This is a genomic window from Rhodoferax sp., from assembly GCF_025354435.1.
In the GTDB taxonomy this organism is placed as follows: domain Bacteria; phylum Pseudomonadota; class Gammaproteobacteria; order Burkholderiales; family Burkholderiaceae_C; genus Rhodoferax_B.
Window position 1 is genome coordinate 1 of the sequence record NZ_JANXMU010000025.1, and the last position, 55996, is coordinate 55996.

The following is a 55996-nucleotide window of genomic DNA, read 5'->3' on the forward strand; positions in this document are numbered from 1 at the left end:
CCCCTGAACCTCTACGTCGTAGACGACGACGAAGCGGTGCGCCGCTCGCTGGGCCTGCTGCTGCTGTCGCGCGGCCATGCGGTGCAGGCTTTTGCCTCGGGTGAGGCTTTTCTGGCCGGGGCCGACGTGCAGCGCGCGGGCTGTGCCATCCTGGACCTGCGCCTGGGCGGCATGAGCGGGCTGCAGGTGTTTGAGGCGCTGCGGGCGCAGGGCAGCCCGCTGGTGGTGGTGTTTTTGTCCGGCCACGGCGACATTCCCATGGCGGTGGAGGCGGTGCAGCAGGGCGCGTTTGGTTGGCTGGAAAAGCCCTGCAACGACACGCGCCTGCTGGCCACCATTGCCCAGGCGCTGGACAAATCGGCTAGCGTCGCCACCCAGTTACACGCCCGGCAGGCCGCCCAGGCGCTGTGGGCCAAGCTGACCCCGCGCGAGATGCAGGTGGCCCGGCTGGTAGCCGAGGGCAAGCCCAACAAGCGCATCGCGCTGGACCTGGCCCCGCTGGAGCTGCGCACCGTGGAAACGCACCGCGCCCACGTCTTCGCCAAGCTGGACCTGTCGAACAGCCACGAGCTGGAGCGCTTCCTGCGGGAAAACGCGCTCTAGGTAGTTACCCCTGCGTAGAGCTACGCAGCAGGCCCCGCGGGTTGCTACGGACGACAGCTTTGCACGGTAGGTGCACACTTAGCCGTACAGGTTCAAACGGCCCTGTGCGGCGGGCCGTAGCCGGAGACAAGGACACTTTCCATGAGCGCCATCCCCATTCCTTCCGCCACGCCCTACACCTTCGAAGAAAAGCGCAAGCGCATCTTCGCCATCGTCGCCGCCTCGTCCGGCAACCTGGTGGAATGGTTTGACTTCTACATCTACGCGTTTTGCGCCATCTACTTTGCGCCGGCGTTCTTTCCCAAGTCCGACCCCACGGCCCAGTTGCTCAACACCGCCGGGGTGTTTGCCGCGGGTTTTTTGATGCGCCCCATCGGCGGCTGGTTGTTTGGCCGCCTGGCCGACCGCAAGGGCCGCAAGACCTCGATGGTGGTGTCGGTGATGATGATGTGCGCGGGCTCCCTGCTCATCGCCTGCCTGCCCACCTACGCCAGCATCGGGGCCATGGCACCGGTGCTGCTGCTGACGGCGCGGCTGCTGCAAGGTCTGTCGGTGGGCGGTGAATACGGCACCACCGCCACCTACATGAGCGAGGTGGCGATGCGCGGCCAGCGCGGGTTCTTTTCGTCCTTCCAGTACGTCACGCTGATCGGCGGGCAACTGCTGGCGGTGCTGGTGGTGGTGGTGTTGCAGCAGTTTCTGGACGAAGCCGAGCTGAAAAGCTGGGGCTGGCGCATCCCCTTCGTGCTGGGCGCTTGCACCGCGGTGGTGGCACTCATGCTGCGCCGCACCCTGCACGAAACCACCACGGCGCAAACCCGCAGCGCCAAGGGCGCAGGCAGCGTGGCCGAGCTGGTCAAGAACCACAAGCGTGCACTGCTGGTGGTGCTGGGCTACACCGCAGGCGGTTCGCTGATCTTCTACACCTTCACCACCTACATGCAAAAGTACCTGGTGAACTCGGCTGGCATGTCGATCAAGACCGCCAGCAATGTGATGACCGCCTGCCTGTTCCTCTACATGTGCATGCAGCCGGTGTTTGGTGCCCTGTCCGACCGCATCGGGCGGCGCAACAACATGCTGCTGTTCGGCGGCCTGGGCACGTTGATGGTGGTGCCGATCATGACGACGCTGCAAACCGTGACCAGCCCGCTGCTGGCGGGCGTGCTGATCACCATCGCCCTGGCGGTGGTGAGCTTCTACACCTCGGTGGGTGGCATCGTGAAGGCCGAGATGTTTCCGCCCGAAGTGCGTGCACTGGGCGTGGGCCTGTCGTACGCCGTGGGCAATGCCATCTTTGGCGGCAGCGCCGAGTACGTGGCCCTGGGCCTGAAGTCCATCGGCTACGAGTCGTCTTTTTACTGGTACGTCACCGGCATGATGGTGCTGGCCTTTGCGGTCAGCCTGTTACTGCCACGCCAAGCCACCTACTTACACGACGACCATTGAGCATGAAATAGGTCTCTAGCGTAGGTAGTACCTACGCTAGTAGCTATCAAATTAGGAATTTACGCCGTGGCGAGGCGCTGGAAGTTTCCGGCGAAGAAACTGCCCAGCATGTCCAGCGCATGCCGCACCTTGGCCGGTTGCTCGCCGCGGCGCTGGGTGATGGCGTAGACCGGCAGGTCGGCCATGTGCCAGTCGGGCAGCACGGGAACCAGGCGGCCATCGGCCAGGGCCTGGAAGTCCTCCGTCCGCACGGCCATGCAGATGCCCCAACCGGCCAGGCACAGCGCGTGCAGGGCCGACACCTGGGTGGCCTGCACCCGGCCTTCGAGCTGCACCGTCTGCTGCGCGCCGCCCGGCCCCATCAACTCCAGCGTGTCGAAGCTGGTGTGGACCGATCCGCTGCCCAGCCAGGCATGCTGCAGCAGGTCTTGCGGCTGCGCGGGCCAGCCGTGCTCGGCCAGGTAGCTGGGTGCGGCGCAGAGCTTGCGCTCCATGCTGCCCAGCTTGCGTGCCACCAGGCTGGAGTTGGCCAGGCTGCCCACGCGCAGCGCAATGTCCACCCGCGCCTCGATCAGGTCGATCACCGCGTCGTCCAGCAGCAGGCGCAGCGTCAGTTTGGGGTAGCTGCGCAGCGGCTGCAGGGCCACGGCCAGCAGGCTGGCAAAGCCGATGGGCGCGGCCAGCCGCAGCTCGCCCTCGGGCTCGTCGCGCAGCAGCGCCAGCGCCGACTCGGCTGCGCGTGCCGCTACCACCATGGCCGCGCAGCCCACGTGGTAACGGGCCCCGGCCTCGGTTAGCGTCAGCTTGCGGGTGGAGCGGTGCAGCAGCGCCAGGCCCAGGGATTTTTCGAGTTGGCGCAGATGCTGGCTTACCGCCGACGGGGTCATGCCCAGCCGCTGCGCCGCCGCAGTCAACGAGCCTGCTGCCACCACCTCGGCAAACACGGCCATGCGTTTGAGCTGGTCTGTGCTGTTATTCATTAGTTTTACTTCAGAGTATTGGCGGATTTAACCATCTAGTCAGGGCTTCGTGAAGCGCAGACACTAGCGTTCTTGTTCAACACACCAGGAATTCACCATGAAAATCGCACTCATCGGCGGCACCGGCTTCGTAGGCAGCGCCGTACTCACCGAACTGCTCAGCCGCGGCCACCAGGTCACCGCGCTGGCCCGCAACCCCGCCAAGTTCACCGCCCAGCCCGGCCTGACCGTGGTGGCGGCCGACGTGCTGGATGCCGCCCAAGTGGCCAAAGCCGTGGCCGGTACCGATGCCGTCATCAGCGCCTATAACCCCGGCTGGACCGAGCCGCAAATCCACGACCTTTTCCTGCAAGGCAGTCAGGCGATTCTGGACGGCATCAAGCAGGCAGGCGGCAAGCGCGTGCTGGTGGTGGGCGGTGCGGGCAGCCTGTTTGTGGCCCCCGGCGTGCAACTGGTGGACACCCCGCCGTTCCCCGCCGAATACAAGCAGGGCGCACTGGCCGCCCGCGAGTTGCTGAACCGTATGCAGAAAGAGACCACGCTGGACTGGACCTTCCTTTCGCCCCCCATCGCCCTGGCCCCGGGCGCACGCACCGGCCAGTACCGCGTGGGTGCCGACACCTTGCTACCCGGTGTAGGCGATGCCCCCGCAGGCATCAGCGTGGCCGACCTGGCCGTGGCCATGGTGGACGAGATCGAAACGCCCCAGCACGTGCAGAAGCGCTTTACGGTGGCGAACTAAAACGCTGCGGTGCCCGTCATGAAGGCGTAACACCGCCTTGCTCCAATCACCTTTTGCACTCCACAGGCGACCATGGGGCTTACCAAAACCGACAAAGCGCGTGCCGAACTGCAGCCTGGGCAGCGCAGCCTGGGCCAGCGCGAACGGGCCTTGCTGCTGCTGGCCGACGGGCGCAAGACGGCGCACGAGATGGGGGCCTACCTGGGGCACGAGGGCGAGCAGCTGGTGCTGCAGCTGCTGCGAGACGGCTACCTCACGCAGCCACGGGTGGCAGCCGTGCCGGTGGCTGCGGACCCGTTTGACGGCAAGCGCTCGATGGCCACGACCCGCATGTTTTTGTTTGATATCTGCGAGCGCATGTTCGCCCGGCGTGCACCCGCCCTGGCCGAAGCTTTGCGCGAAGCACTGCGCAACGCCCGCGACCGCAGTTCCATGCTGGATGTCAGCCACACGATACTGGCCGAGGTGGAAAGTGCGGCGGGGCTTGAGCGGGCCAACACTTTGCGTGAACGGATCGCTTTGCTGCTGCCCGAGGCCGTGGCGGCTTAAACCGTCCAACAGATTTCGGTAAACCCCAGGTGGTGCATAAATTCGCGCAGCACCAGCAAGGTGGCTGCGAAGGCCGGGGTATTCGGGATGCCTGCACTGGCCGCCGGACGGCCTTGCGACAGGGCGGCCAGCAGGTCAAACAGGCGCTCTACCGCTTCGATGGACAAGGCCGTGCCGGTGACCCCGGCGATCTGCGCCATTTCTTGCACCCAGGGGTCGGCGGTCCACAGCGCCGGGTACCCGGCCACCAGGCCGCGGGCCCGCGTTACCTCGTCTTCCACCCACTGGATGGCGTTCTCCAATTCGCCGGGCGTGGGCGGGTTGTGGTGGAACCAGTCCACCGCCGTCTTGTGTGTGCCGATAGCGAGTTCTAAAGCCGCATCGGCTTGCGGGCCGCTACCGACCGCAATCGCCGTGCGATCGGCACCGATGTGCAGCACGGCGATGGGCGTGCCTTTGGCCAAGCCGCAGCACCGTTGTTTTATGTCGATTTCCATGGGGTTATGTTTTTATTTGGTAAAGACTACTCTAAAAAGCTATCGCCAACGCTAACGTCAGCCTGCTACTGTATAAGCAGTGTTGAGCCGGAAAGTTACAAAAACAAACAGGAGCTTTTGCTGTGACTACTTTAAATCCACTGACTTTCAATGCGCCTGAGATGGCCGCCCGTTTGGCGGCGCTCAGCCCAGCGGAATTAGATGGACTCGATTTTGGGGTGATCGGTTTCGATGCCGAGACGATAGTGACCCAATACAACGTGTACGAGGCCGAGGCCGCCGGTTTGTCGCCCGAACGGGTGATGGGCCACCCCTTGTTTACCGTGGTGGCACCTTGCATGAACAACTTCCTGGTGGCACAGCGCTTTGAAGATGCCGAAGCCAACGCCGAGCCGCTGGATGCCACCATTGACTACGTGCTGACCCTGAGAATGCGGCCCATCAAAGTGGCATTGCGGCTGCTGGCCGAACCCGGCCACACTTTTCGCTACGTGCTGGTTTACCGACCTTCTTAGAGCGCTCTCAGCGCCCCCCTGCCAAGCCGCCCGCGGCGACCGTACCGCCACCTAGGACACCCATGCCAGCCCAAACCCCCACCGAAGCCTATGAGGCGCTGATCCAATTTCTCTACCAGGCACCCATCGGGCTGGCCCAAACCAGCCTGGACGGCAGCATCGAAATGGCCAACCCCATGTCGGCCCAGCTGCTGATGCCGGTGTCGCCCGACGGCAGTTTGGACAACCTGTTTGACGTACTGGCCGATGTCGCGCCGCATTTGCGTGGCATGGTGGAGGCCTTTGCACCGTCCAGCGGCGTGGTGTGCGAGTCGATGCGTATTCCGCTGCAACCCGATGGCCGTGGCCAGGCGGCTCCGCAGATGCTGTCGTTCAACCTGCTCAAAATGGGCCCCCACCGGCTGATGGCCGTGTTGAGCGACGTCACGCGGGAAGTGCAACGGGAGCAGCAAGGCCTGGCCCGCCGCCTGAGTGCCGCCGCCCGCATGGACAACCTGACTCGCATGCCCAAACGCGAGGTGGCGTTGGAGCGCTTGCAGCGGGCCATGGAACGTGAGCCCGGGGAACCCGGCTACGCGTTCGGCATATTGTTTTTGAACTGCGACCGTTTGACGCAGATCAACAACGCCCAGGGCCATGCGGCGGGGGACGAGGTGCTGTCCATGCTGGCCGACCGCTTGCGTGCCACTTTGCGCTCGCGCAGCCGCTTGGGCCAGCCCCATGGTGGCGAGCAAATGGCGGCACGCATCGGTGGGGACGAGTTTGTGGTGGTACTGGACGACCTGGACCACCCCGACGATATCCACGTGGTGGCGCAGCGCCTGCTGGACGCACTGGCCAAACCCTACGGTATTGGCTCCCAGCAACTGCATTGCAGCGTCAGCATCGGCATTGTGTTGCGCGCCCAAACCAGCGGCGATGCCAATGCGGTATTGCAAAGCGCCAGTATCGCCATGGTCGAGGCCAAGCGCGCCGGGGGCGGGCGCTACGTGGTGTTTGAGCCCGCCATGCATTCCCGCGCAGCGCAACGCTCTGGCATCGAAGCCGAACTGCGCGTGGCGCTGGTCGAAGGTCAGCTGTTTGTGGTGTACCAGCCGGTGGTAGGTCTGATGGGGCCGGATCGAACCGATGACTCGGTAGACCGCTCTGCGGGTGTCGAAGCCTTGGTGCGCTGGCAGCACCCCACGCGGGGCGTGGTGCCGCCGTTTGAATTCATTGGCGTGGCCGAAGAATGCGGCCTGATCTGTGCCCTGGGCGACTTTGTGCTGGCCACCGCCTGCCGCCAGTTTGTGCAGTGGCAGGCGCTGCTGGGGGCGCGCGCGCCGCGCCTGCTGGCCGTCAACCTGTCGCGGGCCCAACTGGCCCAGCCCGACTGGGTGGACTATGTGGCCGAGCTGCTGCACAGCATTGGCATGAACCCGGCGCAGCTGCAGCTGGAAGTGACCGAAAGCCTGGCCGCGCAAGACGAAACCGTGCAAACCTGCCTGCATGCGTTGAAGGCGCTGGGCTTGACGCTGGCGCTGGACGACTTCGGCACCGGCTATTCCTCGCTGGCCAGCCTGCACCAACTGCCGGTGGACATCGTCAAGATAGACCGGTCTTTTGTGTGCAAGGCCGACACCAGCCACCACCACCGCGTGCTGATCGAAGCCACGGTGCGGGTCGCCCACAGCCTGGGCATGGGCACGGTGGCCGAAGGCATCGAAACCGAAGCCCAGGCTGCCGTGGTGCGGGCCTTGCAGTGTGAAAAAGGCCAAGGCTATTTGTTCAGCCGACCCCTGGTGGCCGACGACCTGGTGCGTTGGATCAACGCCCCCCACTAAATTAAGTGCCAAATCGGGCTCTAGCGCATATGTTGCCTACACCTGTAGCTATCAAAACAGGAATTTCCTCATGGCGTGGGCAGCAGCGTTTGCAGCCAGGCTAAAAAGTCCGCCTGCATCGCCGCGCTGATGCCGTGGTCGATGGGGTAGCGGTGGCTCTGGTAGCCCACGCCCAGGGCGGTTAGCAGCAGGTCGGAGCGCTCGGCCCACAGCACCGGCAGCTTGCTGTCGAAATCGCCATGGCCCACGAAGGCCTGTACCTGGGTGAGTTGCGCGGCTGGGGCCAGGTGCGGCTCCAGCTCGGGCAGGATGCGGCCCGACAAAATCCCAAAGCCCGCCACGCTGGCCGGGGCCGTCAGCCCCGCGCTGGCGCTCATGATGCCGCCCTGGCTAAAGCCCGCCACCACGGTGCGCTGCGGCGCAATGCCGTGGGTCTGTTGCAGTTGCTCGATAAAGCCGATCAGCGCCAGGCGGCTGCTGTTGGCTTCGGCCGCGTCAATGCGCGGACCGTTGGGGCCAAACGCCACCCGGAACCAGGCAAATTGTCCCGGCCCCAGGGTCAGCGGGCCGCGCGGCAGCACCACCAGGGTGGCGGGTTGCTGTGCCGAAATGGCGGTGGCCATGTCCAGCAGATTGCTCTCCGACCCGCCTACGCCGTGCAGCAGCACGACCAGGGCCGTGGGATGGGCGGGTTGCGGCTGGAGCACGCGGAAGCTGAGGGCGAATTCGGGGCTGGTGTGCAGGGTGGTCATGGTGATTTCCTTGTTCAATGGCTGGTGGCGGGCAGACCCCAGGCATACGACTCCATCGAGAGTACGCCGTGGGTCATTCCGCCGTCGATCACGGTGGGGGCTTCCAGCGCGCTGCGTGCGCCCATGGCCACCAGCAGGGGCAGGTAGTGTTCTTCGCTGGGGTGGGCGCGCTCGGCGTGCGGGGCCAGGCGGCGGTAGTCCACCAGCTTGTCTACCGCGCTGCCGGTGACGGCCTGGCGGATCCAGTGGGTGAACTCCACGGCGTAGTCGGCGGCAGCGGTGTGGGCATGGCGGAACTCGTACAGGTTGTGCGTCATGCTGCCCGAGGCCAGTACCAGCACGCCTTGGGCCCGCAGCGGTGCCAGGGCCTGGCCCAGGCGCAGGGCTCCGGCGGTGTCCAGGTCGTGCGGCATCGACACTTGGAACACGGGGATGTTGGCCGCAGGCAGCAGATGGCGCAGGGGCACCCAGGCCCCGTGGTCCAGGCCGCGGCGTGCGTCCAGCGCCACCGGCCAGCCCGCGTCGGCCAGCACGCGCTGCACCTCGGCGGCGATGGCCGGGGCACCGGGCGCGGGGTAGCGCAGGCTGTACAGGGCCTGTGGAAAGCCGCCAAAGTCGTACACCGTCTCGGGCGCGGCGCTGGCCATCACCTGTACGCCACGGGTTTGCCAGTGCGGCGACACCACCAGCACGGCGGTGATGCCTTGCAGCGTCTGGCCCAGTGTGGCCAGCAAGGGGCCGAGTGTGCCGGGCTCAATGGCAAACGTGGGGGTACCGTGGGATACGAACAGGACCGGAGCGAGGGTGGGTGTGGATGTCATAGCCGCTACTGTATAAGCTGCATCCGCAGAGATAAACGGCATAAAATAAGATTCATTGTTTCACTGGCGAGCATAATGAACCGTTTTCTGGAAATGCAGACCTTCAGCGCCGTCGTGGACGCGGGCAGCTTCGTCAAGGCCGCCGAGGCGCTGGGCCTGTCCAAAGCTGCTGCGTCGCGCTACGTGGGCGAGCTGGAGGCGCGGCTGGGTGTGCGCCTGCTGCAGCGCACCACGCGCCGCCTGTCGCTCACCGAAGAGGGCCAGGTGTTCTACGCCCGCAGCAAAGAGCTGTTGGCCGGGGTGGACGAGGCCGAGATGGAAGTCACCTCGCGCAGCGCCGCCGCCAGCGGCCTGTTGCGCATCAACGCACCAGTGACCTTCGGCAACCTGCACCTGGCGCCGCTGTGGGGCGTGTTCCGCAGCCAGCAGCCGCAGGTGGCGCTGGACATCACCTTGTCTGACCGGGTGGTGGATTTGGTGGAGGAGGGCTATGACGTGGCCATCCGCATCGCCAGCCTGCCCAGCTCCACCCTGGTGAGCAAGCGCCTGGCCAGCACCCGCATCGTGCTGTGCGCATCGCCCGCCTACCTGGCCGCACACGGCACGCCCCGGCACCCGGCAGAGCTGGCCGACCACGCGGTCATCGCCTACAGCTACTGGTCCAGCAAGGACGAATGGCATTTCGACGGACCCGATGGACCGGTCAGCGCCAAGACCCGCCCCTGCATGCACACCAACAGCGGCGACACCTGCCGCGCCGCCGCGCTGGCGCACCAGGGCATCATCCTGCAGCCCACGTTTCTGGTCGGTGGCGATCTGGCCGCAGGCACGCTGGTCGAGCTGATGCCGCAGTACCGTTCGTTGACGATGGGCATCTACGCGCTGTACCCCACGCGCAAACACGTCTCGCCCAAGGTGCGGGCGCTGGTGGACTTCTTGGCGGACGCGCTGCAAGCGGTGCCGTGGTAAGTGCCAAATCGGCCTCTAGCGTAAGTTCTATCTATGCCTATTGCTATCAAAATAGTATTTTTGCTCCCCGCCTAAACTAGCGCCCATGTTTTCACTTTTCACCGGAGCCAAGAGCTTCAGGCGCGACCGCTGGGTGGGTCACGCCGGCTTGAACCGGCTGGGCCTGCATCTGGCGCGCAAAAAACTGGCTGCGGGGCTGACCACTTTGCGCCGGGGGCTGTTGGGCTGGGGGCTGCCCAGGGCGCAGCGCCAGTGGTTCGACCGCCAGGGTGTGCTGCTGCAAGAAGACTTTTTGCCAGCGCACGAGCTGGATGCCGTGCGCCGCGAGATCTGTGCCGCCGCCTGGCCGACGCTGGAAATGTCCCAGCCGCCCGCCCGTACCCTGCGCATCAATCTGGAAGCCCACAGCTGCCAGGCGCAGTTTCCGGCGCTGGGGCGGCTGATTGGCCACCGCGGGCTGTTGCGCTGGCTGCGCTATGCCGCGGGCTACCCGGGTACGCCCATCGTCGGCCTGCAAATCATCCGCAGCGACGGTGTGCAGGCCGGGCACGACCCGCAGACCGACTGGCACCGCGACACTTTTCACACCGCGGGTAAAGCCTGGTTCTTTTTGCATGCGGTGGCTCCTGACCAGGGGCCGTTTGCCTACATCGCGGGCTCGCACCGCCCCACCGCCGCCCACTGGGAGTGGGAATACCAGCAAAGCCTGCAGGCCCACACCGAGCCCAACGCCATGCACGCCCACGGGTCGTTTCGCATCGACGCCGAGGGCCTGGACGGCCTGGGCTACAGCGTGCCGCCGGTGCAGGGCATTGCCGCCAACACGCTGGTGGTGGCCGATATGGGGGGCTTCCACCGGCGCACCCCCAGCCAGCAGCCCACGGTGCGCATCGAGGTGTATTTCAGCCTGCGGCGCAACCCGTTTTTTGCGGGCCTGTTCCCCAGCGTGCTGGGCTGGCCGGTGGTGCGGCGGCGCTGGGCCGGCTGGGCTTACCGGTATTTTGAAAAAATGCGGGCGCAGGGGCGGCCGAACTGGATACCGCTGGGGCTGCGGCCCTTGCAGGACGACGAGCGCAATCTGCTCGCAGATACTCCAAAATTTTAATAAAAAGTGGCCTTAGCGTAGACGGAGTCTACGCAAGTAGCTATCAAATCAGGACTACAGATCGGCCACGATCTTGTGCAGATACGCCAGTGCGATGCGCGGCGTGGCGTTGAGCAGACCGGCGATGGCTTCCACATCGTCGGCCAGGGCCGGGTTGTCCCAGCCGTGCAGGGTGTGGCGGGCTACGCGCACGGCCAGCACCACGTTGAGCACATTGGCCTGCTCGGCGTGGCGGGTGTCGCTGATGCGCACCAGCATGGCGGGCAGCCGCCACTGGCGCATCAGTTGCTGGGCCAGGTCGTCCAGCTCGATGTGCAGCACGGTCTGCTGGATGGCGGCGCTGCGCAGGGTTGGGTCGGCCTGCTGCGCGGCCTGTATCTGCAGGGCCAGCGTGGGCGCGTGGCACCACAGCAGCAGCTCGGCAAAGTCGTGCAAAAACGCGGCGTGCAGGATCACGTCCACATCCATGTCGGCCCGGTGCACCGCAAAGCCCAGCGCAAACAGGCGCGCGCGCTCGGCCCGCAGCAGCAGTTCCTGCACGGCGGCCAGCGCCTGCGGCTGGTCGGCCAGGCGGTCTTCCACCGTGGGCTGTGGGCCAAAGTGGCGGAAAAACGGGGCAATCCCCAGCATCACCAGGGCCCCGGTGATGGTTTCGGTTTTGCTGGAATCCATCACGTGCGCATCGGGGCGGCGCAGGCTGGCCACATGGGCCATTACCTTGATGGTCATCAGCGGATCGGTCTGGATGATTTTGGCCAGCATGGCCGCGTCCACGTCGTCTTCCTGGGGGCGCAGGGCCTCCAGGGCGCGGGCGGTTTCGGCCATCACCGGGATCTCGGCGCTGGTGCAGTAGCGCGTCCAGGCGGCCAGGTCGGGCAGGGCTTCGGTGAGTTGGGGGGCAGACATGTAAGCCAATGTACTGCACGCGCGGAAAACTACCAATGTGGCAGCTTGAATAACCGGCTGGTGCGTATTCAAGCTGCGCGGGGTGCTATCAAATCAGGAATTTCCCCGCTGCAGAGGGGCCCACCAAGGCCCACGGCGATCAGGCTGCTTTGCGCCGACGGCTTGCTGCCAGGCCAACCAGGCCGAGGCCCAGCAGAGCCAGCGAGCCGGGTTCGGGTACGGTGTTGGCAGCAGTGCCTTCCAGGCGGAAGGCCATGTCGCCAACATCTGTTGCAAAGTGGCCGCCCGTGTCACCTGTATTGAATAGCCACACTTGGCTGTCTCCCCCTGCCACGCCAGTCAGCCCAGTTTGTCCTATCGAACTGCTTTCACTCGCCATCCCGATCCAGTAGGTGGTTGCCGCGGCCATGGTGAAACTGGCGAAATCCGCATGCATGCGGTGTTATTTGGAGTAGGCACCTACCGAGTCCACTGCCGTGATGGTGGTCAAAAATTGTGCGGCCAGGGCACCGGGTGAACCCGCTGCATTCGCCCAGATCGACACCACGACCGCTTTTCCTAATGCGTTGTAGGTCGAAGCGCTAAAGATGTCGATGCCGTTGATCGCCTGGGCACTGCCGAATTGGACCGATTCGGCAAAGTACTGACCTGGACGGTAGTTGGAAAAGGTGTCGTTGGTCACGGTACCCCCAGTAGTCACCGGGTTCCAATCTAAAACCACGCTGGCGGAGGCCACGGTAGAAAAAGCCAGGGTGGCCACGGCGGCGAGGGTCAGAGCGAGTTTGCGCATTTTTTTAGGGGTTCAGTTAGAAGCGACGGCATTCAAGTTGCCGGCCTACTTTGGGTCGCGTTGGGCTAGGTCCCACAGTGGCGAACCACGGATCCAAGGTTGGAATCCGATTAATGTTACATATGGCAACAAATAAGCCATAGAAAAAACATATTTGTAAAGATGAATGGAATCAAGGGCTTAACTCGATATGTAGACATTTTCCTAAATTGTGTTTATCTTATGTGTAAGATATCCCGACAGTTTTACCCCGCGTGGCGGCCCAGCCGCACGATCTGCCCGGACCGGGCCTTGGCCAGGGCTTTGCTGAGAATCTTGTACGTGTCGAAGTCAAACGCGGTGTGGCCGGACTCCAGCAGCTCGGCCACTTCTTCGTCGCTTTTGGCCGTGCCCAGGTAGCGCCAGTCGTGCAGCACATGCAGGTCGCGGCCTTCGCGCAGGCCGATGGGGCCGGCATGGGGCCAGCGCTGTACTTTGTGGCGGGTCAGGGCGGTGAGCAGGGCCAGGTTGTGCTGGGCCAGGGGCTGGGTGCCCACGCAGGCCCCCGCGCATTGGCGGATCTGGTGGGCAAAGCAGGGTCGGCCGGGGGCCAACTTTTCCAAGCCCAGCACGCCGCGGCACAGGCCCTGGGTGCTGGCCAGGGTTTCCAGCAGTTGCAGGGCTTCGCGCCGCGAGCGGAACGGGCCAAACAAATTGTCTTGCACGCCCAGCGCGATGTCGGGGCCGTTGACCAGGCGCGGCACCAGCGGGGTTAGCAAGGCACTGGTGTCGTCCAGCTGCCAGGCGTGCAGGTCGCGCTGGCGGCGCAGTTGCACGTTCATGCTAGGTTGCTTGTCTTTGACCCACTGGGCTTCGAGCAGCAGCGCGCCGACTTCGCCCTCGGTTTCTACCCAGTCGATGTCGGCCACCTGCTGGCTCAGACGCATTTCTTTGGGCTTGCTGAGGGCCGCGCTGAAGTGGGCCAGCACGCGGCTGCGCAGGTTTTTGCTTTTGCCGATGTACAGAGGGCGGCGCTGTGCGTCGTAAAACACGTACACGCCGGGGGTTTCGGGCAGGCGGTCGATGTGCTCGGCATCCAGTTGCGGCGGCACGGCGGGGCGGGCCGACAGGGCGTTGACCGCCTCGTGCAGGGTGGCGGTATCGAACCGGGTGTGCAGCACTTGCCAGAACTGGGCTAGCGCGTCGGCATCGGCCAGGGCGCGGTGGCGGGCGGGCATTTGCAGGTCGTGCGTGGCTATCAAAGTGTCGAGGTTGTGCCGCGCCTGGGTGGGAAACAGGCGGCGCGAGAGCTGCACGGTGCACAGTACGGGGGCTTGCCAGGCGATGCCGCAGGCTTTGAATTCGGCGCGCAGAAAGCCGTAGTCAAAGCGGGCGTTGTGGGCCACAAACAGCTTGCCGCGTAGGCGGTCCAGGATCTCGGCGGCCACGGCCTCGAACGGCGGCTGGTCGGCCACCATCGCATCGTCGATGCCGGTGAGCTTCTGGATGAAGGCGGGGATGCGCGTGCCGGGGTGGATCAGCTGGCTCCAGCGGCGCACGTGGGGGCCGTCCACCTCGACGATGCCGACCTCGGTGATGCGGTCGCGCCCGGCGCTGCCGCCGGTGGTTTCAATGTCTACAAAGGCCAGGGGCGGAAATTCGGAATGCATAGCCATTAAGCCTAGCAGTTCGCATGTGCCCATGGTAGGTCGAGGCTATTTGTGCTATTTATTTAATAGCTATATGTGTATGTGATACATGTGCTGTAGGCATATTTTTTATGTAATTTTGTTGCGCTGCGGGTGCCGGGTCTAGAGGGCCTGGCGAAACGTCAGATTGATGCGTTGGCTGCCCGTCAGCGCGTGGTGCCCGGCCGCCAGCGGGGCAATGCCGTGGAAGGCCAGCCGCGAACGGCCACCCCAGACCACCACGTCGCCATGTGCCAGTTGCACCCGGCGCACTGGCGCGCTGCGCTGCAATCCGCCAAACAGAAAGATGGCCGACAAACCCAGCGACACCGAGACGATGGGCGCGTCCAATGGGCGTTCATCACGGTCTTGGTGCAGCGACAGGCGGGTACCAGGCTGGTAGCGGTTGATAAGGCAGGCATCGGGAGCAAAGTGGGCAAAGCCGACGGCCTGGGCGGCGTTGCGGGCCAATGCAGCGAACGCGAGCGGTAGTGCAGGCCAGGGCTTGCCGGTGGTCGGATCGCAGCTTTCGTAGCGGTAGCCGCGCGCGTCGCTGGTCCAGCCGAGTGGGCCGCAATTGGTCATGGCTACCGCCATTTGCAGCCCACCGGGCGTGCGCATATGCCGCCAGGGCGCTTGCTGCAGCACACGGTCCACTTCGATCAACAGAGTCACCGCCTCCTCAAACGCAAAGCCGCGCAACAACCAAGCGCCATCGGCCAGCGCCTCGCGGAACACGGGATCGCCAGGCTGGCGTGGGAACAGGTCTTCTGTCATCTCAAGGGCTCCACTGTGCAGCGCGGGTGGCGGCGGCAGATGGGGGAGTACAGGTGGTGCCAAGGCATCCGCCGACTTTAAAGCTCAGGCCAGGTCCTCGTGCAGGCACAGGATATTGCCCTCGGTGTCCTCAAACCACGCGGCCTTCTCTGAACCCAGCACGCAGACATGGTTGACCGTTTTCAGGTCGGGGTAGTCGTAGTCGGCAAAGCGGACCCCGCGTGACTTCAGCCGATGGATGGCGGCGGCCAGATCGTCCACCCGAAAGCTCAGGGCGGTGTGCTCGGCCTTGGTTCCCTCGGGCTTGGGAAACAGGGCGATCTCGGTGCCACCACAGCGGAAGATAAAACGGCCATCCGGCTTGCCACCCACGGGTTGCAGGTCGAGTAACTGATCGTAAAACTGGCGCGCCCGTGCCAGGTCTTTGACGGGCAGGATGCAGGTGACTTCGGTGCTGGGAAAGTCGTCCATGGCGAAACCTCCTTGTGGCGTTGCAGGGGACATCCTAGGATCTTAGGTAACCCAGCGCGAGATGCCATACGCAGCCCTGCGTACAGGCGCGGGCGGGTTGGCGGAGGGTCCATGAGCACCATGCGTGAACGAGATTGGCGGGCCTGCTTCGAGCTGCTGCAGACGGTGCTCGAAGCTGGAGACAGTGTGGATGCGCTGGCCCGCGCCGCCGTTAACGCGCTGCCCATGCTGGTGGTGGCGGAGATCAGCAACCTGTGGATGTGCGACCTGCGCAACGGCCAGCGCCAGAGCTTGGCCATGCCCGAGGCGGGAATCGGGGCCGAAAACCGGGTCTGTTTCAACTCTTACTTTCGGACGCATTCGCTGCTGCAGTTCCATGCCGACCCGCACGGGCCCGGTGCGTACCGCCTTAGCGACGGATTGCTGTTTTCGCGCTTTTGCCACAGCGAGTTGTACAACGGCTACTTTCGCCGCGGCGGCACCGACTATGCGGTGTCGCTGCCGGTGTACGTGGACGACGCTACGTTGGTCAGTTTTGTGCTGAACCGGCGTGACCGCGACTTCAGCGAACGCGAGCGCAACATGCTCGATCTGGTGGGTGGCCCGCTGTCGCGCATGTACCGGCAGGCGCGGGCGCTGGAGCAGTTGCGCGCCAGTCTGGTGACCCTGGCCCCCGATGTCCAGGGCCTGCACGCCCGGGGCGTGACACCGCGCGAGACCGAGGTGCTGCGTTGGTTGGCCGCTGGCAAGACCGACCGCGAAATCGCGGCCATCCTGGGCTGCAGCTACCGCACGGTGCAAAAGCATTTGCAGCGCCTGTATATCAAGCTCGGTGTTGAGACCCGTACCGCGGCGGTACTGCGGGCCCTGGGCGGCTAGGCGGCCGCCGCGGGCACCGTACGCAGTGCTGCGTATGGCGCGCCAGGCGCGGTCGGCCTAAGCTGGGCAGTTCAGGGGAGGGCAAAAAATATGCGGCGGACGCCGTGTAAACCATGGGAAATGGAGGCAATCCGATGAACAGCGTGAACGTGCTGGATGGCGAGGGTGCGCCGGTGGCAATCGATGCTGCTGCGCTCGAAGCGTTGAAATCCTCGCTGCGCGGGTTGTTGCTGTGTCCCGGCGACGAAGGCTTCGATGCGGCGCGCACCGTCTGGAACGCCATGGTCGATCGCCGGCCCGCCCTGGTGGTGCGCTGCGTGGGCGTGGCCGATATTCTGCAGGCGGTGCGCTTTGCCCAGGCGCACCGCCTGCTGACCGCCGTCAAGGGCGGGGGCCACAACATTGCGGGCAATGCCGTTTGCGATGGCGGTCTGCTCATCGATTTATCGCAGATGCGGGCCGTGCTGGTCGATCCCGAGCAAGAGGTGGCCCAGGTAGAGCCGGGCGCGACGCTGGCCGATTTCGACCACGAGTGCCAGGCTTTCGGCCTGGCCACTCCGGTGGGCATCAACTCAACTACCGGCATTGCCGGGCTGACGCTGGGCGGCGGCTTCGGCTGGCTGTCGCGCATGCACGGCATGACGGTCGATAACCTGCTGGCCGCCGACGTGGTCACCGCCGATGGGCACCTGCTATACGCCAGCGTGGACGAGAACCCCGATCTGTTTTGGGCGATCCGCGGCGGCGGCGGCAATTTCGGCATTGTCAGCCGGTTTGTATTCCAACTCCATCCGGTAGGGCCGGAGGTGCTCAGCGGACTGGTGGTGTACGCGCTTAAAGACGCGGCGGCCGCGTTGCGGCAATTCCGCGACTACGTGGCAACACTGGACGATGACACGACGGTCTGGACGGTGCTGCGTAAAGCTCCGCCCCTGCCTTTTTTGCCGCCGGAGGTGCATGGCACCGAGATCATTGCGTTTTGCGTGTTCCATGCCGGAGACCCGGAGGCGGGGCGCCAGGCGATTGAGCCGGTGCGCCATTTCGGCACGGTGCTGGGTGAGTTCATCGGCCTGCAGCCGTACACGGCCTGGCAAAAAACCTTTGACCCGCTGCTCACGCCGGGGGTTCGCAACTACTGGAAGTCGCACAATTTCGCCCAGCTCAGCGACGCTGCCATCGCGGTGGCGGTGAAGGCCGTGCACAGCCTGCCTTCGCCGCACTGCGAGATATTCTTTGGCCTGGTAGGCGGCGCGACCACCCGTCCCAGCCCGGCTGCCACAGCCTATTCGCACCGCGATGCCTTGTATGTCTGCAACGTCCACGGCCGTTGGGAAACCGCTGCCGAGGACGCGCAATGCACCGCCTGGGCGCGGGCCTTCTTCCGCGATGCCGCACCCTATGCCACTGGCGGTGTGTATGTCAACTTCCTGACCGATGACGAGCCCGAGCGCATCAAGGCCGCTTACGGCCCGGGTTACGACCGGCTGGTGGCTGCCAAAAACACCTACGACCCGGGCAATCTGTTCCGCATGAACCAGAACATCCGTCCCGGCACCTAGGCACACCGGACAGGTCAGCGCATATTGCCGGTGTGGCCCAGCGAGTAGCGGCCCGGCTGGGGCCAGACGGTCAGGCCGTGCGGCTCGGCACCGACCTTGATGGATTTGACGGCACCGGTGTCGGTGTCGAAGGCGTAGACCACGTCGTCGAAGCGGCCCGACAGCCACAGGGTTTTGCCATCGGCGCTGACGTTGCCCATGTCGGGGCTGCCGCCACCGGGGATGGGCCAGGTGGCGACCACTTTGCGGGTGGCGAAGTCGAGCACCGACACGCTGCCTGGGCCTTTGCGCTTGCCGTGCACCATGTTGCTGCCGCGGTTGGAAATGTAGAGCTTGCTGCCGTCGCGGCTGGGGTACAGGCCGTGGGCACCGGTGCCGGTGGGGATCTGGCCGATCTTGGTGAAGCTGTCGCCGTCCACCACGTGGATGCCGTCGGCCATCATGTCGGCCACATAGAAGACCTTGCCGTCGGGCGAGATACGGATGTCTTGCGGCATGCCTTTTTTATCCAGTAGCAGGTAGCCCACCACCTTGCGGTTCACCATGTCGATCTTGGCCAGCTTGCCGCCGAATTCGCAGGTGAACAGGGCGTAGCGGCCATCGATGGCGAAGTCGGCGTGGTTGATGCCTTTGCACTCGGGCACTTCCAGGCTGGACTGCAGCGCCATGGTGTGGGCATCGCGAAAGTCCAGCCGGGCATGGGCTTCGGCCACCACGATGGCCTGCTTGCCATCGGGCGTGAAGTACATGTTGTAGGGGTCGTCCACCGGCACGTCCTGGCCGGGCTTGCCGGTTTTGGGGTCGATGGGGGTCAGGCTGCCGCTGTTTTTGCCTTCGGCATTGTTGGCTACCCACAGGGTTTGCATGTCCCAGGCGGGCACCACGTGCTGCGGGCTGTGGCCAACCGGGAACTTGTCCACCACCTTCATGGTGGCGGGGTCGATCACGTACACATCGTTGGAGCGCAGATTGGGCACGTAGATGCGGGGCAGGGCGCTGGCCACCGCGGGGCTGAGGTGGCCCGCACCGGCTTCGCTGTACAGGTTGCTGGCGTTGACCACCGGCGGTATGCCGGGCACGGTGGCGATGGGGGCTGCAAAGGCGCTGTGGCACAGGGCCAGGGCGGCGGCAAGTTGGATAAGTTTGGGCATGGGGTATGTGGGCCGGTTAGAGATAGACGTTAATTTAGCGGGCGAACTTAGCGGGCAGCAGTGGCGGCCTTGAGCGCCTGCACGGTTTTGCTGACGATGGCATCGATGCCGAGTTGGCCCAACTCGGCTGTGGCGCGGTGCGGGTCGCCGCCGTACACGCCGTCGGCTTGGCCCACCTTGGGGCCGCTGCGCATGGCCTCCTGGCGCACCATTTGCGGGGCTACGGCCATCAGCAAGGCGGTGTCGGCCAGCCCGGCGTGGGTGCCGATTTCGTCGTCGCGGATGCCGTGCTTGCGCAGGATCTGGGCGTAGCCGTCGGAGCTGGTGCTGTAGTAGACCTCGGGCACGATGGCCTTTGCACCGCTGCTGGCCCAGTTTTTGTTCAACTGGGCTACCACCTGTTGCACATCCTTCAGGTAGCCGCCGTGGTCGCCCAGAAACACGATGTTTTGAAAACCATGCACCTTGAAGCTGTTGGCGGCGGATTCCAGGGTTTTCTTGAACACCTCGTCGGGCACGGTGATGGTGCCGGGAAAGCGCATGTGCGAGCTGGTGGGCGCTGTGCCGCCCTCGGGCACATAGGCAATCACCGGGGCTACCAGGGCGTTGCCCAGGCCTTCGGCGATGCGCTGCGACAGCACCTTGACCCGCGCGTTGTGCTTGCCCAGCGCCACATAGGGCCCGCTTTGTTCGGTGCCGCCAATCGGCACCAGGATGGTGGTTTTGCCCTGGTGTACCTGGTCGCGCAGCTCGGTCCAGGTCAGGTCTTCCAGAAATACGGTGTGCGGAGCTTGCGCCCAGACGGCGTGCGCGGCAAAGAGCAAGGCGATACCAGCCAGGACGGTCTGCGCGCGGTGAAGAGGGTGGTGCATGGGTGGGTTCTGTAAAAGCGTTCTAGAACGAGCCCTGCGAGTGTCTACAGTTCCCATACCTGCACTTTGTTTCAAGTCAAGTCGGGGTAAAGCTGCGACGAGCCACTTGTGGGGGTTTGGGTGAACGCGGGGCGAAACGGACTATATTGGAAGCCATATTTGCGCTAATCTACCGAAAAGAGCTCTATGAAATTTGACCAACTGATTGCTTCCGACACCCTGATCCCGTCGCTGCCTGTGACGGTTGCGCAGATCTTCGGTGAATTTCAAAAGCCCGAGCCCAACATCCGCCAGATCACCACCCTGGTGTCGGCCGAAGTGGGGCTGACGGTGCGGGTGCTGCGCCTGCTTAACTCGGCCCGCTACGGCAGCGGTGGCCGCATTGGCACGATGGAGGCGGCCATTCCACTGTTGGGCCTGAAAGCCACCAAGCAACTGGTCAGCGCGGCGGCGGTGGGCGGGGCTTTCCGTGTGGTGCCGGGTGTCAACCTGCCCGAATTCTGGCGGCACAGCCTGGACGTGGCCAAGATCGCCCAGTCGCTGGCCGGTTCGATGCGGCTGGACAAGGGGCTGGCGTTCACCGCCGGTTTGCTGCACGGCGTGGGCGATCTGGTAATGAAGATGGCCATGCCCGACGAGCCCTGCATGCAGCCCAACTTTGCCCAGGACAGCAACCGCCACGCCAGCCAGCTGGCCGCGCTGGGCTATTCGTACGCCGATGTGGGTGCGGCATTTGCCGCCAAGTGGCGCTTCCCGCAGGAGATTGTGGATGCCATCCAGCACCACCCGAACCCGCAAGACGATGTGGCCGCCGACACCCTGGCCGGTATTTTGTACCTGGCCTCGTGGGGCGGGCGGGCCCACGAGCTCGACCTGGACACCCCCAGCATGCTGGAACAGTACCCGCACCGCGTGGCCGATGCCATTGGTTGCACCGAGGAGGAGCGGTTGTGCTCGGAAGATGCAATTGAATGGACACGGCCCGAGGAGGCGGGGGATTTCTCATAGCACTTGGCTCGCCCCCAGGCTGCAGTGCTGCGCGTCTTTCGGGTGATACCTACGGCTGGCGAAACCGGTTCCGTGGTGTCTGTGGAGGGGGCTGGGTGGATTTTGGCCGAGCGGGTAAATTTAATAGCTTAAATGGCTTCTGGCGCTTATTCTGTATAGGCTAGTAGCTATCAATACGATAGTAAATTAGGGCGTGTATTTTTGCGGGTAAATTATTGTTTCAAAAATATGATGATTAAGCTAGGTTGGTGCGGGCAATATGGACGGTAATCGGCCGGTTCTGGGCATTTTGGTGGATGTTTCGGGTTCAGGGTATTCCCTCAGTGGATTCGTGGGGGTTTATTTGTATTATTAATGGAGGTGAGCGGCCGGGCTTTGCGGGCGCAACCACTTGAACCCGAGGTCTTTGCACGGTTCCTTCGCCCGCGGGCGGGCGTGCGGGGCTTTGGCTACATCCAAAGAGACGAAAGAACACACCATGCATTTTGCGAAACGTACCACCGTGCAGGCTGCGGCCAGCCTGGCCCTGGCCTCCATCGGCCTGATGACCGCCGCCGCGGTGTCGGCCAAAGAAGTAACGGTCTGGGCCTGGGACCCGAACTTCAACATCGCCATCATGAAGGACGCTGCCGCCCGCTACACCGCAAAGCACCCGGATGCCACGTTCAAGATCGTGGACATGTCCAAGTCCGACCTGGAGCAAAAGCTGCAAACCACACTGGCCTCGGGCGTGACCAAGTCGCTACCCGATATCGTGCTGGTGGAAGACTACAACGCGCAAAAGTACCTGCGCTCGTTCCCTGGTTCGTTCGAGCCCATGTCGGGCAAGGTCAACTACGCCGGGTTTGCCAAGTACAAGGTGGACCTGATGACGGTGGACGGCAAAACCTACGGCCTGCCGTTCGATTCGGGCGTCACCGGCATGTACTACCGCAAAGACTTGCTGGCCAAGGCCGGGTTCTCCGAGAAAGACATGGAGAACATCACCTGGGACCGCTACATCGAGATCGGCACCAAGGTGGCTGCCGTCACCGGCAAGAAGATGCTCGGTATCGACCCCAATGACAACGGCCTGATCCGCGTGATGATGCAGTCCGCCGGGCGCTGGTATTTCGACAAAGACGGCAAGCTCGACATCAAGGGCAACCCCGCCCTCAAGGCCGCCATGGAAGTACAGGCCAAGCTGTTCAAGTCGGGCATCGTCAAACCCGTGACCAACTGGGCCGAGTACGTGGGCGCAGTCAACAAGGGCGATGTGGCCAGCATCACCACCGGCGTGTGGATCACCGGTGCGGTCAAATCCGAGAAAAGCCAGGCAGGCCTGTGGGCTGTGGCACCCACGCCGTCGTTGAACGTGCCGGGCGCCACCCACGCGTCCAACCTGGGCGGCTCCAGCTGGTACGTGCTGTCGGGCGGTAAAGAGAAAGCCATGGCGGTGGACTTCTTGAATGAAATCTTTGCCAAAGACGTAGATTTCTACCAAAGCATCCTGACCGCACGCGGCGCGGTAGGCACCCTGATGGCCTCCCGTGCGGGCAAGGCCTACAGCGAGGCCGATCCGTTCTTTGGCGGTTCGCAGGTGTGGCTGCGCTTTAGCGACTGGCTCGAAAAAGTGCCCAGCGTGAACTACGGCATGTTCACCTACGAAGGCGATGCTGCTGTGTCGGCCCAACTGCCCGCTTTGGCCAACGGCATGCCGGTGGACCAGTTGCTGGACAAGATCCAGCAGCAACTTGCGGCCCAGGTGAAGTAATTCGCTCACCCCCAGGCTTCAGCGCTTCGCGTCTTTCGCCAACCCCCCTCGTATTGGCTTGCAAAGCCAATACGACATGCAGGGGCAACACCAGCAGCCTGGCAGAGCCAATTCTGCGGTGTTTCTGGCGGGCGTGGGTCATTGCTGAATAGTGGGGGTATCCGTCCATCGTTATGGATACAGGGGCTGCCATCGCCCCGCCTATTGCCCTTGTTTTGGAGTGTTTTATGCCGCTAGCAAGCAGGCCGGGTCAGCGCCGCTTTTTCGATATCAACGGGTGGGCTTTTGTGTCGGCGGCGCTGCTGCTGATCGCCACCTTCATGGTCTACCCGATTGGCAAATCGCTGTGGATGTCGCTGCACGCAGGGCAGGGCACCATGGTGCGGTTTATTGGCTTGGGCAACGTAGAGCGCCTCACCAGCGACCCGATGTTTCTGCGGGCGCTGACCAATACCTTCATTTTTCTGATCGTCCAGGTGCCCATCATGATCGTGCTGGCGCTGGTGATGGCCTCGTGTCTGAACATGCCCAACCTGCGCTTTCGCGGGCTGCTGCGCACCGCCGTGTTCTTGCCCTGCGTCACCTCGCTGGTGGCGTACTCGGTGCTGTTCAAAAGCATGTTTTCGTATGACGGTCTGGTCAACGCCACGCTGCTGTACGTGGGGGTGATCGACCAGCCTGTGCCCTGGTTGACCGACCCCTTCTGGGCCCGGGTGGTGGTGATTGCGGCCATTACCTGGCGCTGGACCGGCTACAACATGATCTTCTACTTGGCGGCCATGCAAAACGTGGACAAGTCGATTTACGAGGCCGCCCGCATCGACGGTATCTCGGCCACGCGCCGGTTTTTGTCGATCACCATTCCGGTGCTGAAGCCGGTGATTTTGTTCACCACCGTCACGTCCACCATCGGCACGCTGCAGATGTTTGACGAGGCCTTAAACATCACCAACGGCGGCCCGGCCGACAGCACGCTGACGCTGTCGCTCTACATCTACAACCTGTCGTTCAAGTTTGTGCCCAACTTTGGCTACGCGGCCACGGTGTCGTACGTGATTGTGATTTTGGTGGCGATATTGGCCTTCTTCCAATTTTACGTAGCGCGGGAAAAGGAGTAATGCACATGTCCTTTGAAAAAATCCGCATGGCGTTTATTTACCTGTTTTTATGGGTCATGGCATTTTTGTCGATATTTCCGTTTCTATGGATGGTGATAAGTGCCACCAACGTGAGTAACGACATCACCAAAGGTAAATTATCTTTTGGCAATGCTATTGTGGATAATTACCACAAGTTCGCTACCCTGTTTGATGTAGGACAGGTATTTTGGAATTCCGGAAAAATTGCGATTGTGGGGTCGGTTCTAACCCTGTTGGTGTCGTCTTTGGCCGGTTATGGGTTTGAGGTTTTCAAGTCGCCTATCCGCGAGCGGTTTTACCAGGGCATATTGGTATCGATGATGATTCCATTTGCCACGCTGATGATTCCGCTGTTCATTCTGCTGGCCTCATTTGACATGCTGGACACCCACATGGCGGTGATCTTGCCCACCGTCGCCTCGGCCTACATGGTGTTTTACTTTCGGCAAAACACCAAGGCGTTTCCGTCGGAGCTGCGCGATGCGGCGCGGGTCGATGGCTTGAAGGAGTGGCAAATATTCTTATTTGTCTATGTGCCGGTGATGCGCTCCACCTATGCCGCAGCTTTCATTATTGTGTTTATGGCGACCTGGAATAGTTTCTTGTGGCCGCTGATTGTTTTGCAATCGGTCGAGCTGAAAACTATTACCCTGGTTTTGTCGTCTCTGGGTTCTTCGTATACGCCCGATTTTGGCGTGATCATGGTCGCCACGATCATGGCCACCATTCCCACACTCGCCGTTTTCTTTGCCATGCAACGCCAATTCGTTGAAGGCATGCTCGGCTCGGTTAAATAAGGTTTTTAAAATGCGTTCGGTTCAAAAAATAAATAACGGTTGGATTTTTCACACAGACTTTTCGCAAGACTTGATTGCGAATGCCAAGGCCGGTGACACCGTGCGCCTGCCGCACAACGCGGTCGATCTGGAGATGAACTATTTCGACGAAAAGTCGTTCCAGAAAGAGTTTGCCTACCAACTCAACCTGCCTTGGCAGCCCGCCTTCCAGGGCCAGGAAGTGGCCCTGGTGTTTGACGGTGCCATGGCCAACACGGTGGTCTGGGTCAACGGCCAGCAGGTGGCCCAGCATGCCGACGGCTACACGCCTTTCGAGGCACGGCTGACCGGGCTGCTGAACCCCGGCGACAACCTCGTCACCGTCAAGGTCGACGGCAGCGAGAATCCTGACATCCCGCCCTTCGGTGGCCAGATCGACTACCTGACCTACGCTGGCATTTACCGCGATGTGTGGCTCAAAGTGACCGACGCGGTCTCGATTGCCCGCATCAAGGTGGAAACCGCACACGAGCTCAGCGATGGCAAAACAGTCACGGTGATCGGCACCCTGGCCAACCCGCGTGGCGTGGCGCTGGCAGGCACGGCGCGGGCCGAGCTGTGCACGCTGGACGGCACGGTGCTGCAGCAGCACACCGTGGCCTTCACCGGCGACACAGTGCGCCTGGTGTTCGAGAACCTGGCCGGTCTGGCGCTGTGGGAACTCGACTCGCCCCAGCTCTACCGCGTGGCCCTGCACATTAATACGCCCGACGGGCAAGATACGCTGGAGTCCCGCTTCGGCTTTCGCACCGCGCGCTTCGCCAGCGACGGCTTCCGCCTGAACGGCAAGCTGCTCAAAATTCGCGGCCTGAACCGCCACCAGTCCTACCCCTACGTGGGCTACGCCATGGGCCGCCGCGCGCAAGAGCTGGATGCCGACATCCTGAAGAACGAGTTGCACTGCAACCTGGCGCGCACCTCGCACTACCCGCAGTCGCCGTATTTTCTGGACCGTTGCGACGAAATCGGCCTGCTGGTGTTTGAAGAGATTCCGGGCTGGCAGCACATTGGCGGCGCGGTCTGGCAAGACGAATCGGTCGAGAACGTGCGCCGCATGGTGCAGCGCGACTGGAACCACCCCAGCATCATTTTGTGGGGCGTGCGCATCAATGAATCCCGCGACGACCACGACTTCTTCGCCCGCACCAACGCCATGGCCCGCGCCCTGGACACCACCCGCCAAACCGGTGGCGTGCGCTGCATCGAAAACAGCGAGCTGCTGGAAGACGTGTACACCATGAACGACTTCTTCCACATCGCCCCCGCCGACTGGCTGCCAGGCCGTACCCCCGCGCCGCTGCGCCAAACCCGCGACGTGACCGGACTGGCCCATGACGTGCCCTACCTGGTGACCGAGTTCAACGGCCACATGTACCCCACCAAGCGCATCGACCCCGAGGACCGCCAGGCCGAGCACGCCACCCGCCACCTGGAGGTGCTCAACGCCGCCTACGCCAACCCGCAAATCGCCGGGGCCATTGGCTGGTGCATGTTCGACTACAACACCCACAAAGACTTTGGCGCGGGCGACCGCATCTGCCACCACGGCGTGATGGATATCTTCCGTGCGCCCAAGTTCGCCGCCGCCGTCTACGCCAGCCAGTGCCCGCCGCAGCAGCAGGTGGTGCTGGAGCCCGTGACCTACTGGGCGCGGGGCGAGAAAGACCGCTGCGAGGTGCTGCCCCTGCTGGTGCTGACCAACTGCGACTACCTCGAATTCCAATTTGGCGACTTCCCCGTGAAGCGTGCCGAGCCCGACCGCGCCAAGTACCCGCACCTGCCGTACGCACCCGTCACCATCGACAGCCGCCAGGTGGATATGGCCGAAGTGGGGGCCTGGGGCATGCAGTGGCTGGACTGCACGATCACCGGCTTTGTGGGTGGCCAGGCCGTGGCCAGCGTCACGCTCAGCGGCAACCCGCTCCCCACCACGCTGGAGGTGGTAGCCGACAGCACCACGCTGCTGGCGGGTGAGAAGGATGCCGTGCGCTTCACCGTGCGCGCCCTCGACCAGTGTGGCCGCGTGCTGCCGTTTCTGGACGACGTGGTGGCGGTGGAAGTGACCGGCGGTGCCCAACTGCTGGGGCCGGAACTCATTCTGTTCAAAGGCGGCGTGGCGGGCTTCTGGGTGGAGAGTACCGGGGCGCACGCCGATACCCAGGTGGTGGTGTCCACCCGGCGGCTGGGCCGCCAGGTGTTGACGTTGGCTGCTGCATAAGGAGACCGAGATGGCAGACGTCAAACTCACCCGTATCACCAAATCCTTCGGCAACACCCATGTGATCCGGGGCGTGGACCTGGAAATCAACAAGGGCGAATTCGTGGTCTTCGTCGGCCCGTCCGGCTGCGGCAAGTCCACCCTGCTGCGCATGGTGGCGGGCCTGGAAGACATTACCAGCGGCGACCTGGAGATTGGCGGCCTGCGCGTCAACGACCTGGACCCGTCCAAGCGCGGCATCGCCATGGTGTTCCAGTCGTACGCGCTGTACCCGCACATGACGGTGCGCGAGAACATGGGCTTTGCCTTGCGCTTTGCCGGGGCCTCCAAAACCGAGGTGGCCACCAAAGTGGATGCCGCGGCCCAGGTGCTGGGCCTGGGCCCGCTGATGGACCGCAAACCCAAAGCCCTGTCGGGTGGCCAGCGCCAGCGGGTGGCGATTGGCCGCGCCATCGTGCGCGACCCCAAGGTGTTTCTGTTCGACGAGCCCCTGTCCAACCTGGATGCCGAGCTGCGCGTGCACATGCGCATCGAGATCGCCCGCCTGCACCGCGAGCTGGGCTCCACCATCATCTACGTCACCCACGACCAGGTCGAAGCCATGACCCTGGCCGACAAGATCGTGGTGCTGCGCGCCGGCCAGGTCGAGCAGGTGGGTGCGCCGCTGGAGGTCTACGACAACCCGGCCAACACCTTTGTGGCGGGCTTTATCGGCTCGCCGAAGATGAACTTTCTGGATGGCGTCGTGCGCGGTGCCGACGGCGCGCTGTGCCACATCGAACTGCCCGGTTTTGGCGGCATTGTGGTGTCGCTGCCGTTCACTGGTCCGGTGCCTGCCACCAGGGCCGAGGTGACGGTAGGCGTGCGCCCCGAGCATTTCCGCGAAGACGGCGACGGCCACCTGCAGCTCACCATTGACATGCTGGAGCACCTGGGCGGCGAGACTTTTGCCTACGCCCGCGCCGAATCCGGCGGCCTGATGGTCATCAAAACCGAGCATGGCCGCGCCCTGCGCATGGGCCAGGCGTTCGATGCGCGGTTCCAGACCCGACTCGCATTGCTGTTTGACCGCAAGACCGGCGCCCGCATTTATTAGTGGCTCACCCCCAGGCTACAGTGCTTCGCATCTTTTGCCAACCCCCTTGCAGGGGGCAACACCAGCAGCCTGGCAGAGCCAGTTCTGCGGTGTTTCTGGAAGGGGCGTATTTGCGGTTGGTTTACGCGGAGACTGCCCTTGTCGCTTATCGCTTAAGCACAAGCAGCTATAAAAAACATAGTTCTGGCCAGGGCCCATGTCGTGCCCCGGCCAGAAGCCGTCGTGCGGGTGGGGGCGGGCGAGGCCGATTAGGGCAAGACTGGGGACGTTCAGCCCCATCCACCACCAGCGCCGCGCATGACCGTTTCCTCCGCCTCCTACATCTACCTCTTCATCGCCATCGTTGCCGAGGTGGTCGCCACCAGCTTCCTCAAAAGCTCCGAGAGCTTTACCCGGCTCTGGCCCAGCATGGTCACGGTGGTGGGCTATGCCATCGCCTTTCTGTTCCTGTCGCTGACCCTGCGCACCATCCCCACCGGCGTGGCCTACGCCATCTGGTCGGGCACCGGCATCGTGTTGATTTCGCTGGTGAGCTGGTGGTGGTTCGGCCAGTCGCTGGACTTGCCCGCCATCGCCGGCATGGGGCTGATCATTGCCGGGGTGGTGGTGGTGAACGTGTTTTCCAAGACGACAGGGCATTGAGGTAAGCGTTTTGCATTAAAGGGTAAAACAGGCCGCTAGCGCATACGGCACCTGCGTAGGCAGCTATAAAAACCATAGTTTTTAGCCAGTGTGCTGCAGCGCACAGACCGTGTCACACCCCGCTGCTACATTTGCCTGTAGCAGCCGTATCCAAGTCCTTCGGCTTGCAGCGTGCCGCACGAAGGACAACACATGGCACTGCACCAAACGATTGAAGCACACGACCAGGGGATCGAGGACGTGTATTCCACCGATGCCTCGCAGCGCCGCCTGCCCAAGTACCGCCTGCCCGACCATTCCACCGCCGCCTCTGCCGCCTACAACCTGGTGCGCGACGAGCTGCTGCTGGACGGCAATTCGCGCCAGAACCTGGCCACCTTCTGCACCACCTGGGTCGAACCCGAGGTGCAAAAGCTGATGGCCGATGCGCTGGACAAGAACATGATCGACAAGGACGAGTACCCGCAAACGGCCGAGATCGAAAACCGCTGTGTGCACATCATTGCCGACCTGTGGCACGCCCCCAAATCCTGGGACACCATAGGTTGCTCCACCACCGGCTCCAGCGAGGCGGCCATGCTCGGCGGCCTGGCCTTGAAGTGGGCCTGGAAGCAGCGGCGCGAAGCGGCAGGCCTGCCCACCGACAAGCCCAACTTCGTTTGCGGCCCAGTGCAGATCTGCTGGAAAAAGTTCGCCCGCTACTTTGACGTGGAGATGCGCGAAGTGCCGTTGCGTGGCGATGCCCTGGGCCTGCAGCCGCAAGACCTGCGCGCCTACTGCGACGAAAACACCATCGGCGTGGTGGCCACGTTGGGTGTCACCTTCACCGGCATCTACGAGCCCGTGGCCGCATTGGCCGAAGCGCTGGACGCGCTGCAGCGCGACCTGGGGCTGGATATTCCCATCCACGTGGACGCGGCCAGCGGCGGTTTTGTGGCCCCGTTCATCCAGCGCGATGTGCAGTGGGACTTTTGCGTGGAGCGGGTCAAATCCATCAATGCCTCCGGCCACAAATACGGCCTGGCCCCGCTGGGTGTGGGCTGGGTGGTGTGGCGCAGCAAGGCCGATCTGCCCGAAGACCTGATTTTTTACGTGGACTACCTGGGCGGCAACATGGCCACGTTTGCGCTCAACTTCAGCCGCCCGGGCGGCGAAATCATCGCCCAGTACTACAACTTTTTGCGCCTGGGCCGCGAGGGCTACACCCGCATCCAGCAGGCCTGCGCCGACACCGCGCAGTGGCTGGCGCAGGAGCTGGCCCAGATTGGCCCGCTGGAGCTGGTGTATGACGGCAAAGGCGGCCTGCCCGCAGTCTGCTACAAGCTCAAGGACGGCGTGGACCATGGATTTACGCTGTATGACCTGTCAGAACGGGTGCGCATGCGCGGCTGGCAAATTGCCTCGTATCCGCTGCCCAGCGACCGCCAGACCGTGGTGGTGCAGCGGGTGCTGGTGCGCCACGGCGTCAGCCGCGACCTGATCGCGCTGCTGCTGCAAGACCTGCGCCACGGCATCGCCTTTTTGCAGCAAAACCCGGTGCTGCATTCCACCGCCGGGCCGACCTTCAACCACGGTGCCGAAGCGGCCCCGGCCCTGTTGGTGTGCGAATAAAGCCGGTTGCCCGCCATGCACGCATTCCTGGTTTTTCTGCAGCAGAACCCGTACATCCTGCTGTTCACCGTGGTCGGCCTGTCGGTCTGGGTGGGCCGCTGGACCGTCCAAGGCTACGGCCTGGGCCCGGTGGCCTCGGCCATCACCATCGGCTGCGTGGTGGCCACCTGGGGCGCGGCCAACGGCGTGGAATTCACGCTCGACACCTTCACCAAGAGCCTGTTTTACTACTTGTTCATGTACGGCGTGGGCCTGCGCGTAGGGCCGTCGTTCATTAACAGCCTGAAGGGTGACGGGCTGAAGTTCGTTTTTCTGGCCACGTTGTCGTCGCTGCTGGGCCTGGGCATCGTGGTGCTGGGCGCGCGCTGGATGGCGCTGCCGGTGGGCGCGGCGGGCGGCATTCTGGCGGGCTCGCAAACCATGTCGGCGGCGATTGGCTCGGCCGAGCAGGCCATTACCTCGGGTGTGGTGGCCCTCCCGCCCGGCTCCACGGCGGCCGGTGCTACCGCCATGATTGCCTTGTCCTACGGCCTGACTTACATCTGGGGCACGGTGGGCATCATCCTGATCTGCAAATATCTGCCGCGCTGGTGGCGCGTGGATGCGCGCCAGGCCGCCCAGGACTACGAGCACGAGCACGGCGTGCCCAATGTGGACGACGCGGGCCTTAGCGGCTACCGTCCGTTCGACCTGCGCGCCTATCGCGTGGTGCACCCCGACACGGTCGGCCAGAGCATTGCCCAGTTCCGGGCGCGCTTTCCGCAGTACCAGATCGAAAACGTCGAGCGCGGCAAGCGTCTGCTGGGGGCCGACCCGTCCCTGGTGCTGCGGCACGGCGACGTGGTGGCCCTGGGCGGCAGCCTGGTGGCGCTGACCGACCACATGGGCAGCATCGGCCCCGAAGTGCCGGACGCACGGGCGCTGAACATCCCGCTGGACCAAGCCGAAATTGTGGTCACCCACCGTGCGGCGATTGGCCGCACGCTGCAGGACTTCCGCACTTCGCCGCTGGCCGGGCAGGTGCAGCTCACCGGCATCGAGCGCGGCGGCGTGCCCCTGCCCATGGGCTTGCAGACCCGGCTGCAGCGCCTGGACGTGCTGCACTTTGTGGGCCTGCGCAGCGCCATTGACCAGGCCACCGCGCTGCTGGGGCCGGTGGCGCGGCCCAGCACCGCCACCGACCTGCTGACGCTGTCGCTGGGCATGCTTCTGGGCTTTGGGATCGGGCTGGTGCAGGTGCCCGCGTTTGGCGCGACGGTGGGGCTGGGCAATGCGGGCGGCCTGCTGGTGTCGGGCATCCTCGTGTCGTCGCTGGTGTCACGCCTGCGCTTCTTTGGCAACACGCCCAACGCCGCGCGCAATGTGCTGGAGGACATGGGGCTGATCTTCTTTGTGGCCATCGTCGGGGTCAACGCCGGGGCCCACCTGCTGTCGCAGCTTAGCGGCACCCTGGCGCTGCAGATTCTGGGGCTGGGTTTTGTGGCCTGCACCGTGCCGCCCTTTGTCGTCTGGGCCATCGGCCTGCACCTGTTCAAGATCAACCCCGCCATCCTGATGGGCGGTGTCGCCGGGGCCCGCAGCCATTCCGGCCCGGCCCGCGAAGCCGCCAAGGAAATCGACAGCTCGGTGCCGTGGATCGGCTTTCCGGTGGCGTATGCGGTATCGGGGATTTTGCTGACGGTGTTTGGCTACTTCGCCATGGTCTTGGCGCAGTAGCAGCGGTTTAAGCAAAATCGGCATCTAGCGCAGGTGCTGCCTGCGCTAGATGCTATAAAAATAGTAGTTTAGGCATTGCCTGCAACGCCCTCGCGGCCCACCACGACCGCTTCCATGCCTGCAGCGCCGGCCCGGTGCAGCAGCACCGGCACCGACTTGTACGAGGGTGTCAGGCTGTCCGGGTCCACGTGTTCCAGGGCAATCAGCGGCTGCGTCTCGGGGTAGTACGAGGCGCAGCAGCCGTCGGGCAGGTCGTAGCAGACCAGCATCAGGCCGCGCACCACGCGGTCGGCGTGGGCGTGGTCCATGGCGGTGGCCACGTCCACCACATCGCCTTCGTGCAGGCCGCGCCGGTCTAGCTCGGCCTGGTTGATGAACAGCACGTCGCGCCGCCCAAACACCCCGCGGTAACGGTCGTCCAGGCCGTAGATGGTGGTGTTGTACTGGTCGTGCGAGCGCAGCGTGGTGAGGGTGAGCACATCGGCCCCCCCATTCGCCAGGTCTTCCTCCAGGCCGGGGAACACCGCGAAGTTGGCCTTGCCGCTGTCGGTCTTCCAGATGCGTTGCTGCGCGGTATTGGGCAGCTGGAAGCCGCCGGGTTCGCGGATGCGTTCGTTGTAGTCGGCAAAGTCCGGGAACACCGCCTCGATCTTGTCGCGGATCAGGGCGTAGTCGCCCGCCAGGGCATCCCAGTCGGCCACCGAGCGCGCGCCCAGCGTGGCCTTGGCCAACCCGGCGACGATGGCCGGCTCGGAGCGCACCTGGTCGCTGGGCGGCTCCAGAAAGCCGCTGGAGGCATGCACCATCGACATCGAATCTTCCACCGTGACCGACTGCTTGCCGCTGGCCTGCATGTCCAGCTCGGTGCGGCCCAGGCAGGGCAGGATGTAGCTGGTCTTTGCCAGCAGCAGCTGGGTGCGGTTGAGCTTGGTGGTGATGTGCACGGCCAGGTCCAGATTCCGAAAAGCCTCGAAGCAAGCTACCGGGTCGCTGGCCGCCACCGCCAGGTTGCCGCCCAGGCAAATCATGGCCTTGGAAGCCCCGCTGCGCATGGCGGCAATGGCCTCGACCACCGAGTGGCCGTCGTGCCGCGGCGGCTCAAACTGGAACACATCGCGCAGGCTGTCCAGCAGCGCGGGCTTGGGCCGCTCGGTGATGCCCACGGTGCGGTCGCCCTGCACATTGGAGTGCCCGCGCAGCGGCGAAATCCCCGCGCCGGGGCGGCCGATATTGCCCTTGAGCAGCAGCAGATTCATGATCTGCTGCACGTTGCGCGTGCCCGAACGGTGCTGTGTGATGCCCATGCCGTAGCAGCAGATGGTGGCCTTGGCGGCAGCGTAAACCTGGGCCACGCCCTCCAGTTGCGCGCGGGTCAGCCCGCAGATGCCTTCGATCGCCTCCCAGGCGGTGGCATCGATATCGGCCACAAACTCCGCATAGCCCGCCGTGTGCCCTTGGATAAATGCATGGTCGAGCACCGGAGCCTGGCTGGCGGCCTGGGCGGCACGGTCCAGCGCCACCAGCGCCTTGGCAATACCTTTCAGCGCCGCGGCATCGCCGCCCACGCGGATCTGCAAATAGGTGGTGGCGATTTGCGTGGACGACAGCGTAGCCATCTCCACCGGGGCCTGGGGCGACTCGAAGCGCTCCAGCGCCCGTTCGCGCAGCGGGTTGAAGACGATGATGGTGGCCCCCCGGCGCGCCGCATCGCGCAGCGTAGCCATCATGCGCGGGTGGTTGGTGCCGGGGTTGTGCCCCATCGACAGGATCAGGTCCGCATGGTCGTAATCTTCCAACGTCACCGTCGCCTTGCCCACGCCGATGGAGCGCGGTAGGCCTACCGACGTGGCCTCGTGGCACATGTTGGAGCAGTCGGGGAAGTTGTTGGTGCCAAAGTTGCGCGCAAACAGCTGGTACAGAAAAGCCGCCTCGTTGGAGGCCCGCCCCGAGGTGTAGAACTCGGCCGCATCTGGGCTGGGCAGGGCGTTCAGCCCCTGGGCAATGCCGTCAAAAGCCTCTTGCCAGCCCACCGGCTCGAAATGGTCGGTGGCGCGGTTGTAGCGCAGCGGGTGGGTGATGCGGCCCTGGCTCTCCAGCCAGTGGTCGGTCTGCTGCCACAGTGCGGCCACACTGTGCGCCTGGAAAAAGTCCGGCCCGATCCGCTTGGCCGTGGACTCCCAGGTCACCGCTTTCGCGCCGTTTTCGCAGAACTCGAACGACGAGGTGTGCTTGGGGTCCGGCCAGGCGCAGCCCGGGCAGTCAAAGCCGCCGGGCTGGTTGGCCTTGAGCAGGGTGCGCACGCCTTGCACCACGATCTGCTGGCGCTTCAGCGTCTGCGCCAGCGCCTTGGTCGCGCCCCAGCCACCGGCCGGCGCGTCATAGTTTCGGATTCCTTCGGGGCGCTTGCGCATGGGAGCTTTCATGAAGAGGTGGGTAGATTTTGGGGGAGGCATGCCCCATGCACGGAACGGACCAGCACGCACATCGCTGGAAGGTTCGATTATCTCACTCCATTTTGCGTGATAAGTCTTTCCAGGCTGGGAGCCGGTGTTTGCGGCGGCCATAGGCGTAATAGCCAGCCATCGCCAAGCCAAAAAGTCCCCCCGCTACGACGGCTGTCACCGCGGAGGCCAGCATCGAAAGCTGTTGGGTGCGCCAGATGATCAGCCACATGGCGGTGCCCCATGCCAGCGTGAACCAAACCCCTGTAGCCAATGCTGTTGCCAAGAAACCGGCGAAGTGGGGTGAGGGTACCTTGAACCCCAGCCACCACAGAAAGCGCACGAATGGTGGGAGGTCGTTGCTGGTGCGGATTCCTGTGGACTTAAGTAACTTCAACGCGGTATCGCGCCGAACTTCAAATGGGTGGGGGGCATTTGTCTGGGTCATAAGCTCGATTCTTCGCGGAAGTGCCAATGGCGTAGCGATGCAGCAGTATCGCTGGCCGTGCTGAACGCATTGCATGCACTTTTGGGTTGCGCGTTTTGCGGCTTTCAGCCTACCGCAGGCTAGCGTCGTTTCTTGCCCGTTTTAACCACCCGAGGTGCCGCCATGCCCAAAGCCGCCCGGGCCAGCGCATCGGCCTCGGCGTTGCGGTGCTGCGGTATCCATACCAGCGTGGCCTGGTCGAATGCATGGAACAGCGCCCGCGCCTCGTCAAACAGGGCCGCCAGCCGGGCAATCGGCTTGGCGGTGCTGGTGCCCACCTGCTCCACCACGATGCTGTTGTCGCAGTGCAGCCGCAAGTCGTCTGCGCCCTGCAGTTTCAGCGCCTGTAACGCCGCCATCAACGCCCGCACCTCCGCCTCGTTGTTGCAGCCGGTGCCCGGGGCGACCTGCGATAGCGTGTGGCGCGTGCCGTCGGGCGCGGTCCACACAGCACCCAGGCCCATGCGGCCGGGGTTGGGGAGGGCGCTACCGTCGGTGTGGATTAGCCAGGGCATGGGTAAAGGGGGGATGGATTTTTCTGCTTTGGGCCCGAAGCAGCCGTAGCTAGTGACAGCCACACGGGCCGCGGAGAAAGAATTACGCCGCTACTGCCCGTAGCAGCCCCCTCGCCCAAGGGCGGCAGGCCTCGACTGCGCGACGAGCAGGCCTTGAATGGCATCCTGTTCGTGCTGCGTACGGGCACACCGTGGGAGCATCTGCCCCAAGAGTTGGACTTTGGCAGCGGCATGGCCTGCTGGTGGCGGCTGCGCGACTGGCAGGCCGCCGGCGTATGGCCCCGTTTGCACTTGGCGCTGCTGGCCGAGTTGCGTAGCGCCGACAAGCTGGACTTCAGCCGCGCCTGTATCGATGGAGCCAGCGTACCCAGCCCCCGGGGGGCTTGCATACAGGGCCCAATCCCACGGACCGGGGCAAACTCGGCAGCAAGCGCCACATCATCACAGACCGCCAGGGCATCCCGCTGGCGTTTTGCGTCACCGGAGCCAACCGCCATGGTTCGGTGGTCTTTGAGGAACTGGTCGATGCCCTGCCTGCCGTGGGTGGCAAGCCAAGCAGGCCGCGGCGCTGGCCCGACAAGCTGCATGCCGACAAAGGCTACGACTTTGCCCGCTGCCGCGCGCACCTCAAGCGCAGGGGTATCCAAGACTGTATTGCCCGCAGAGGTATTGAGCACAATGATCGGCTCGGGCGCCACCGCTGGGTGGTCGAGCGCACCCATGCGTGGTTGGCTGCCTTCGGCAAGCTGCGAACCCGCTTTGAGCGCCGCATTGATATCCATGTCGCGCTGCTCTCCCTGGCTTGCTGCGTTATCTGCGTTCGACGGTTTTTACCGTTTTGTTAGCCGCTCTAAGGGGCGACTTGCAGGACTGGGCGCATCAAAATTTCTTCTATCAGTACATTTGCCGGCTGCGCGAATGCATAGACGAGTGCCTGGGCGACGTCCTGAGCGCTCAGTGCATTGAGCTTCTCACGCCGCTCATTCAGCACGGCACTGACGTTGTGGCCAAACTCGGTCCAGACGGCCCCAGGTTCGATCACCGATACGCGAATTCCGTCTGGGCCCAGTTCCTTGCGCAAGGCGTCATGAAAGCCTACGACAGCATATTTGGTGGCACTGTAGACCGACCAATTCTCCACGCCGTACCGCCCGCCCACACTGGAGACAGACGAGATCATTGCGCCCGGGCATCCGCGCATGAGCGCAATGGCCGCATGCGTGCAGTTGAACACCCCGTACAGGTTCACCTCGATCATTGTTTTCCATTGTTCCGGCGTGCTGTCGGCGAAAGGTGCGCTGATGCCCAGGCCAGCATTGTTGAACAATAAATCCAGTCTGCCAAAGCGCTTCCGCACCAACTCGAACAGCGCCTTCACTTGGCTGCCGTCGGTGACATCGGTCTGCACGATGGTTGCCGAAGCGCCAAGCTCCTCCGCCAATGCGTCAAGCAGGTCAAGTCGCCGCGCCGCAAGCACGACGTGGACTCCCTCTTCCGCCAGCAGGCGGGCGGCCGCCTGGCCTATGCCGCTCGATGCGCCGGTGATGACGGCAATTTTTCCATTAAGGTCCTGCATTTTCATAAATTTTCCAATCAAATTTGTTAATGAACCACTGCGGATGGCGATGGCGATGGCGATGGTGCGCACATAAAAAAGAGCGCAATAAAGTAGATTAACAAGGACGTGGGCGGATTGGCTCCGCTGCAGTATGGCGAGTGATTAAGATCATTGCGCATGCCTCAGGCCAACTGGCCGTCAAGGCGTAGTGAATCCGCTGTCCTGGCTAGCGATTTTGGAGCGGCGCCACCAAGCTGATAACACCACGTAGCCTTTGAATGTCCGCCATCTGGCCGATAGCAGCCTTGAAACGCATCCTAACAGCGCAATCACAGCCAAGGTCAAATGCATAAAAATCTTATAAAAATAGCCACCTAACGCTTATCTGCATTGTATTAGCAGCTATCAAAATTAAGTCACCCCCCCCCACCCGACCCACACCACCTCAAACTACAGCAGCCTCACCAAAGCTAGGCCGACGGAGGGCCGCAGCATCCCCGTCGTAGGCTGCTCGAACGCAAACAGGCAGCTCACGGCGGGGATGTCCAGCACGCAGGCCATCGGCTACAGCACGCTGTGCTGGGACACGGGCAGGCCGTTGTGGCCGTCTTGCGCCTCGGCGGGGCTCAGGCCACCAGTGGGCATCTATGTCTATGCGGGCGGCTCACTTCACCAGTAAAACCGGCTGCTCGGCCGCCGCTAGCACTCGCTGCGCGACCGAGCCGATCAGCAGGTCGGCAATGGCGCCGCGGCCTTTGGCGCCCAACACGATCAGGTCGAACTTGCCCTTCTTCGCGCATTCCAGAATTTCTTTCGCCACGTGGCCGGTGCGCTCCACCATGTCGTGCTGGATGCCTGCCGTGTCGAGCAGCTTGCGGGCGGGTTTGAGCTCTTTTTCGCTGATCTCGCGCAGGTAGTCGGCCACCACCTCATTGCCCACAAAGGCCTTGGCGTGGCCCAGGCCGGTGTCGTCGTGCACGCTGAGCAGGGTGATGCTGTGCTTGCCCGGCTGCAACTGCGCTACCAGCTTGGCGGCGTACTTGACGGCATGCAGGGCAAACTTGGAACCGTCTACGGCGACGAGGATTTTCATGGGGTCTCCTGTGGGGGTGTGCGAACACCCTCAGCTTGGAGCATCTGCGGCGGGCGGCCTTGATGCAGATCAAATACGGGGCTTTGCCGCGGCGTAACTTACGCTGTTCACGGGGCGGGGTCGGTGTGCTGGTCCAGGTTTTACCCCCACACCTTGAGCACCCACCCGGCCAGCGCGCACAGCACGATCACCTTGATCACGCCCACCTTGAAGCGTATCAAGGCCACGCCTGCGGCCAGCGCCAGCAGCAGCGCCGCCCAGTCGATATTTGAAAGAAATGGGCCACTAGCGCCTGTCTTGATTGCGATGTTTGCTATAAAAAAAATAGCAAGACTGGCGATCACGCCCACCACGGCAGCGGTGATGGCGGTGAGCGGGGCGGTGAACTGCAGCTTGCCGTGGGTACTCTCAATCAGCGGGCCACCCGCCAGGATGAAGATGAACGACGGCAAAAAGGTGAACCAGGTGACCACCGTGGCGGCCAGCGCCGCCCCCAGAAACAGCGCGTCCGGCCCCAGCACCTCCTTGGTCCAGCCGCCGACAAAGCCCACAAACGCCACCACCATGATCAGCGGGCCGGGCGTGGTTTCGCCCAGGGCCAGGCCGTCGATCATCTGCGTGCCGGTGAGCCAGCCAAATTGCGCCACCGCGCCCTGGTACACATAGGGCAGCACGGCGTAGGCACCGCCAAAGGTCAACATCGCCGCCTTGGTGAAAAACCAGCCCATGGCGGCCAGCGTGCCGTGCCAGCCGGTGTTGGCGACCAGTGCGGCCATCGGCAACAACCACAGCGCCGCGCCCACGGCCAACACCTGGAGCAGGCGCATTTTGCGAAAGCGGGCGTGCGGTGGGGTGGGGGTGTCGTCGTCGATCAGCGCCGGGCTATGACTCAATTCGCCCGCCTTGGCCGCGCCATGCCCTCCGCCACCGCGGAACTGGCCCGGTGCGACTTTTGCCCCCAGCCAGCCGATCAGGGCCGCACCCAGTACGATGGCCGGGAAGGGCACGGCAAACATGTATAACGCTACAAAACTAGTAGCTGCTATCGCCCAGAGGATGGGCGCTGTAGTTGGTTTCTTCAATGTCTTGCTGCCGATGCGATGCACCGCCTGCACCACCAGCGCCGCCACCGCAGGCTTGATGCCGTACAGCAGCCCGGCCACCCAGGGCACGGCCCCAAAGGCCACGTACACCCAGCTCAGGCCGATCAGGATGAACAGCGACGGCAGCACAAACAGGGCGCCCGCCGCCACGCCGCCCCAGGTGCGGTGCAGCAGCCAGCCGATGTAGGTGGCCAGTTGCTGCGCCTCGGGGCCGGGCAGCAGCATGCAGTAGTTCAGGGCGTGCAGAAAGCGCTTTTCGCTGATCCAGCGTTTTTGCTCCACCAGTTCGCGGTGCATGATGGCAATCTGCCCGGCCGGGCCACCAAAGCTGATGCAGCCCAATTTGAACCAGAACTTCAGGGCTTCGCTGAAGGTGACGGGGGAGGGGGGCGATGTATGGGCGGTCATGGCGCAAGGCTTCCCGTTGTGGCGTTTGCCGCAGGCCTGCCAGCACGGCCCAATCGGGCGGCATAGTGCGCGGGGAAAAGTGAAAAAGCAGCGGTGTCCATAGCTAACGCTCCACAAGGGATGGGTTGCCAGCGCTTGGACGGGACACCGTCTACCCAGAGAAGGATTCGGGAGGCTGTGTTCCCGAGAAAGCGGATGCTATCACGCAGCCTGCAGGGCAGTATTTATATATAAAAATAGCATCTAGCGTATATTCTGTCTACGCTAGATGCTATCAAAAAAATAACGATCACCCCGGCGGCATGCCCTTCAACGCAAACGCCAGTACCAGCACGCTGGCCGCCGCCATCCACGACCCGGCAATCCGCAGGGCGATCTGTACCCATTGGCGCGGCGGGCACAGCGAGGTGTAGTAAGCCACGTTGGCCACCAGCACGGTGGTGCTGATCCAGGTGCCGAGCAGGGTGAGGGCGGTGGCCAAGACGGTGGGGGCACCGTCCACGCCGGAATCCAGCGCCACGGCGATGGCCGCCACTGCCGCCACGGCCGCGCGCAGGCCTACCGGCAGCCGGGCCGATACAGCCACCAGAATGCCGCAGCCCAGCGCCACGGCCATCACCAGGTTTTGGCTGGATGGTGGAATGGCGATGCGGGTGGTCAGCAGCAGAGCGGCAGCGCAACTGGTGGCGAACGCCAGCATGGGGGTTTTGAGCCGCAAGGGTGGGTGCTGGCCCAGCCAGATGCCCAGGCCTAACAGCACCAGCATGTGGGGCAGGGTGAGCAGCGGATGCAGCAGCCCGCCGTAAAAACTGTTCATGCCCGCCACCGAGCTGTGCGCGTGCGACAGCCCGGGCAGGCAGAGCAAGGCCGCCAAGGCCAAGCGGGGGGGCTGGCGGCGGCGTAGGTTCACAAAAAACCGAATAAGAAGGCGAAGCCGGTTACCGCAATCAACCCACCGGTGGCCCGCACCAGCACCCGGCCCCACTGCCAGCGGATCAGCAAGCCCACCGCAATACCCGCCAGGTGCAACAGCCCGGTGGCCAGCACGAAACCCACCGCGTAGGTGATGGCATTGGCCGCGTGCGGCAATTCAGCGCCGTGGGCGTAGCCGTGGAAAATCGCAAAAATTGCCACCAGCACGCTGGCCACCCATAGCGGCGGCCGGGCTGCAGTCAACACCATGCCGCCCAACACGATGCCCGAGAAGGCGATGCCTTCTTCCACCCCTGGCATGGGCACGCCCAGCACGCCCAGGGCCCCGCCAAACGCCATGACCAACGGAAAGATCACCGGCAGCAGCCACATCGCCGGAGTGCCCAAAAATGCCCCCCAGATGCCCACCGCTACCATGGCCGCAATGTGGTCCAGCCCGCTCAAGGGGTGGATAAAGCCGCTGATGAAGCCGCCTACCGCGCCGACCTCCGAGTGCGCCTGGGCCAGGCAGGGGACGGCCAGAGCTAGCGCCAGCAGCAGGGTTTTGGGTAGCTTGGACATAAGAGCTTTCCTATAGGTGGTGGACGCTATACGCAGATCGGGGGCGGGTGGATTCAACTGATGGGCCATCCTGTCTTTTGAGGATGAATGGGTACAAGTTTGTCGCATAAATGCGCATACACCACGCATTCGTCTTACATTTTTTAACAGGAAGAGGGGTCATGCAGCTGCACATGTGGGCATGGTCGGGCTTGGGGCTGCTGGCTCTAGTGGCGGTGGGCGGCGGTGGGTGTTAACCAGCCCATCCGCAACCTGCAGCCCTACCTGCCCATGACCTGCGTGATGGCGAGGGTTGGCACCTTTCCCAGCCGGGTTTGAGCTTGCGCCTACAATTGAAATGCTATTTATTTAGTAGCTATTGGCATAGGTAATACCTAGGCTGGCGCGCTATTTTTCATAAATTTCTGTGCCTTGGTAACCTGCCGGTAACTTTTTGGGGCAGGCGTGCCGATTTCACTACAATCGCGCCATTCGAGTCTCCATTCGACCCCCACAAGTTTTCAAACCATGCCCCGTTGCTTCCCAGAACAACCCCAACACCGTCGCACGGCAGGCATGGTCAGCGTCGCCCTTGGCCCAGGGCCATGGCGCGCAGACCCGGTTTTAACCTTCGGAGCCTTCCTATGTCTGCACTCTTCAGCCCGACCGCCCTGGTCGTACCTTTTGAACTCTTGAGAATGGACGACGTCGAGTCGGTGGGTGGCAAAAACGCCAGCCTCGGCGAGATGATTTCGCAACTGCCCACGGGCGTGCGCGTGCCCACCGGCTTTGCCACCACGGCCCACGCGTTCCGCGCCTTCCTGGCGCACGACGGCTTGGCCGACAAGATCAGCGCCCGGCTGGCCCGGCTGGACACCGAAGATGTGCGCGCCCTGGCCGTGGCCGGTGCCGAAATCCGCGGCATGGTCGAAGCCCAGCCGTTCCCGGCCGACCTGCAAGTCGCCATCACCGAGTCATTCGCCGCTTTAAGCGCTGGCAACCCCGAGGCATCCTTTGCCGTGCGCTCGTCGGCTACCGCCGAAGATTTGCCCGATGCATCCTTCGCGGGCCAGCAGGAAACCTTCTTGAACGTGGTCGGCATCGAAGCCGTGCTGCACAAGATGAAAGAAGTGTTTGCCAGCCTGTACAACGACCGCGCCATCAGCTACCGCGTGCACAAGGGCTTTGCCCACGACATCGTGGCCCTGAGCGCCGGTGTGCAGCGCATGGTGCGCTCCGACCTGGGCGCGGCGGGCGTGATGTTCACTATCGACACCGAATCCGGCTTTGACCAAGTGGTCTTCATTACCAGCAGCTACGGCCTGGGCGAAACGGTGGTTCAGGGCGCGGTAAACCCCGACGAGTTCTACGTGCACAAGCCCATGCTGAAAGCGGGCAAGCAGGCCGTGATCCGCCGCAACCTCGGTAGCAAGATGGTGCAGATGGAGTTCACCACCCCGGCCGAAAAAGCCGCCACCGGCCAGCTGGTCAAAACCACCGACGTGCCCACCGAGCAGCGCAACCGCTATTCGCTGACCGATGCCGACGTGGAGCAACTGGCGCATTACGCGCTGGTGATTGAAGAGCATTACGGCCGCCCCATGGACATCGAATGGGGCAAGGACGGTACCGACGGCCTGCTCTACATCCTGCAAGCCCGCCCGGAAACTGTGAAGAGCCAGCAGCAGGGCAAGGCCGAGCTGCGCTACAAGCTCAAGGGCAAAAGCAATGTGCTGGCCGAAGGCCGCGCGATTGGCCAGAAGATCGGCACCGGCCCCGTGCGCTTTGTGCACAACATCAGCCAGATGGACGAAGTGCAGCCCGGCGACGTGCTGGTCACCGATATGACCGACCCCAACTGGGAACCGGTGATGAAGCGCGCCAGCGCCATCGTGACCAACCGCGGTGGCCGCACCTGCCACGCCGCCATCATTGCGCGTGAACTCGGCATTCCCGCCGTGGTGGGCTGTGGCGACGCGACCGAAAAGCTCAAGACCGGCACGCTGGTGACAGTGAGCTGCTCGGAAGGCGACACTGGCTTTATCTACGACGGCCTGCTGGAAACCGAGGTCACCGAGGTCGAGCGCGGCACCATGCCCGAGATCAAGACCAAGATCATGATGAACGTGGGCAACCCCCAGCTGGCGTTTGACTTCTGCCAGTTGCCCAACCAGGGCGTGGGCCTGGCCCGGCTGGAGTTCATCATCAACAACAACATCGGCGTACACCCCAAGGCCATCCTGGACTATCCGAACATCGACAACGACCTGAAAAAAGCCGTCGAGTCGGTAGCCCGTGGCCACGCTTCGCCGCGGGCTTTCTATGTGGACAAGGTCACCGAAGGCGTGGCTACGATTGCCGCAGCGTTCTGGCCCAAGCCCGTCATCGTGCGCCTATCGGATTTCAAGTCCAACGAATACCGCAAGCTGATCGGCGGCAGCCGCTACGAGCCCGAAGAAGAAAACCCCATGCTGGGTTTCCGCGGTGCAGCGCGCTACATCAGCGCCGACTTTGGCGAAGCCTTTGCCATGGAGTGTGCGGCCTTACGCCGTGTGCGCCTGGACATGGGTTTGACCAATGTGCAGGTGATGGTGCCGTTTGTACGCACCCTGGGCCAGGCCGAAAAGGTTACCCAGTTGCTGGCTCAGCACGGCCTGCAGCGCGGCCAGGACGGCCTGAAGATCATCATGATGTGCGAAGTGCCGAGCAACGCCATCCTGGCCGACGAGTTCCTGCAGTTCTTTGACGGCTTCTCGATCGGCTCCAACGACCTGACCCAGCTCACCCTGGGCCTGGACCGCGATTCCGGCCTGGAGCTGCTGGCCGCCGACTTCGACGAGCGCGACCCCGCTGTCAAAGCCCTGCTGAGCCGCGCCATCACCGCCTGCAAGGCCCAGGGTAAGTACGTGGGCATCTGCGGCCAGGGCCCCAGCGACCACCCGGACTTCGCCCAATGGCTCGCCGACCAGGGTATCGAGTCGATCTCGCTGAACCCCGACAGCGTGGTGGCCACCTGGAAACAACTGGCGGGCTAGGGCAGTTGCGGATGCGCCCCTGGGCCCAACTGGGCTAGGATCAAAAACCCCGTAGGCCCAGGCTTTCGGGGTTTTCTTTTTTACGACTCCAATCTACTGTGTTTGCCCCTCCCTCCGTCACCACGCCCACCTTCACTCGCCTGCGCACGGCTTTGCTGTTGCTGTGGGCGCTGCTGTCGTTTGGCGTGGTGTTTTTTGCGCGGGACCTGACCTGGGTGGTGGCGGGCTGGCCGCTGAATTACTGGTTTTGCGCCCAGGGCGTGGTGCTGTGCTACCTGCTGATCGTGGTGGTGTACGCCTGGCGGCGTCGCCATGACGGTGCGGATGCCGAGCCCGGCCAGGTGCTGCCGTCGCTGCGCCGCCTGCACCGCAACTTCGGGTTGTACGTGGTCTGCCTGCTGGCGTTTCTGGGGCTGATGGCCTGGGCCGAAAGCCGGGGCCTGTCGCGCTACTGGATCGGCGGCATCTTTTTGTTTGCCACGTTTGCGCTGTACGCCAGCATTGGCATTTACTGCCGTACCTCCGATCCCGCCGAGTATTACGTGGCCGGTCGGCGCATTCCTTCTATTTACAACGGCATGGCCACCGCTGCCGACTGGATGAGTGCGGCATCTTTCATCAGCCTGGCCGGGGGCTTGTACCTGAACGGATTCTCCAGCGCCAACGGCCAGCCGGGCGGCCTGGCCTACATCATGGGCTGGACGGGAGGCTTTTGCCTGGTGGGGCTGCTGATTGCACCGCGCCTGCGCCGCATGCAGCTCTACACCGTGCCCGACTTCTTTGGCGTGCGCTATGGCGGGCGCTGGCCGCGCTGGATTGCCGCCGGGGCGGCGGTGCTGTGCTCGTTTACCTATGTGGTGGCCCAGATTTACGCCGTGGGGTTGATCACCTCGCGCCTGACCGGGGTGCAGTTCGAGATTGGCATCTTGCTGGGGCTGGGTGGTGTGCTGGTGTGCTCATTTTTGGGTGGCATGCGGGCGGTGACCTGGACCCAGGTGGCGCAGTACGTGATTTTGATCCTGGCGTTTTTGATTCCGGTGTCGTGGCTGGCGTACAAACAGCTGGGCAACCCGTTGGCCCCGCTGGTGTACGGTCAGCAGTTGCCGAAAATCGCAGCGCTGGAAAAGCAGCTTAGCGAATCGCCTTCTGAACGTGAAGTACTGGCCATCTACGCCCAGCGAGGAGCCCATTACGGCAACATGCTGGAAGACGTGCCCCGCACCCTGGTGTTGGAGCGCGCCGCTGCGCAGGCCCGGCTGCGCCAGCTGCAGGCCGAGCGGGCTGACCCGTCTCTGGTGCGCAAGGCCGGGCGCGATCTGGCCGCTTTGCCCAAAGACGAGGCCACCGCGCGTGAACTCTGGAGCCACGCCCGGCAAGACAACCTGGAGCGCGCCCGGCCGCTGGCGGGCATGACACCCCACGCTCAGGTCTTTAATGGCAACCCGGAGGGCACAGCCGCCGAGCGCGAGAGTTTTAACAGCTCGCGGCTGAATTTTCTGGCCCTGATTTTTTGCCTGATGACCGGCACGGCTGCGTTGCCGCATTTACTGACGCGCTACTACACCACGTCCTCGGTGGCCGAGGCGCGCAGCTCGGTAGCTTGGTCGCTGTTTTTTATCGCGCTGCTGTACCTGGCCGCGCCCGCGTTGGCGGTACTGGTGAAGTTTGAGGTGATGAGCCAGTTGGTCGGCCAAAGCTTTGACACCTTGCCCACCTGGATCGCGCAGTGGGCGCAGGTGGACCCGTCGCTGCTACAGGTGACCGATGTGAATGGCGACCATATTTTGCAGTTTGCCGAGTTGCGGCTGGGGGCCGACCTGGTGATGCTGGCCACCCCCGAGCTGGGCGGTTTGCCCTATGTCGTGTCGGGGCTGGTGGCGGCGGGGGGCTTGGCGGCGGCCTTGTCCACGGCGGACGGCCTGCTGCTGACCATGGGCAACGCGTTAGCCCATGACCTGTACTTTCGCGGTGCGCGGGACAAGTCCGCCCCGTCCGACCCGATGGTGCGGGTGCTGTTGTCCAAATTCGCGCTGCTGTTACTGGCATTGGCGGCGGCCTATGTGGCGGCGCAAAAGCCTGCCGACATTCTGGCGCTGGTGTCGGCCTCGTTCTCGCTGGCGGCGGCAGCGTTTTTCCCGGCCATGGTGGCGGGCCTGTTCTGGCAGCGCACCACACGCCGCGCCGCCGTGGCGGGCATGCTGACCGGGCTGGGCGTGACGCTGTGGTACATGCTGGCCAATGTGCCCATGGTGCGCGGCTGGCTGGGCTGGGGCGGATCGGGCCTGTGGTGGGGCATCCAGCCGATTTCGGCCGGGGTGTTTGGCCTGCCTGCCGGGGCCTTGGTGGTCTGGCTGGTGAGCCTTTTAGCGCCCCAGCCAGAACGCGGGCTATAATCGCAGGCTTTGCCCTTGCTACACCACTACAGACGCAGTGGGTGGCTTCACATCCTTAAGGAGAAATATGCGTCATTACGAAATCATTTTGATGATCCACCCGGATCAGAGCGAACAGGTTCCAGCCATGCTGGAGCGCTACAAAGGCATGATCGTTGCCGGTGGCGGCAAGATCCACCGCGTGGAAGACTGGGGCCGCCGTCAACTGGTGTACCTGATCAACAAGCTGGCCAAGGCCCACTACCTGTGCGTCAACATCGAAGCCGACCAAGCCATCATGGCTGAACTGGAACACGCGTTCAAGTTCAACGATGCTGTGCTGCGCCACCTGACCGTGGTGATGAAGAAGGCTGAAACCGGCCCTTCGTCGATGATGAAGACCGTCGAACGCGAAGAAGCGCGCAAGACCCAGCAAGCCGAGTACGCAGCCCACTAAGGTGGCTTGCTGAACGGAGTTCCCACACGGAGTGAACCACGTTGTTTTGACGGCCTGTCTTGCAGAAGTTAAAAACCTGCGCTACACGCCCGCCGGACTGCCCGCCCTGGATATGGTGCTCGAACACGAGTCCAGTCTGGAACAAGCAGGCCACATCAGGCAGATCAAAGCAGCCGTAAAGGCAATAGCCTTTGGCGCAATCGCCGAGCGAATCCAGCAGCAGCCCTTGGGCAGCGTCTGGCAATTCACCGGTTTTTTAGCCTCCCCCCGACTGGGCAAGAACCCCGTACTTCATATTCAAGATTTTCAAACAGATTAAATCAGGAGTCCATCATGGCCGGACCAAAACGTTTCAATAACAAAGACAAGCGTCCCAAGCGCAATACCCAGTCCCTGCTGTTCAAGCGCAAGCGCTTTTGCCGCTTCACCGTGACCGGTGTTGAACAGATCGACTACAAAGACATCGACACGCTGCGCGATTTCATCGCTGAAAACGGCAAGATCATCCCCGCACGCCTGACCGGCACGCGCGCGATTTTCCAGCGCCAGCTCAACACCGCTATTAAGCGTGCGCGTTTCCTCGCCATGCTGCCGTACAGCGACCAGCACCGCATCTAAGGAAGTACGAACATGCAAATCATCCTGCTCGACAAGGTTTTGAACCTTGGCAACCTCGGCGACATCGTCAAGGTCAAAGACGGCTACGCCCGTAACTTCTTGATCCCAACCGGTCGTGCACGCCGTGCTACCGAAAAGGCCAAGCAAGAATTCGAAGCCAAGCGCGTCGAACTCGAAAAAGCCGCTGCTGCCAAGCTGGGCGCGTCGCAAGTCATGGGCGAAAAGCTCGCTGGCTCGACCATCAAGCTGACGCAAAAAGCCGGTGTGGACGGCCGCCTGTTTGGTTCCGTGACCAACGCCGACATTGCAGAAGAACTGAGCAAGCAAGGCTACAAAGTCACCAAAGCCCAGATCCGCCTGCCTAACGGCATGATCAAAACCACCGGCGACAACACTGTCTCCGTGGCTTTGCACACCGACGTGGTCGTTGAGATCACCGTGGCTGTGTACGGCGAAACCGCTTAATTAGCGTTTCTCCGCAAGAGGCCGCCAGGGTGCAAACCCTGGCGGCTTTTTACATTGGGCCGCGGGGTTATACCGGGTTGTCCCGGACTTATCCACGCTTTGCCCCCAGACTTGTGCCTCGACCTTGCCGGGTCCGCCGCGTAGCATCCAGCATCACCCTAGGAACCCACTCCCCATGTCTGCCGTTTTCCCCGCTCTGGACGATTCCTATGGCCAGGACCGCCAAATTGCGCAGCTGCGCATCCCGCCGCATTCCATCGAGGCCGAATCCAGCGTGCTGGGCGGCCTGCTGCTGGACAACAACGCATGGGACCGCGTGGGCGACCTGCTCAAGGACGATGACTTCTACCGTTACGAGCACCGGTTGATCTTTGCTGCCGTGCGCGAGCTGGTCAACGCCAGCAAGCCGGCGGATGTGATCACCGTGTTCGAGCGGCTGCAAAGCATTGGCAAGTCGGAGGAAGTGGGCGGCCTGGCCTACCTGAACTCGCTGGCCCAGTACGTGCCCAGTGCCAGCAACATCCGCCGCTACGCCGAAATCGTGCGCGAGCGCGGCATTCTGCGCAAGCTGGTCACCGCCAGCGACGAGATCGCCACCAACGCCTTCAACACCCAGGGCCGCCCGGTCGACAAGATACTCGACGAGGCCGAGCAAAAAATCTTCAACATCGGCGAGGAGGGCGCGCGCAACAGGCAGGGCTTCCAAGCCATGGAAACCCTGGTGGTGGACTTGCTGGACCGCGTCCAGGAGATGGCCGACAACCAGAACGATGTGACCGGCGTGCCCACCGGCTTCTACGACCTGGACCGCATGACCTCGGGCCTGCAGCCCGGTGACATGATCGTGCTGGCCGCCCGCCCGTCCATGGGCAAGACAGCTTTCGCCATCAACATCGCCGAGCATGTTGCCCTCAAGGAGGGTCTGCCGGTGGCGGTGTTCTCCATGGAAATGGGGGCATCGCAGCTGGCGATTCGTATCGTGGGCTCCATCGGCCGCATCGACCAGGGCCATCTGCGTACCGGCAACCTCACCGACGACGAATGGCCGCGCTTGGCCGAAGCGGTGGAAAAGCTGCGTACCGTGTCGCTGCACATCGACGAAAGCCCCGGCCTGACCCCCAGCGAGCTGCGCGCCAATGCCCGCCGCCTGGCGCGCCAGTGCGGCAAGCTGGGCCTGATCGTGGTCGATTACCTGCAACTGATGAGTGGCTCGGGCAGCGGCGGCAATGGCGACAACCGCGCCACCGAGCTGGGCGAAATCTCCCGGGGTTTGAAAATGCTGGCCCGCGAGCTGCAATGCCCGGTGATTGCTCTGTCGCAGCTCAACCGCAGCGTCGAGCAGCGGCCCGACAAGCGCCCCATGATGAGCGATTTACGCGAGTCTGGCGCCATCGAGCAAGATGCCGACATCATCATGTTCATCTACCGCGACGAGTACTACACCAAGGACGCGTGCAAGGAACCCGGCGTGGCCGAAATCATCATCGCCAAGCAGCGGAACGGCCCCACCGGCACGGTCAAGCTGGCCTTCCTGCGCAACATCACCAAATTCGAAAGCCTGGCCAGTGGCTACGGCAGTGGAGGGGATTACTGAAAATGGATCGCTCTGATATTGATAGCGCCTTGCGTAGATTGGATATGCGTCAGGGCCACTTTTTACGTAAAACCCCGCTGTGGAAGCTGTCGGGCGCGGATGTGGGTGTGGACTGCGCTGAAGTCTGGCTCAAGCTGGAACACCTGCAGGTGGGCGGCAGCTTCAAGGCCCGCGGCATGATGAACCGGCTGCTGGCGAACACGATTCCTGCGTCGGGTGTGGTGATCGCCTCGGGTGGCAACGCGGGCATCGCCACTGCCGCAGCAGCCCAGGCTTTGGGCGTGCGCTGCGAGGTGTTTGTGCCCACCTCGTCGCCCGAAGCCAAGCGGGCTCGCCTGCGCGACCTGGGTGCCGAGGTGGTCGTCACCGGTGCGGCGTATGCACAGGCCTTCGAAGCCTGCATGGCCCGCCAGCAAGCCACCGGCGCGCTGCTGACCCACGCCTACGACCAGCCCGAAGTGCTGGCGGGCGCGGGCACCTTGGCCGCCGAGATCGAAGCCCAGGACGGTGTGCCAGACAGCGTGCTAGTCAGCGTGGGCGGTGGCGGCTTGATCGGTGGCATCGCCGCCTGGTTCGAGCAGCGCAGCCGCGTCGTGGCGTTGGAGCCCGAGCGCGCGCCCACCTTGCACAGCGCCCGCCAGGCCGGGGAGCCGGTAGATGTGGCTGTGGGTGGCATCGCCGCCGACTCGCTGGGGGCCAAGCGCATCGGCCAGCTCGGCTGGGAGGTCACCCAGCGCCACGTCCAAGACGCCCTGTTGCTGAGCGACGAGGCCATTCTTGCTGCCCAGCGCTGGCTGTGGAAAGAGCTGCGGCTGGCGGTGGAACCCGGTGCGGCCCTGGGACTGGCAGCCCTGCAAACCGGCGCGTACCGGCCCCGTGCCGACGAGAAAGTCGCCTTGATTTTGTGCGGCGGCAACGTTGATCCGGCCACTTTGACCTGAATTTAGAATATCCCCATGCTTGACATCCTCACCCTTCGCAAAGACCCCGATGCCGTGGTCGCCCGCCTGCAAACGCGCAAAAACCCCCAGCAGTTTCTGAACGTGGACGCGTTCAAAGCCCTGGAATCCGAGCGCAAAACCATCCAGACCCGCACCGAAGACCTGCAAGCCCAGCGCAACAGCGCCAGCAAGCAGATCGGCCAGCGCAAAGCCAAAGGCGAGGGCGTGGACGACCTGATGGCCCAGGTGGCCTCGATCAAGGACGTGCTGGAGTCTTCGGCCGTGCGCCTGGAACAGATCCAGTCCGAGCTGCAAACCCTGCTGCTGGCCGTGCCCAACCTGCCGCACGCCAGTGTGCCCGTGGGCGAAGATGAGCACGCCAACGTGGTCGTGCGCACCTGGAACCCCAGCGAGCGCGCGCCGGGCACTATGGAATTCGCAGCTAAAGACCACGTGGATCTGGGCGCGCCGCTCGGTTTGGACTTTGAAATGGGTGTCAAGCTCACCGGCTCGCGCTTCACCGTCATGCAAGGCCCCATCGCCAAGCTGCACCGCGCGCTCGCCCAGTTCATGCTGGACGTGCAGACTGAAGAGCACGGCTACACCGAATGCTATGTGCCCTACATCGTCAACGCCGACTCCATGCGCGGCACCGGCCAACTGCCCAAGTTTGAAGGCGACCTGTTCGCTGCCAAAAAGGGCGGCCAGGACGGCGAGGACATGCCCGACCACAGCGCGCTGTACCTCATCCCCACCAGCGAAGTGCCGCTGACCAACTTCGTGCGCGACACCATCGTGGCCGAGGCGGACCTGCCCATCAAGCTCACCGCCCACACCCCGTGCTTCCGTTCAGAAGCCGGCAGCGCCGGGCGCGACACCCGCGGTCTGATCCGCCAACACCAGTTCGACAAGGTGGAAATGGTGCAAATCGTCCACCCCGACCAGAGCTACGAGACGCTGGAGCAGATGACTGGCCACGCCGAAGCCGTGCTGCAAAAGTTGGGCCTGCCGTACCGTGTGATGTCGTTGTGCACCGGCGACATGGGCTTTGGCGCGGCCAAGACCTACGACCTGGAAGTCTGGCTACCCGGCCAGAACACCTACCGCGAAATCAGCTCCGTCTCCAATTGCGAAGCCTTCCAGGCCCGTCGCCTGCAGGCCCGTTTCAAGAACGCCCAGGGCAAGAGCGAGTGGCTGCACACCCTGAACGGCTCCGGCCTGGCCGTGGGCCGCGCCCTGGTCGCCGTGCTGGAGAACTACCAAAACGCCGACGGCTCGATCACCGTGCCGACCGTGTTGCTACCTTATTTGCGCGGTTTGGAGACGCTGGCCTAAAAGCCGCGTTTTGGCCTGCTAGAATAGCGGGCGTTGCCTAACCGCAATTGGAAGAGTGGCAGAGTGGCCGAATGTACCTGACTCGAAATCAGGCGTACCGCAAGGTACCGTGGGTTCGAATCCCACCTCTTCCTCCAAGTATTTTCAAAAAAGCGCCTGCCCAGGCGCTTTTTTTGTTTCTGCGCTGCGCCTGCCTACCAGCGCGATGGCGACTGCTGCGATGAGTAACATGGCTGCGAAGGCGAAGGTGCTCTGCAGCCCGGTGGCCACCGCCTCTGGCTGTGCCGTGGTGATATCGCTCGTGCCTGCGGCGAAGGCGAATATGGCGCCCATGACGGAGGTGCCGGTGATCAATCCCAGGTTGCGCGACAGGCTGAGCAGGCCGGAGACCACGCCGCGCTGGTCGGCGGGCACGTCCACTATCACGGCGGTGTTGTTGGCGGCCTGGAACAGCTGGTAGCCCGGGGTCAGGATGGCGATGGCCGCGATGTAACCGACCACGCCGAACAGGATGGGCAACACCGCCAGTGCCACAGCGCCCGCCGCCATCGCCACCAGCCCGACTACAACCGTCGCGGCCGCGCCCCAGCGGTCCACCACCCGGCCTGCCAGCACACCGCCCACGATAGAGATGGCCGGGCCGATGGCCATCACCATGCCCACCGTGGCCGCGTTCAGGCCTAGCGCTTGCGATAGGTAGAAAGGCCCCACCACAAAGGTCGCCATGATCACCGTGGCCACCAGCACATTGATGGCCAGGCTGGCACCCAGCGCTGGGTCGCGGAAGGCGGCCAATTGCACCAGCGGTGATGCCACACGGGTCTGGCTGAACACGAACAGGCCTGAGCCAGCCACCGCCGCCAGCAGCAGCGCGATGTTCAGCGCACCGAAGTGGCTGCGTCCCATCGTCATGGCCAGCGCGTAGGCCGCCAGGGTCAGGGCCAGTAGCAGCGTGCCGATGGGGTCGAAGCGGACACGGTCCGCCTTCGCCACCAGACGGTCGGCAGGCAAATAGCGCTGTGCCAGTACAAAAGCCAATATGCCCAGCGGCAGGTTCACCAGAAAGATGCTGCGCCAGCCGAAGCCACCCACCAGCACGCCGCTCAGCGAGGGGCCAAGCGCCGTACCCACGGCCGACATGGTGCCCAGCAGGCCCATGGCGCTGCCGGTTTTGTCCTTGGGCACCGTCTCGGCCACAAAGGCGATGGTCAGCGCCATCATGGTCGCCGCGCCCAGGCCTTGCGCCACTCGGGCGGCCAGCAGTAGCGCCAGTGTGGGAGCGGCAGCGCACAACACCGAGGCCGTGGTGAACAGCAAGATGCCACCCAGCAATAGCCGCCGACGGCCCAAGATATCCCCCAGCCGCCCCACGCTGACGATCAGCGTGGTGATGGCCAGCAGATAGGCCAGCACTACCCACTGGACTTGCTGGAACGAGGCGCTGAAGGCCTGGGCCAGGGTGGGCAGGGCCACATTGGCAATGCTGGTGCCCAGCGAGGACAGCAGCATAGACAGCGACAGGCTGGCAAGTGCCCAGGGGATTTTGCGGGGGGTGAACATGGTGGATGCGTCTTTCTGTGGAGCTGTTTCAAGCGTAGTGCTTTACCCTGCATGGCGGAAGACGCAGCGTTTGCACTGTATCCCTGCGCAAAACGCCATGCCAGACCAGAATTGCGCTATCGTGGACGCATGCCAACTCCCGATTTCAACCTGCTGGTCACGCTGGATGTGCTGCTCGCCGAAGGCAGCGTGGTGCGCGCCGCCAAACGCCTACGGCTGAGCCCGTCGGCCATGAGCCGGGCGCTGGCGCGGCTGCGCGAGACCACCGGCGACCCGCTGCTGGTGCGGGCGGGTCGCGGCCTGGTGCCCACACCCCGTGCTTTGGAGCTGCGCGAACACGTGCGCCAGCTGGTGCAGGATGCAGAAGCGGTGTTGCGCCCCACCGAGACGCTGCAGCCCGCGCAACTGGTGCGGACATTCACGTTGCGCACCAGCGAAGGCTTTGTGGAGTGCTTTGGCCCCGGCCTGATTGCCCGCATGGGCGCAGAGGCCCCTGGTGTGCGGCTGTGTTTTGTGCAAAAGCCCGACAAGGACAGTGCACCCCTGCGCGAGGGGGCGGTCGATCTGGAGATCGGCGTGGTGGGCAGCACGGCCGCGCCCGAACTGCGCACGCAGGCCTTGTTCCGCGACCGTTTCATCGGCGTGGTGCGTGCGGGCCACGCGCTGAGCCAGGGCGAGATCACGCCCGCCCGCTATGCGGCGGGGCAGCACATCAGCGTGTCGCGGCGCGGGCTGTTCAAGGGAGGCATTGACGACGCGCTGGAGTCGCTGGGGCTGCAGCGCGACATCGCCACCATCGTCGGCGGCTTCTCCACCGCCCTGGCGCTGGCCCGGGCCAGTGAGCTGGTGGCCAGCGTGCCCGGGCGGCACACCGGCGTGCTGCGCGCCGGGATGTTCAGTTTTGACCTGCCAGTGGCCACGCCCGCGTTCACTGTGTCCATGCTGTGGCACCCCCGGCTGGATGCCGACCCGGCGCAGCGCTGGTTGCGCACCTGCGTACGCGAGGTGTGCGTGGCGATGGACTGAAGATTGCTTGTCTTGCAGCGCCGACAATACACGCTTGTTTTTGTAACCTTGTCGTCTTCCATAAGGAACCCAGCCATGCCGCTTGTCGTTTTCAACCAGAAGGGTGGGGTGGGCAAGTCCACCATTACCTGCAATTTGGCCGCTATCAGTGCCAGCCAGGGGCTGCGCACGCTGGTGATCGACCTGGACCCGCAGGGCAATTCCAGCAGCTATCTGCTGGGCGCGCAGGCCCAGGACGACCAGCCTACGGTGGCCGGGTTTTTTGAGCACTGCCTGAGCTACAGCTTGCGCACCGTGCTGCCCACCGACTTCATCGTCACCACGCCGCACGAAAACCTGCACCTGATGCCGTCCAGCCCGCTGCTGGGCGAACTGGAGAGCAAGCTGGAGTCGCGCCACAAACTGTACAAGCTACGCGAGGCCCTGCAGCTGCTGGCGGCGGGCTACGACCGTATCTACATCGACACGCCGCCCGCGCTCAACTTCTACACCCGCTCGGCACTGATCGGCGCACGGGCCTGCCTGATTCCGTTCGACTGCGACGAGTTTGCCCGCAAGGCGCTGTACACCCTGCTGGACAACGTAGCCGAAATCCGCGCAGACCACAACCCTGGCCTGGTAGTGGACGGCATTGTGGTGAACCAGTTCCAGCCGCGTGCCAACCTGCCGCAGCGCATGGTCAATGAGCTGGTGGCCGAGGGCCTGCCGGTGCTGCAACCGTATTTGCCTTCGTCGGTGAAGATTCGCGAATCGCACGAGCAGTCTTTGCCTATGGTTTACCTGGACCCGCTGCACAAGCTGACGCAGGCCTTTGTGTCGCTGCATGGCGTGGTGCAGGGCCTGCGCACTGCATAAACTCATTTGCTATTTATTTGATAGCTAATTGTGCTTGTTGAATATGCATTAGCGGCCTATTTTCTTTAAATTTGCAAGTGGTAGTGTCAGTCTGTGCTTGACGGGCATAGGCTGCCCAAGGCATAGTCCATAGCAAAATAATTCCTATTTTGTTATAACTGATACCACTATTGCAATGGCAAAAAGCGAACTGAATCTGAACTCCACCTACCCCAGCCTGCGCGAGCAGGCTGTTTTTATTACCGGCGGGGGCAGCGGCATTGGGGCGGCCATGGTGTCGGCGTTTGTGCAGCAGGGCGCGCGCGTGGCCTTTGTGGACGTGGCCGAAGCCGCCAGCCAGGCGCTGACGCAGGAGCTGGTAGCGGCCGGTTACCCCGCGCCGTGGTGGCGCAAGTGCGATGTGCGCGACATTGCGGCGCTGCAGACTGCGGTGGCGGACGCGGCTGGCGTCCTGGGCGACTTTGCGGTGCTGGTGAACAACGTGGCCAGCGACGACCGGCACACGCTGGAGTCCGTCACGCCTGAGTACTACGACCAGCGCATGGCCATCAACGAACGGCCGGCGTTCTTTGCCATCCAGTCGGTGGTGCCGGGCATGCAGCGGCGCGGCAGCGGCTCCATCATCAACCTGGGGTCCACCGGCTGGCAGACCAAGGGCACGGGCTACCCCTGCTACGCGATTGCCAAGTCGTCGGTCAATGGGCTGACGCGCGGGCTGGCCAAGAGCCTGGGCGCGGACCGCATCCGCATCAACACCGTGTCGC

The 55996-nt window shown here is 63.6% G+C and carries 53 protein-coding genes and 1 tRNA gene (1 of these 54 cut by a window edge); 33 read left to right on the forward strand and 21 right to left on the reverse strand.

What is annotated here, in order from left to right:
• Positions 1–3: 3 nt before the first annotated feature.
• A complete protein-coding gene (locus tag Q0T48_RS06025; protein WP_295954094.1) occupies positions 4–603 on the forward strand; it encodes a response regulator in 600 nt (199 codons plus the stop codon).
• A 141-nt stretch (positions 604–744) separates the two neighbouring features.
• On the forward strand, positions 745–2052 hold the full coding sequence (locus Q0T48_RS06030; RefSeq protein ID WP_295953831.1) for an MFS family transporter: 1308 nt from the start codon (positions 745–747) through the stop codon (positions 2050–2052).
• Between the two features lie 59 nt (positions 2053–2111).
• Here the strand turns inward: Q0T48_RS06030 and Q0T48_RS06035 are convergent, their stop codons facing one another.
• On the reverse strand, positions 2112–3032 hold the full coding sequence (locus Q0T48_RS06035) for a LysR family transcriptional regulator (protein ID WP_295953833.1): 921 nt from the start codon (positions 3030–3032) through the stop codon (positions 2112–2114).
• Between the two features lie 97 nt (positions 3033–3129).
• Here Q0T48_RS06035 and Q0T48_RS06040 point away from each other — a divergent pair, with 97 nt between their 5' ends.
• Both Q0T48_RS06040 and Q0T48_RS06045 read left to right on the forward strand, forming a co-directional pair.
• Entirely contained in the window at positions 3130–3774 is a 645-nt protein-coding gene (locus tag Q0T48_RS06040) for an NAD(P)-dependent oxidoreductase (protein WP_295953835.1), read from the forward strand.
• A gap of 72 nt (positions 3775–3846) precedes the next feature.
• The gene (locus Q0T48_RS06045; protein ID WP_295953838.1) at positions 3847–4323 is read left to right on the forward strand and encodes a hypothetical protein; all 477 of its coding nucleotides are present in this window, start codon (positions 3847–3849) and stop codon (positions 4321–4323) included.
• On the opposite strand, the gene Q0T48_RS06050 is transcribed toward Q0T48_RS06045, so the two are convergent.
• Positions 4320–4820, reverse strand: coding sequence for a hypothetical protein (locus Q0T48_RS06050; protein ID WP_295953841.1), 501 nt, complete (start codon positions 4818–4820; stop codon positions 4320–4322). The genes Q0T48_RS06045 and Q0T48_RS06050 overlap by 4 nt on opposite strands.
• 122 nt (positions 4821–4942) lie before the next feature.
• Here Q0T48_RS06050 and Q0T48_RS06055 point away from each other — a divergent pair, with 122 nt between their 5' ends.
• Complete coding sequence (locus Q0T48_RS06055) at positions 4943–5335, forward strand: PAS domain-containing protein (protein WP_366887937.1); 393 nt, start codon at positions 4943–4945, stop codon at positions 5333–5335.
• 62 nt (positions 5336–5397) lie between these two features.
• Positions 5398–7158, forward strand: a complete 1761-nt coding sequence (locus Q0T48_RS06060) for an EAL domain-containing protein (RefSeq protein ID WP_295953844.1) — start codon at positions 5398–5400, stop codon at positions 7156–7158.
• Positions 7159–7226: 68 nt separating this feature from the next.
• Here the strand turns inward: Q0T48_RS06060 and Q0T48_RS06065 are convergent, their stop codons facing one another.
• Both Q0T48_RS06065 and Q0T48_RS06070 read right to left on the reverse strand, forming a co-directional pair.
• Positions 7227–7910, reverse strand: a complete 684-nt coding sequence (locus Q0T48_RS06065) for a phospholipase (RefSeq protein ID WP_295953847.1) — start codon at positions 7908–7910, stop codon at positions 7227–7229.
• Positions 7911–7924: 14 nt separating this feature from the next.
• Positions 7925–8731: a class III extradiol ring-cleavage dioxygenase gene (locus tag Q0T48_RS06070; RefSeq protein ID WP_295953850.1), complete on the reverse strand. Its 807-nt coding sequence runs from the start codon at positions 8729–8731 to the stop codon at positions 7925–7927.
• 75 nt (positions 8732–8806) lie between these two features.
• Between Q0T48_RS06070 and Q0T48_RS06075 the strand changes: the two genes are divergently transcribed.
• Both Q0T48_RS06075 and Q0T48_RS06080 read left to right on the forward strand, forming a co-directional pair.
• Complete coding sequence (locus Q0T48_RS06075; RefSeq protein WP_295953851.1) at positions 8807–9700, forward strand: LysR family transcriptional regulator; 894 nt, start codon at positions 8807–8809, stop codon at positions 9698–9700.
• 85 nt (positions 9701–9785) lie between these two features.
• Complete coding sequence (locus tag Q0T48_RS06080) at positions 9786–10805, forward strand: phytanoyl-CoA dioxygenase family protein (RefSeq protein WP_295953854.1); 1020 nt, start codon at positions 9786–9788, stop codon at positions 10803–10805.
• Positions 10806–10859: 54 nt separating this feature from the next.
• Here the strand turns inward: Q0T48_RS06080 and Q0T48_RS06085 are convergent, their stop codons facing one another.
• The 6 genes from Q0T48_RS06085 to Q0T48_RS06110 form a co-directional block, all read right to left on the reverse strand.
• Positions 10860–11711: an HDOD domain-containing protein gene (locus Q0T48_RS06085; RefSeq protein WP_295953857.1), complete on the reverse strand. Its 852-nt coding sequence runs from the start codon at positions 11709–11711 to the stop codon at positions 10860–10862.
• A 139-nt stretch (positions 11712–11850) separates the two neighbouring features.
• Entirely contained in the window at positions 11851–12147 is a 297-nt protein-coding gene (locus Q0T48_RS06090) for a PEP-CTERM sorting domain-containing protein (RefSeq protein ID WP_295953859.1), read from the reverse strand.
• A 6-nt stretch (positions 12148–12153) separates the two neighbouring features.
• Positions 12154–12501: a hypothetical protein gene (locus Q0T48_RS06095; RefSeq protein WP_295953863.1), complete on the reverse strand. Its 348-nt coding sequence runs from the start codon at positions 12499–12501 to the stop codon at positions 12154–12156.
• 245 nt (positions 12502–12746) lie between these two features.
• The gene (locus tag Q0T48_RS06100; protein ID WP_295953865.1) at positions 12747–14150 is read right to left on the reverse strand and encodes a 3'-5' exonuclease family protein; all 1404 of its coding nucleotides are present in this window, start codon (positions 14148–14150) and stop codon (positions 12747–12749) included.
• A gap of 141 nt (positions 14151–14291) precedes the next feature.
• On the reverse strand, positions 14292–14945 hold the full coding sequence (gene alkB, locus Q0T48_RS06105; protein ID WP_295953868.1) for a DNA oxidative demethylase AlkB: 654 nt from the start codon (positions 14943–14945) through the stop codon (positions 14292–14294).
• Positions 14946–15029: 84 nt separating this feature from the next.
• Positions 15030–15416 (reverse strand): VOC family protein, encoded by a 387-nt coding sequence (locus Q0T48_RS06110; protein ID WP_295953869.1) that lies wholly within the window; start codon positions 15414–15416, stop codon positions 15030–15032.
• Between the two features lie 111 nt (positions 15417–15527).
• On the opposite strand from Q0T48_RS06110, the gene Q0T48_RS06115 reads away from it, so the two are divergent.
• On the forward strand, positions 15528–16295 hold the full coding sequence (locus Q0T48_RS06115) for a LuxR C-terminal-related transcriptional regulator (RefSeq protein WP_295953872.1): 768 nt from the start codon (positions 15528–15530) through the stop codon (positions 16293–16295).
• Between the two features lie 134 nt (positions 16296–16429).
• Positions 16430–17854 carry an FAD-binding oxidoreductase gene (locus Q0T48_RS06120; protein ID WP_295953874.1) on the forward strand — a complete coding sequence of 475 codons (1425 nt, stop codon included), beginning with the start codon at positions 16430–16432 and terminating at the stop codon, positions 17852–17854.
• 14 nt (positions 17855–17868) lie between these two features.
• Here Q0T48_RS06120 and Q0T48_RS06125 read toward each other — a convergent pair whose 3' ends face one another.
• Together Q0T48_RS06125 and Q0T48_RS06130 are read right to left on the reverse strand one after the other, a co-directional pair.
• Positions 17869–19005: a YncE family protein gene (locus Q0T48_RS06125; RefSeq protein WP_295953876.1), complete on the reverse strand. Its 1137-nt coding sequence runs from the start codon at positions 19003–19005 to the stop codon at positions 17869–17871.
• 47 nt (positions 19006–19052) lie between these two features.
• Positions 19053–19877 carry a creatininase family protein gene (locus Q0T48_RS06130; RefSeq protein WP_295953879.1) on the reverse strand — a complete coding sequence of 275 codons (825 nt, stop codon included), beginning with the start codon at positions 19875–19877 and terminating at the stop codon, positions 19053–19055.
• A gap of 186 nt (positions 19878–20063) precedes the next feature.
• Between Q0T48_RS06130 and Q0T48_RS06135 the strand changes: the two genes are divergently transcribed.
• The 9 genes from Q0T48_RS06135 to Q0T48_RS06175 all read left to right on the forward strand — a co-directional run bounded on the left by Q0T48_RS06135 (position 20064) and on the right by Q0T48_RS06175 (position 31896).
• Complete coding sequence (locus Q0T48_RS06135; RefSeq protein WP_295953883.1) at positions 20064–20885, forward strand: HDOD domain-containing protein; 822 nt, start codon at positions 20064–20066, stop codon at positions 20883–20885.
• 478 nt (positions 20886–21363) lie between these two features.
• On the forward strand, positions 21364–22638 hold the full coding sequence (locus Q0T48_RS06140; RefSeq protein ID WP_295953885.1) for an extracellular solute-binding protein: 1275 nt from the start codon (positions 21364–21366) through the stop codon (positions 22636–22638).
• 227 nt (positions 22639–22865) lie between these two features.
• Positions 22866–23756 carry a sugar ABC transporter permease gene (locus Q0T48_RS06145; RefSeq protein WP_295953888.1) on the forward strand — a complete coding sequence of 297 codons (891 nt, stop codon included), beginning with the start codon at positions 22866–22868 and terminating at the stop codon, positions 23754–23756.
• A gap of 5 nt (positions 23757–23761) precedes the next feature.
• Positions 23762–24574 (forward strand): carbohydrate ABC transporter permease, encoded by an 813-nt coding sequence (locus Q0T48_RS06150; protein WP_295953891.1) that lies wholly within the window; start codon positions 23762–23764, stop codon positions 24572–24574.
• Between the two features lie 70 nt (positions 24575–24644).
• Positions 24645–26831 (forward strand): glycoside hydrolase family 2 TIM barrel-domain containing protein, encoded by a 2187-nt coding sequence (locus Q0T48_RS06155; RefSeq protein WP_295953895.1) that lies wholly within the window; start codon positions 24645–24647, stop codon positions 26829–26831.
• Between the two features lie 10 nt (positions 26832–26841).
• The gene (gene ugpC / locus Q0T48_RS06160; protein WP_295953898.1) at positions 26842–27927 is read left to right on the forward strand and encodes a sn-glycerol-3-phosphate ABC transporter ATP-binding protein UgpC; all 1086 of its coding nucleotides are present in this window, start codon (positions 26842–26844) and stop codon (positions 27925–27927) included.
• A 297-nt stretch (positions 27928–28224) separates the two neighbouring features.
• On the forward strand, positions 28225–28569 hold the full coding sequence (locus tag Q0T48_RS06165; protein WP_295953900.1) for an SMR family transporter: 345 nt from the start codon (positions 28225–28227) through the stop codon (positions 28567–28569).
• A gap of 192 nt (positions 28570–28761) precedes the next feature.
• Complete coding sequence (locus Q0T48_RS06170) at positions 28762–30180, forward strand: glutamate decarboxylase (protein WP_295953903.1); 1419 nt, start codon at positions 28762–28764, stop codon at positions 30178–30180.
• A 15-nt stretch (positions 30181–30195) separates the two neighbouring features.
• Positions 30196–31896: a TrkA C-terminal domain-containing protein gene (locus tag Q0T48_RS06175; protein WP_295953905.1), complete on the forward strand. Its 1701-nt coding sequence runs from the start codon at positions 30196–30198 to the stop codon at positions 31894–31896.
• 68 nt (positions 31897–31964) lie between these two features.
• Here Q0T48_RS06175 and Q0T48_RS06180 read toward each other — a convergent pair whose 3' ends face one another.
• From Q0T48_RS06180 to Q0T48_RS06190, 3 genes are all read right to left on the reverse strand, one after another.
• On the reverse strand, positions 31965–34319 hold the full coding sequence (locus tag Q0T48_RS06180; protein WP_295953907.1) for an FdhF/YdeP family oxidoreductase: 2355 nt from the start codon (positions 34317–34319) through the stop codon (positions 31965–31967).
• 82 nt (positions 34320–34401) lie between these two features.
• Positions 34402–34785: a DUF6404 family protein gene (locus tag Q0T48_RS06185; RefSeq protein ID WP_295953910.1), complete on the reverse strand. Its 384-nt coding sequence runs from the start codon at positions 34783–34785 to the stop codon at positions 34402–34404.
• A gap of 119 nt (positions 34786–34904) precedes the next feature.
• Positions 34905–35339 (reverse strand): ribonuclease HI family protein, encoded by a 435-nt coding sequence (locus Q0T48_RS06190; RefSeq protein ID WP_295953913.1) that lies wholly within the window; start codon positions 35337–35339, stop codon positions 34905–34907.
• An 81-nt stretch (positions 35340–35420) separates the two neighbouring features.
• Here Q0T48_RS06190 and Q0T48_RS06195 point away from each other — a divergent pair.
• A protein-coding gene (locus Q0T48_RS06195) for an IS5 family transposase (protein ID WP_295954100.1) occupies positions 35421–36184 on the forward strand; the annotation gives its coding sequence in 2 pieces (ribosomal slippage) (positions 35421–35712 and positions 35712–36184; 765 coding nt in all).
• A gap of 5 nt (positions 36185–36189) precedes the next feature.
• Here the strand turns inward: Q0T48_RS06195 and Q0T48_RS06200 are convergent.
• The 5 genes from Q0T48_RS06200 to Q0T48_RS06220 form a co-directional block, all read right to left on the reverse strand.
• On the reverse strand, positions 36190–36987 hold the full coding sequence (locus Q0T48_RS06200; RefSeq protein ID WP_295953915.1) for an SDR family oxidoreductase: 798 nt from the start codon (positions 36985–36987) through the stop codon (positions 36190–36192).
• Positions 36988–37561: 574 nt separating this feature from the next.
• Positions 37562–37990, reverse strand: a complete 429-nt coding sequence (locus Q0T48_RS06205; protein WP_295953918.1) for a universal stress protein — start codon at positions 37988–37990, stop codon at positions 37562–37564.
• Between the two features lie 140 nt (positions 37991–38130).
• Positions 38131–39501: a chromate efflux transporter gene (gene chrA / locus Q0T48_RS06210; RefSeq protein WP_295953919.1), complete on the reverse strand. Its 1371-nt coding sequence runs from the start codon at positions 39499–39501 to the stop codon at positions 38131–38133.
• A 289-nt stretch (positions 39502–39790) separates the two neighbouring features.
• The gene (locus Q0T48_RS06215) at positions 39791–40411 is read right to left on the reverse strand and encodes a HupE/UreJ family protein (protein WP_295953923.1); all 621 of its coding nucleotides are present in this window, start codon (positions 40409–40411) and stop codon (positions 39791–39793) included.
• Positions 40408–40995, reverse strand: coding sequence for a HupE/UreJ family protein (locus Q0T48_RS06220; protein ID WP_295953925.1), 588 nt, complete (start codon positions 40993–40995; stop codon positions 40408–40410). The genes Q0T48_RS06215 and Q0T48_RS06220 overlap by 4 nt, the downstream gene beginning before the upstream one ends.
• 623 nt (positions 40996–41618) lie before the next feature.
• Here Q0T48_RS06220 and ppsA point away from each other — a divergent pair.
• The 10 genes from ppsA (at position 41619) to Q0T48_RS06270 (ending at position 51928) form a co-directional block, all read left to right on the forward strand.
• Positions 41619–44009, forward strand: a complete 2391-nt coding sequence (ppsA, locus tag Q0T48_RS06225) for a phosphoenolpyruvate synthase (protein WP_295953927.1) — start codon at positions 41619–41621, stop codon at positions 44007–44009.
• 98 nt (positions 44010–44107) lie between these two features.
• Complete coding sequence (locus Q0T48_RS06230) at positions 44108–46402, forward strand: VC_2705 family sodium/solute symporter (RefSeq protein ID WP_295953929.1); 2295 nt, start codon at positions 44108–44110, stop codon at positions 46400–46402.
• Positions 46403–46469: 67 nt separating this feature from the next.
• Positions 46470–46838 (forward strand): 30S ribosomal protein S6, encoded by a 369-nt coding sequence (gene rpsF / locus Q0T48_RS06235; protein ID WP_295953935.1) that lies wholly within the window; start codon positions 46470–46472, stop codon positions 46836–46838.
• Positions 46839–46869: 31 nt separating this feature from the next.
• A complete protein-coding gene (priB, locus tag Q0T48_RS06240; RefSeq protein ID WP_295953938.1) occupies positions 46870–47157 on the forward strand; it encodes a primosomal replication protein N in 288 nt (95 codons plus the stop codon).
• 14 nt (positions 47158–47171) lie between these two features.
• A complete protein-coding gene (rpsR, locus tag Q0T48_RS06245; protein WP_092761761.1) occupies positions 47172–47456 on the forward strand; it encodes a 30S ribosomal protein S18 in 285 nt (94 codons plus the stop codon).
• A 12-nt stretch (positions 47457–47468) separates the two neighbouring features.
• Positions 47469–47921 (forward strand): 50S ribosomal protein L9, encoded by a 453-nt coding sequence (rplI, locus tag Q0T48_RS06250; RefSeq protein ID WP_295953946.1) that lies wholly within the window; start codon positions 47469–47471, stop codon positions 47919–47921.
• A 175-nt stretch (positions 47922–48096) separates the two neighbouring features.
• Positions 48097–49515, forward strand: coding sequence for a replicative DNA helicase (dnaB, locus tag Q0T48_RS06255; RefSeq protein ID WP_295953951.1), 1419 nt, complete (start codon positions 48097–48099; stop codon positions 49513–49515).
• A gap of 2 nt (positions 49516–49517) precedes the next feature.
• Complete coding sequence (locus Q0T48_RS06260; RefSeq protein WP_295953954.1) at positions 49518–50456, forward strand: threonine/serine dehydratase; 939 nt, start codon at positions 49518–49520, stop codon at positions 50454–50456.
• A 15-nt stretch (positions 50457–50471) separates the two neighbouring features.
• Positions 50472–51791, forward strand: coding sequence for a serine--tRNA ligase (serS, locus tag Q0T48_RS06265; protein ID WP_295953957.1), 1320 nt, complete (start codon positions 50472–50474; stop codon positions 51789–51791).
• A gap of 49 nt (positions 51792–51840) precedes the next feature.
• Positions 51841–51928, forward strand: a tRNA-Ser gene (locus Q0T48_RS06270).
• Between the two features lie 7 nt (positions 51929–51935).
• Here Q0T48_RS06270 and Q0T48_RS06275 read toward each other — a convergent pair.
• Complete coding sequence (locus tag Q0T48_RS06275) at positions 51936–53351, reverse strand: MFS transporter (RefSeq protein ID WP_295953960.1); 1416 nt, start codon at positions 53349–53351, stop codon at positions 51936–51938.
• Positions 53352–53480: 129 nt separating this feature from the next.
• On the opposite strand from Q0T48_RS06275, the gene Q0T48_RS06280 reads away from it, so the two are divergent.
• From Q0T48_RS06280 to Q0T48_RS06290, 3 genes are all read left to right on the forward strand, one after another.
• The gene (locus tag Q0T48_RS06280) at positions 53481–54377 is read left to right on the forward strand and encodes a LysR family transcriptional regulator (protein ID WP_295953963.1); all 897 of its coding nucleotides are present in this window, start codon (positions 53481–53483) and stop codon (positions 54375–54377) included.
• 75 nt (positions 54378–54452) lie between these two features.
• Positions 54453–55232, forward strand: coding sequence for a ParA family protein (locus Q0T48_RS06285; RefSeq protein WP_295953966.1), 780 nt, complete (start codon positions 54453–54455; stop codon positions 55230–55232).
• 175 nt (positions 55233–55407) lie between these two features.
• Positions 55408–55996: the 5' portion of an SDR family oxidoreductase gene (locus tag Q0T48_RS06290; RefSeq protein ID WP_295953969.1), read on the forward strand. It continues 194 nt past the right edge of the window; the window shows 589 of its 783 coding nt (coding positions 1–589); it begins with the start codon at positions 55408–55410; its stop codon lies beyond the right edge, outside the window.

Excerpts from the sequence above, each read along its gene's own strand:
- Q0T48_RS06030 (WP_295953831.1), top strand. The coding sequence starts at position 745 with ATGAGCGCCATCCCCATTCCTTCCGCCACGCCCTACACCTTCGAAGAA.
- Q0T48_RS06035 (WP_295953833.1), bottom strand. The coding sequence starts at position 3,032 with ATGAATAACAGCACAGACCAGCTCAAACGCATGGCCGTGTTTGCCGAG.
- Q0T48_RS06040 (WP_295953835.1), top strand. The coding sequence starts at position 3,130 with ATGAAAATCGCACTCATCGGCGGCACCGGCTTCGTAGGCAGCGCCGTA.
- Q0T48_RS06045 (WP_295953838.1), top strand. The coding sequence starts at position 3,847 with ATGGGGCTTACCAAAACCGACAAAGCGCGTGCCGAACTGCAGCCTGGG.
- Q0T48_RS06050 (WP_295953841.1), bottom strand. The coding sequence starts at position 4,820 with ATGGAAATCGACATAAAACAACGGTGCTGCGGCTTGGCCAAAGGCACG.
- Q0T48_RS06060 (WP_295953844.1), top strand. The coding sequence starts at position 5,398 with ATGCCAGCCCAAACCCCCACCGAAGCCTATGAGGCGCTGATCCAATTT.
- Q0T48_RS06065 (WP_295953847.1), bottom strand. The coding sequence starts at position 7,910 with ATGACCACCCTGCACACCAGCCCCGAATTCGCCCTCAGCTTCCGCGTG.
- Q0T48_RS06070 (WP_295953850.1), bottom strand. The coding sequence starts at position 8,731 with ATGACATCCACACCCACCCTCGCTCCGGTCCTGTTCGTATCCCACGGT.
- Q0T48_RS06075 (WP_295953851.1), top strand. The coding sequence starts at position 8,807 with ATGAACCGTTTTCTGGAAATGCAGACCTTCAGCGCCGTCGTGGACGCG.
- Q0T48_RS06080 (WP_295953854.1), top strand. The coding sequence starts at position 9,786 with ATGTTTTCACTTTTCACCGGAGCCAAGAGCTTCAGGCGCGACCGCTGG.
- Q0T48_RS06085 (WP_295953857.1), bottom strand. The coding sequence starts at position 11,711 with ATGTCTGCCCCCCAACTCACCGAAGCCCTGCCCGACCTGGCCGCCTGG.
- Q0T48_RS06090 (WP_295953859.1), bottom strand. The coding sequence starts at position 12,147 with ATGCATGCGGATTTCGCCAGTTTCACCATGGCCGCGGCAACCACCTAC.
- Q0T48_RS06095 (WP_295953863.1), bottom strand. The coding sequence starts at position 12,501 with ATGCGCAAACTCGCTCTGACCCTCGCCGCCGTGGCCACCCTGGCTTTT.
- Q0T48_RS06100 (WP_295953865.1), bottom strand. The coding sequence starts at position 14,150 with ATGCATTCCGAATTTCCGCCCCTGGCCTTTGTAGACATTGAAACCACC.
- alkB (WP_295953868.1), bottom strand. The coding sequence starts at position 14,945 with ATGACAGAAGACCTGTTCCCACGCCAGCCTGGCGATCCCGTGTTCCGC.
- Q0T48_RS06110 (WP_295953869.1), bottom strand. The coding sequence starts at position 15,416 with ATGGACGACTTTCCCAGCACCGAAGTCACCTGCATCCTGCCCGTCAAA.
- Q0T48_RS06115 (WP_295953872.1), top strand. The coding sequence starts at position 15,528 with ATGAGCACCATGCGTGAACGAGATTGGCGGGCCTGCTTCGAGCTGCTG.
- Q0T48_RS06120 (WP_295953874.1), top strand. The coding sequence starts at position 16,430 with ATGAACAGCGTGAACGTGCTGGATGGCGAGGGTGCGCCGGTGGCAATC.
- Q0T48_RS06125 (WP_295953876.1), bottom strand. The coding sequence starts at position 19,005 with ATGCCCAAACTTATCCAACTTGCCGCCGCCCTGGCCCTGTGCCACAGC.
- Q0T48_RS06130 (WP_295953879.1), bottom strand. The coding sequence starts at position 19,877 with ATGCACCACCCTCTTCACCGCGCGCAGACCGTCCTGGCTGGTATCGCC.
- Q0T48_RS06135 (WP_295953883.1), top strand. The coding sequence starts at position 20,064 with ATGAAATTTGACCAACTGATTGCTTCCGACACCCTGATCCCGTCGCTG.
- Q0T48_RS06140 (WP_295953885.1), top strand. The coding sequence starts at position 21,364 with ATGCATTTTGCGAAACGTACCACCGTGCAGGCTGCGGCCAGCCTGGCC.
- Q0T48_RS06145 (WP_295953888.1), top strand. The coding sequence starts at position 22,866 with ATGCCGCTAGCAAGCAGGCCGGGTCAGCGCCGCTTTTTCGATATCAAC.
- Q0T48_RS06150 (WP_295953891.1), top strand. The coding sequence starts at position 23,762 with ATGTCCTTTGAAAAAATCCGCATGGCGTTTATTTACCTGTTTTTATGG.
- ugpC (WP_295953898.1), top strand. The coding sequence starts at position 26,842 with ATGGCAGACGTCAAACTCACCCGTATCACCAAATCCTTCGGCAACACC.
- Q0T48_RS06165 (WP_295953900.1), top strand. The coding sequence starts at position 28,225 with ATGACCGTTTCCTCCGCCTCCTACATCTACCTCTTCATCGCCATCGTT.
- Q0T48_RS06170 (WP_295953903.1), top strand. The coding sequence starts at position 28,762 with ATGGCACTGCACCAAACGATTGAAGCACACGACCAGGGGATCGAGGAC.
- Q0T48_RS06175 (WP_295953905.1), top strand. The coding sequence starts at position 30,196 with ATGCACGCATTCCTGGTTTTTCTGCAGCAGAACCCGTACATCCTGCTG.
- Q0T48_RS06180 (WP_295953907.1), bottom strand. The coding sequence starts at position 34,319 with ATGAAAGCTCCCATGCGCAAGCGCCCCGAAGGAATCCGAAACTATGAC.
- Q0T48_RS06185 (WP_295953910.1), bottom strand. The coding sequence starts at position 34,785 with ATGACCCAGACAAATGCCCCCCACCCATTTGAAGTTCGGCGCGATACC.
- Q0T48_RS06190 (WP_295953913.1), bottom strand. The coding sequence starts at position 35,339 with ATGCCCTGGCTAATCCACACCGACGGTAGCGCCCTCCCCAACCCCGGC.
- Q0T48_RS06205 (WP_295953918.1), bottom strand. The coding sequence starts at position 37,990 with ATGAAAATCCTCGTCGCCGTAGACGGTTCCAAGTTTGCCCTGCATGCC.
- chrA (WP_295953919.1), bottom strand. The coding sequence starts at position 39,501 with ATGACCGCCCATACATCGCCCCCCTCCCCCGTCACCTTCAGCGAAGCC.
- Q0T48_RS06220 (WP_295953925.1), bottom strand. The coding sequence starts at position 40,995 with ATGTCCAAGCTACCCAAAACCCTGCTGCTGGCGCTAGCTCTGGCCGTC.
- ppsA (WP_295953927.1), top strand. The coding sequence starts at position 41,619 with ATGTCTGCACTCTTCAGCCCGACCGCCCTGGTCGTACCTTTTGAACTC.
- rpsF (WP_295953935.1), top strand. The coding sequence starts at position 46,470 with ATGCGTCATTACGAAATCATTTTGATGATCCACCCGGATCAGAGCGAA.
- rpsR (WP_092761761.1), top strand. The coding sequence starts at position 47,172 with ATGGCCGGACCAAAACGTTTCAATAACAAAGACAAGCGTCCCAAGCGC.
- rplI (WP_295953946.1), top strand. The coding sequence starts at position 47,469 with ATGCAAATCATCCTGCTCGACAAGGTTTTGAACCTTGGCAACCTCGGC.
- dnaB (WP_295953951.1), top strand. The coding sequence starts at position 48,097 with ATGTCTGCCGTTTTCCCCGCTCTGGACGATTCCTATGGCCAGGACCGC.
- Q0T48_RS06260 (WP_295953954.1), top strand. The coding sequence starts at position 49,518 with ATGGATCGCTCTGATATTGATAGCGCCTTGCGTAGATTGGATATGCGT.
- serS (WP_295953957.1), top strand. The coding sequence starts at position 50,472 with ATGCTTGACATCCTCACCCTTCGCAAAGACCCCGATGCCGTGGTCGCC.
- Q0T48_RS06275 (WP_295953960.1), bottom strand. The coding sequence starts at position 53,351 with ATGTTCACCCCCCGCAAAATCCCCTGGGCACTTGCCAGCCTGTCGCTG.
- Q0T48_RS06280 (WP_295953963.1), top strand. The coding sequence starts at position 53,481 with ATGCCAACTCCCGATTTCAACCTGCTGGTCACGCTGGATGTGCTGCTC.
- Q0T48_RS06285 (WP_295953966.1), top strand. The coding sequence starts at position 54,453 with ATGCCGCTTGTCGTTTTCAACCAGAAGGGTGGGGTGGGCAAGTCCACC.